The organism is Nitrosomonas communis, from assembly GCF_024102715.1.
GTDB classification, from domain to species: Bacteria; Pseudomonadota; Gammaproteobacteria; order Burkholderiales; family Nitrosomonadaceae; genus Nitrosomonas; species Nitrosomonas communis_B.
The window spans coordinates 1-42,866 of sequence record NZ_JAGFJM010000080.1; the positions used below are offsets into that span (position 1 = coordinate 1).

Annotated in this window: 38 protein-coding genes; 23 read left to right on the plus strand and 15 right to left on the minus strand. The window is 50.9% G+C overall.

The features are described 5' to 3' along the window. From J5I83_RS07465 to J5I83_RS07535, 15 genes are all read left to right on the plus strand, one after another. Window positions 1–585 (plus strand): ABC transporter ATP-binding protein (locus J5I83_RS07465; RefSeq protein ID WP_304054591.1); only part of this gene is annotated, 585 nt, incomplete at its 5' end. Beyond that, entirely contained in the window at window positions 582–3,131 is a 2,550-nt protein-coding gene (locus J5I83_RS07470) for an ABC transporter permease (RefSeq protein ID WP_304054592.1), read from the plus strand. The genes J5I83_RS07465 and J5I83_RS07470, both read left to right, overlap by 4 nt. A gap of 12 nt (window positions 3,132–3,143) precedes the next feature. Beyond that, on the plus strand, window positions 3,144–4,211 hold the full coding sequence (locus J5I83_RS07475) for a lipocalin-like domain-containing protein (RefSeq protein ID WP_304054593.1): 1,068 nt from the start codon (window positions 3,144–3,146) through the stop codon (window positions 4,209–4,211). Between the two features lie 376 nt (window positions 4,212–4,587). Continuing rightward, window positions 4,588–5,460, plus strand: coding sequence for an ATP-binding protein (locus J5I83_RS07480; protein WP_304054594.1), 873 nt, complete (start codon window positions 4,588–4,590; stop codon window positions 5,458–5,460). Window positions 5,461–5,469: 9 nt separating this feature from the next. Further along, window positions 5,470–5,835, plus strand: a complete 366-nt coding sequence (locus J5I83_RS07485; RefSeq protein ID WP_304054595.1) for an STAS-like domain-containing protein — start codon at window positions 5,470–5,472, stop codon at window positions 5,833–5,835. After that, window positions 5,816–6,364 (plus strand): type II toxin-antitoxin system VapC family toxin, encoded by a 549-nt coding sequence (locus J5I83_RS07490; protein WP_304054596.1) that lies wholly within the window; start codon window positions 5,816–5,818, stop codon window positions 6,362–6,364. The genes J5I83_RS07485 and J5I83_RS07490 overlap by 20 nt, the downstream gene beginning before the upstream one ends. A 28-nt stretch (window positions 6,365–6,392) precedes the next feature. Further along, on the plus strand, window positions 6,393–6,563 hold the full coding sequence (locus tag J5I83_RS07495; protein WP_304054598.1) for a hypothetical protein: 171 nt from the start codon (window positions 6,393–6,395) through the stop codon (window positions 6,561–6,563). 9 nt (window positions 6,564–6,572) lie between these two features. Continuing rightward, window positions 6,573–7,826 (plus strand): DEAD/DEAH box helicase family protein, encoded by a 1,254-nt coding sequence (locus tag J5I83_RS07500; RefSeq protein WP_304054600.1) that lies wholly within the window; start codon window positions 6,573–6,575, stop codon window positions 7,824–7,826. A 19-nt stretch (window positions 7,827–7,845) separates the two neighbouring features. Continuing rightward, complete coding sequence (locus J5I83_RS07505) at window positions 7,846–9,276, plus strand: hypothetical protein (RefSeq protein WP_304054601.1); 1,431 nt, start codon at window positions 7,846–7,848, stop codon at window positions 9,274–9,276. 15 nt (window positions 9,277–9,291) lie between these two features. Beyond that, window positions 9,292–9,705 (plus strand): nucleotidyltransferase domain-containing protein, encoded by a 414-nt coding sequence (locus tag J5I83_RS07510; protein ID WP_304054602.1) that lies wholly within the window; start codon window positions 9,292–9,294, stop codon window positions 9,703–9,705. Beyond that, entirely contained in the window at window positions 9,702–10,109 is a 408-nt protein-coding gene (locus J5I83_RS07515) for a DUF86 domain-containing protein (RefSeq protein WP_304054604.1), read from the plus strand. Before J5I83_RS07510 ends, J5I83_RS07515 begins: the two co-directional genes overlap by 4 nt. Before the next feature lie 198 nt (window positions 10,110–10,307). Further along, a complete protein-coding gene (locus J5I83_RS07520; protein ID WP_304054606.1) occupies window positions 10,308–11,279 on the plus strand; it encodes an ankyrin repeat domain-containing protein in 972 nt (323 codons plus the stop codon). Window positions 11,280–11,497: 218 nt separating this feature from the next. Next, window positions 11,498–13,828: a DNA translocase FtsK gene (locus tag J5I83_RS07525; protein WP_304054608.1), complete on the plus strand. Its 2,331-nt coding sequence runs from the start codon at window positions 11,498–11,500 to the stop codon at window positions 13,826–13,828. Window positions 13,829–13,926: 98 nt separating this feature from the next. Then, a complete protein-coding gene (gene lolA / locus J5I83_RS07530; protein ID WP_304054648.1) occupies window positions 13,927–14,541 on the plus strand; it encodes an outer membrane lipoprotein chaperone LolA in 615 nt (204 codons plus the stop codon). Continuing rightward, window positions 14,534–15,856: a replication-associated recombination protein A gene (locus J5I83_RS07535; protein ID WP_304054609.1), complete on the plus strand. Its 1,323-nt coding sequence runs from the start codon at window positions 14,534–14,536 to the stop codon at window positions 15,854–15,856. The genes lolA and J5I83_RS07535 overlap by 8 nt, the downstream gene beginning before the upstream one ends. A 7-nt stretch (window positions 15,857–15,863) precedes the next feature. Here the strand turns inward: J5I83_RS07535 and J5I83_RS07540 are convergent, their stop codons facing one another. After that, window positions 15,864–17,075, minus strand: coding sequence for a CapA family protein (locus tag J5I83_RS07540; protein WP_304054610.1), 1,212 nt, complete (start codon window positions 17,073–17,075; stop codon window positions 15,864–15,866). Between the two features lie 151 nt (window positions 17,076–17,226). Beyond that, a complete protein-coding gene (locus J5I83_RS07545; protein ID WP_304054611.1) occupies window positions 17,227–17,766 on the minus strand; it encodes a THUMP domain-containing protein in 540 nt (179 codons plus the stop codon). 410 nt (window positions 17,767–18,176) lie between these two features. On the opposite strand from J5I83_RS07545, the gene J5I83_RS07550 reads away from it, so the two are divergent. The 4 genes from J5I83_RS07550 to J5I83_RS07565 all read left to right on the plus strand — a co-directional run bounded on the left by J5I83_RS07550 (window position 18,177) and on the right by J5I83_RS07565 (window position 22,272). Next, complete coding sequence (locus J5I83_RS07550) at window positions 18,177–18,695, plus strand: DUF2780 domain-containing protein (protein WP_304054612.1); 519 nt, start codon at window positions 18,177–18,179, stop codon at window positions 18,693–18,695. 150 nt (window positions 18,696–18,845) lie between these two features. Next, window positions 18,846–20,738, plus strand: coding sequence for an SLC13 family permease (locus J5I83_RS07555; RefSeq protein WP_304054613.1), 1,893 nt, complete (start codon window positions 18,846–18,848; stop codon window positions 20,736–20,738). Between the two features lie 126 nt (window positions 20,739–20,864). Next, window positions 20,865–21,206: a hypothetical protein gene (locus tag J5I83_RS07560; RefSeq protein ID WP_304054615.1), complete on the plus strand. Its 342-nt coding sequence runs from the start codon at window positions 20,865–20,867 to the stop codon at window positions 21,204–21,206. Then, the gene (locus J5I83_RS07565; RefSeq protein WP_304054617.1) at window positions 21,136–22,272 is read left to right on the plus strand and encodes a pyridoxal-dependent decarboxylase; all 1,137 of its coding nucleotides are present in this window, start codon (window positions 21,136–21,138) and stop codon (window positions 22,270–22,272) included. The genes J5I83_RS07560 and J5I83_RS07565 overlap by 71 nt, the downstream gene beginning before the upstream one ends. Window positions 22,273–22,289: 17 nt before the next feature. On the opposite strand, the gene J5I83_RS07570 is transcribed toward J5I83_RS07565, so the two are convergent. After that, the gene (locus J5I83_RS07570; RefSeq protein ID WP_304054618.1) at window positions 22,290–22,622 is read right to left on the minus strand and encodes an SMR family transporter; all 333 of its coding nucleotides are present in this window, start codon (window positions 22,620–22,622) and stop codon (window positions 22,290–22,292) included. Between the two features lie 331 nt (window positions 22,623–22,953). Here J5I83_RS07570 and J5I83_RS07575 point away from each other — a divergent pair, with 331 nt between their 5' ends. Then, window positions 22,954–23,556 (plus strand): peroxiredoxin, encoded by a 603-nt coding sequence (locus tag J5I83_RS07575; protein WP_304054620.1) that lies wholly within the window; start codon window positions 22,954–22,956, stop codon window positions 23,554–23,556. Between the two features lie 56 nt (window positions 23,557–23,612). Next, window positions 23,613–24,080: a bacterioferritin gene (locus J5I83_RS07580; protein ID WP_304054623.1), complete on the plus strand. Its 468-nt coding sequence runs from the start codon at window positions 23,613–23,615 to the stop codon at window positions 24,078–24,080. A 170-nt stretch (window positions 24,081–24,250) separates the two neighbouring features. Here J5I83_RS07580 and J5I83_RS07585 read toward each other — a convergent pair whose 3' ends face one another. The 11 genes from J5I83_RS07585 to J5I83_RS07635 form a co-directional block, all read right to left on the minus strand. Continuing rightward, window positions 24,251–27,667: a type I restriction endonuclease subunit R gene (locus J5I83_RS07585; RefSeq protein WP_304054625.1), complete on the minus strand. Its 3,417-nt coding sequence runs from the start codon at window positions 27,665–27,667 to the stop codon at window positions 24,251–24,253. A 25-nt stretch (window positions 27,668–27,692) separates the two neighbouring features. Further along, window positions 27,693–28,061: a type II toxin-antitoxin system VapC family toxin gene (locus J5I83_RS07590; protein ID WP_304054627.1), complete on the minus strand. Its 369-nt coding sequence runs from the start codon at window positions 28,059–28,061 to the stop codon at window positions 27,693–27,695. Then, a complete protein-coding gene (locus J5I83_RS07595; protein ID WP_304054650.1) occupies window positions 28,058–28,255 on the minus strand; it encodes a type II toxin-antitoxin system VapB family antitoxin in 198 nt (65 codons plus the stop codon). The genes J5I83_RS07590 and J5I83_RS07595 overlap by 4 nt, the downstream gene beginning before the upstream one ends. Before the next feature lie 75 nt (window positions 28,256–28,330). Then, the gene (locus J5I83_RS07600; protein ID WP_304054629.1) at window positions 28,331–28,621 is read right to left on the minus strand and encodes a nucleotidyltransferase family protein; all 291 of its coding nucleotides are present in this window, start codon (window positions 28,619–28,621) and stop codon (window positions 28,331–28,333) included. A gap of 108 nt (window positions 28,622–28,729) precedes the next feature. After that, window positions 28,730–30,154 (minus strand): hypothetical protein, encoded by a 1,425-nt coding sequence (locus J5I83_RS07605; protein ID WP_304054630.1) that lies wholly within the window; start codon window positions 30,152–30,154, stop codon window positions 28,730–28,732. Next, window positions 30,144–31,904 (minus strand): SIR2 family protein, encoded by a 1,761-nt coding sequence (locus tag J5I83_RS07610; RefSeq protein WP_304054632.1) that lies wholly within the window; start codon window positions 31,902–31,904, stop codon window positions 30,144–30,146. Before J5I83_RS07610 ends, J5I83_RS07605 begins: the two co-directional genes overlap by 11 nt. Continuing rightward, window positions 31,901–33,100, minus strand: a complete 1,200-nt coding sequence (locus J5I83_RS07615; RefSeq protein ID WP_304054634.1) for a restriction endonuclease subunit S — start codon at window positions 33,098–33,100, stop codon at window positions 31,901–31,903. The genes J5I83_RS07610 and J5I83_RS07615 overlap by 4 nt, the downstream gene beginning before the upstream one ends. Continuing rightward, on the minus strand, window positions 33,097–33,234 hold the full coding sequence (locus J5I83_RS07620) for a hypothetical protein (RefSeq protein ID WP_304054636.1): 138 nt from the start codon (window positions 33,232–33,234) through the stop codon (window positions 33,097–33,099). The genes J5I83_RS07615 and J5I83_RS07620 overlap by 4 nt, the downstream gene beginning before the upstream one ends. Beyond that, window positions 33,231–34,661: a helix-turn-helix domain-containing protein gene (locus J5I83_RS07625; protein ID WP_304054637.1), complete on the minus strand. Its 1,431-nt coding sequence runs from the start codon at window positions 34,659–34,661 to the stop codon at window positions 33,231–33,233. The genes J5I83_RS07620 and J5I83_RS07625 overlap by 4 nt, the downstream gene beginning before the upstream one ends. Next, window positions 34,658–37,249, minus strand: a complete 2,592-nt coding sequence (locus J5I83_RS07630; RefSeq protein WP_304054639.1) for an N-6 DNA methylase — start codon at window positions 37,247–37,249, stop codon at window positions 34,658–34,660. Before J5I83_RS07630 ends, J5I83_RS07625 begins: the two co-directional genes overlap by 4 nt. Before the next feature lie 84 nt (window positions 37,250–37,333). Beyond that, entirely contained in the window at window positions 37,334–38,578 is a 1,245-nt protein-coding gene (locus tag J5I83_RS07635) for an alpha/beta fold hydrolase (protein WP_304054641.1), read from the minus strand. Window positions 38,579–39,208: 630 nt separating this feature from the next. On the opposite strand from J5I83_RS07635, the gene J5I83_RS07640 reads away from it, so the two are divergent. Next, the gene (locus J5I83_RS07640; RefSeq protein ID WP_304054643.1) at window positions 39,209–40,726 is read left to right on the plus strand and encodes an amidase; all 1,518 of its coding nucleotides are present in this window, start codon (window positions 39,209–39,211) and stop codon (window positions 40,724–40,726) included. Window positions 40,727–41,002: 276 nt separating this feature from the next. Further along, entirely contained in the window at window positions 41,003–42,319 is a 1,317-nt protein-coding gene (locus J5I83_RS07645) for an aminotransferase class V-fold PLP-dependent enzyme (RefSeq protein WP_304054644.1), read from the plus strand. A 96-nt stretch (window positions 42,320–42,415) separates the two neighbouring features. On the opposite strand, the gene J5I83_RS07650 is transcribed toward J5I83_RS07645, so the two are convergent. Further along, window positions 42,416–42,866: 3'-5' exonuclease (locus J5I83_RS07650; protein ID WP_304054646.1), on the minus strand; the 451-nt coding region annotated here is incomplete at its 5' end.

Here is a 42,866-nt window from a genome sequence, read left to right on the forward strand (position 1 = left end):
GTGGCGATCATGGGAGATTCGGGGGTAGGGAAATCAACGCTGTTGAATCTGATCGCTGGTTTGGATGTACCCGATAGCGGCGAGATTCGTATCAATGGCATTGTACTATCAGCAGGTGATGACGATGCCGTCACTTATTTGCGGCGGCGCCATTTTGGTTTTGTCTTTCAGGCATTTCACGTCCTGCCTCACTTGACCTTGCTGCAGAATATTGCTTTGCCGCTGTTGCTCAATCGTTTGCCGCTCGAGCGCGCCGAACAAATGCTGGTTGCGGTCGGGTTAGAAGGACGGGGGCAGGATTTCCCGCGGCAGCTATCGGGCGGGGAGCTGCAGCGTGTCGCCATTGCGCGCGCGCTGGTGCATCGCCCGCGCTTGATTCTGGCCGATGAGCCGACAGGCAACCTCGATCCGGATACCGCGCAGGAAGTGCTGCAGTTAATGCGCAGCGAAATCAAAGCCAATGGCGCGGCAGGTATTATCGTCACCCACTCGCAGGCGGCCGCAGCCACGGCAGACCATATCCTGCTGCTGACCAAGACTGGCTTACAACCCCTCGATACTAATAGGTCAGGCTCGTTCAGATGAAGCGTAATCTGTTGTCCCGCTGGCTGCTGTTGGGCGAGTGGCAGGCGCATCGGCTGCAAATCGTGGTTGCGGTTATTGCGATTGCACTGGGGATCGCCATGGGGTTTTCGATCCATTTGATCAATAGCGCGGCAGTCAATGAGTTCTCTGCGGCGGTCAAAAGCTTGTCCGGTCAGTCTGATTTGCAGGTACGCGCCACGCAGCCAACTTTTGACGAAATGCTCTATCCACTGTTGGCGCAGCATGACGGGGTGGCGGTCGCAAGTCCGGTGCTGGAAATCCAGGCTGCCATCCCTGGTAAGCCAGGAGATGACAGAAGCAATACCTTGAAAATTCTCGGTGTTGACGTGTACCGCGCCGTTGCCATGACACCCGATTTAGTCGGGGTGCCTGCAGAAGGTCGCGTGTTCGATGTGCTGGCAGACGATGCCATTTTCCTGTCGCCTGCCGCGATGGAGTGGCTGGCAGTCAGACAGGGTGACAGGCTGCCGCTGCGGCTGGGCACCAAAACTGTGACATTGCGGGTGGCGGGCGGGCTGGTCAGAGCACATGCTGGACAGCGCATCGCAGTCATGGATATTGGCGCGGCGCAGTGGCATTTTGATCATGTCGGCGTGCTGTCGCGCATCGATCTCAAATTAAAACCAGGCATCCAGCGTGCTGCCTTCAAAGCAGCCCTGGCAAAGGCATTGCCCGCGCAATACCAGGTCACTGAAACTGCTGATCAGGAAAGGCGCGTTCATAACATGTCGCGTGCCTATCGCATCAATCTGAACGTGCTGGCGCTGGTGGCATTGTTTACTGGCATGTTTCTGGTATTTTCCACGCAGGTGCTGTCCACGCTGCGGCGGCGCCCGCAGTTTGCGCTGCTGCGCGTGCTCGGATTGACGCGCAGCCAAATCCTGCGGCAGATCCTGCGCGAAAGCAGTCTGCTCGGCATGCTCGGCTCCCTGCTGGGACTTGGGCTGGGTTACGCGCTGGCAGCGACAGCATTGCATGTTTATGGCGGAGAGCTCGGAGGCGGATTCTTTCCCGAGATCAAGCCGAGCATTCAGTTGAGTCCGTTGGCGGCGCTACTCTTTTTTCTGCTGGGTGTCAGCGCGACCTTGCTCGGCAGCCTGATGCCTGCCTGGGAAGCTGCGCGGGCTCATCCCGCGCCCGCGCTCAAATCGGGCAGCGAGGAGATGGCGCTGGCAGGATTGCGTACTCCCTGGCCTGCATTGGTCTGCTTAGTGCTGGCGATCATCCTGACGCAACTGCCGCCTGTAGTTGGATTGCCCATTTTTGGTTATTTCGCGGTGGCGTTGCTACTGATCGGCGGCATCGCCTGGATGCCGTCCCTGGCGGCATGGTTTTTTGCGGGATTGTCTCGCGCGGGCAATCGCCTGACAGCAGGTGTGCTGGCGACTCTCGCTTTGACCAGACTGACGAATGCGCCGCAACAGGCTGCGATTGCGCTGGGGGGCGTGCTGGCCAGCTTCAGTCTGATGGTGGCGATGGCAATCATGGTGGCCAGTTTCCGTATCTCGATCGAAGACTGGCTGACGCATATTCTGCCTGCCGATCTCTATATGCGCACCGAGGTGCGCCAAGATGCGATTGGCTTCACACCGCAGGAGCAGCAGGCGATCGCGGCAGCAGCGGGCATCGGACGCCTCGATTTGATCCGCTCACTGCAGATTACCCTGGATGCAGGCTGGCCAACGGTGACACTGATTGCCCGGCCGATCGATATGTCTGATCCAGCCAATACCCTGCCGCTGACAGACGATGCGCTGTCCCCCGCAGAAATTCCGCTGGATGCGGTCCCCATCTGGGTCTCGGAAGCGATGGTCGATCTTTACGATTACCAGGTGGGCAAACGGGTGGCCTTGCCGTTGAGCGAGGTGCCGCAGGATTATGTCGTTGCCGGGGTGTGGCGCGATTATGGACGCCAGTTTGGCGCCATCCAGATGCAATTGAGCGATTATCAAAGGATATCGGGTGAATGGCAGGTCAATGAAGCAGCGCTGTGGCTACAGGATAGCATCACGCCTCAGCAGCTCATGGCCGCACTGAAAGCGCTGCCTTTCGGTGAGTCGCTGACATTCTGGCAGCCAAACGAAATCCGCGCCATCAGCCTGAAGATTTTTGACCGCAGTTTTGCCGTGACCTATTTACTGGAATTGATTGCAGTGGGCGTGGGCTTGCTTGGTGTAGCCGCCAGTTTTTCAGCACAGGCGCTGAGGCGTATCAAGGAATTTGGCATGTTGCGCCATATCGGTGTGACACGTGGCCAGATCTACCGCATGCTGGCGTTGGAGGGGGGATTGCTGGCAGGGTTTGGCATCAGTATCGGCTTTATCCTGGGCTGGAGCATCAGCCTGATCCTCATTTTCATCGTCAACCCGCAGTCATTCCACTGGACCATGCAGCTTCATCTGCCCTGGCCATGGCTGGCTATCATGGCGCTCGCCATGCTGCTGGCGGCAGCATTGACTGCGCTGGTCGCTGGGCGCCAGGCGGTGTCGGGCAGTGTGATACGTGCGGTCAAAGAGGATTGGTAAGGAGAAGAGGTAATGCGCAAGCTGTTAACGCTACTTTTATGGCTGACGCCGCTGGGGATGTTGCTGGCAGCGCCGCCGGTGTATACGCCCGTGACGCCGAGAGCGCTGGTTTTCCCGGAGGACTTTGGCGCGCACGAAAATTTCCGCAATGAATGGTGGTATATGACGGGCTGGCTGGAAACGCCCGACCGGCAGCCGCTGGGTTTTCAAGTCACTTTTTTTCGTCCGACCACGGAACATGACGAAGATAATCCCAGCCGTTTTGCCCCCAAACGATTAATTATCGGCCATGCGGCGCTGTCCGATCCCAAGGCCGGAAAACTGCTGCATGAGGAGAAAAGCATGCGCGAAGGCTTTGGCCTGGCTTATGCCAAAGCAGGCAATAGCGAGGTGAAACTGGATGAGTGGTATTTTGTCCGCGAAGCGGACGGCCGTTATCGTACCTATGTTGAAGGAGATGACTTTGCCCTGGAGCTGTCGTTAACGCCAACGCAACCGCTCATGCTGCAAGGTTTGGATGGTTTTCTCCGCAAAGGGTCAAAGCCGGGGCTGGCCAGTTATTACTACAGCGAACCGCATTTGCAAGTCAGCGGTACCGTGACGCGTGATCATCGGGCCATAGCAGTTAAAGGCAGTGCCTGGCTCGATCACGAGTGGTTTTCGGAGTATCTCGATCCGAACGCGGAAGGGTGGGACTGGACCGGCATCAATCTCGACGACGGCTCCGCATTGATGGCCTTTCAGATGCGCGGCAAGGACGGTGGCAGAATCTGGGCGTATGCCGGTTTGCGCGATCCCTCGGGCCACATGACGATTTTTTCGCCAGATGAAGTCAGCTTTCATCCGGTGCGCACTTGGCGCTCATCCCGGACAGACGCAGTTTATCCGATCGCCATGCGCATCAGAACGGGGAATATCGAATGGCAGCTCGAACCGATGATAGATGACCAGGAACTCGATTCACGCTTTTCCGCCGCTACTATTTACTGGGAAGGGGCCGTGACCGTGACGCGCGATGGCCAGCCCGCAGGACGCGGCTACCTGGAATTGACCGGCTATGACAAACCGTTGTCGATGTAGTAGGCAGACAAAATAAGATTCAGTGTTTTTCGCAGGACACCATCGCTAATGCGGAAGCGACGCTCAAGGATAAGAACGGCGTGATCACGCGCAAGCAACTGACCCGGTACTGGATTGACTACTGGTCAGTGGATTTCGATTTTGAGAACAAGCATGAGATTATCCGTGTGCAAAGCTTGGAAATCGATGAATAGGAAGAGCAGTGGACGGGCGATTACATTTTCGAAAACAAGTGGCAAAGCTTCCGCACCAAAAAGGACCGTTCGCTGGAATTGATCAGCGTATTCCAGGAAGTCATGCCGGGGCGACGCAAGATCGCAGTGAAGGTGGTGGATATTTTTGGCAATGACACTATGACGATTGTGGAGGTAAGGGTGTGAAGGTTACGTTGCCGGAGATTCGGCATGACTATTCAGGCTTTAATGGACTGGTGCGCTTAGCAGCAGAAACGAAGGATTGTTTTTTGGAAGATATCGATGTCGATATGGCTGCAACTACTTGGTTTGATGCGGATATGTGTGCGGCTTTTGGGGCAATTCTTCATAGATTGGGTGAAGGTTTAAATACGGTCAATTTGATTAACCTCCGACCCGGGGTCGAAAAAATCTTGTCAAAAAATGGTTTCCTCAGTCATTATGGTCGGGAAAGAATACCTGATCGGTGGGGAACGACCATTCCCTATCAGCGTTTTGATGTCAAAGACGATCGCTATTTTGCTGACTATATTGAGAATGAGTTGATTCACCGTTCCGAGATGCCTGCTATGTCAGCAGGACTACTGAAGAAATTTCGTGAAAGTATTTTTGAAATTTTCAGCAATGCTGTGCTGCATTCGCGCACTGAGCAGGGAATTTTTAGTTGTGGGCAATTCTTCCCGGTACGGCACCGGCTCGATTTTTCTGTTGCTGATTTGGGAATAGGTATGCGCCAGAACATCCAGGATAATATCGGACTAAATCTTTCACCAGAAGATGCGATTGACTGGGCGACTCAGGGGCGTAATACCACCAAGCGAGGTCGTGTGCCAGGCGGATTGGGTCTCAAGCTGCTCAGCGAGTTTATTGATCGGAATGGCGGTTGTATTCAGATTGTATCGGATGCGGGTTACTGGCGAAGGGAAAATAAAAGAACTATCACTGCACCGTTAAGCCAACCATTCCCGGGAACGGTTGTAACAGTGGAAATCAATACGGCTGATACAAATTCATATAAGCTTGCTTCCGAGATAAGCGGGACAGATATTTTTTAGGATAGCAGAATGCAAAAAGATATTACGATATCCATATTTGAAGTGGTGGGGAGCCCACTTTGTGTCGCCTCAAGTGATGGGCAGAAGGTTTATGAGCGTCTTGCCAAGGTGATTAAAGAGGGCGCAAATGTGATTCTCTCTTTTTACAATGTTTCTACGTTGACTTCTGCTTTCCTGAATGCTGCTATTGGCCAGTTGTATGGTGAATTCAGCGAAGAACAAATTCGGTCCTCGCTTAAGGTAAAGGACATACAGCCGGATGATCTGGCCTTGCTGAAGCGGGTGGTGGAAACGGCCAAGCAATATTTCAAAGACCCTCAGAGATTCGATCAAGCAGTTCAGGATACATTGGGAGATGAAGATAGTGGCTTGTGAGATATTGCCAATAGATAACTATAACTTTACACCAGATGATGAGCTATTGCTGGATACCAATATCTGGCTGTATATCTATGGCCCGCAAAAACCAAGGGATGCGAGAGTAGCAGCCTATTCGCAGGCACTAACAAAAATTCTTACTGCACAATGCCGTATCTATATTGATGTACTGATTGTCTCGGAATTTATTAACACCTATGCCCGGCTGAAATGGGACGTTATGGGCAAGCCTCATGGGAAGTTCAAGTTATTTCGTAAAAGCCCCGATTTTAAGCCATTGGCGCAGGATATTGCTGCCGATATCAAGCGTGTACTTAGTCATTGCATACGAATCGAAAGCAGATTTGACACATTGGATATCAATGAATTGATTGTTGAGTATGCTGCAGGAGATGCCGATTTCAACGACCAGATTATTGTGGCGATGTGCAAGGAACGGAGATTGAAGCTCCTCACTCATGACAGTGATTTTTGTAATCAGGGAATTCCAGTTGTGACTGCGAATAAGCGATTACTATCATCATGAGTGATTATTTTGTTCACAGCGATTGGGTGTGACTGAGACTCAACGACTAGCACAACAAGCCAAAGAGGTATTGCAGCGCGCAGTTGCCGAGGCATTGGACAAGAAGCGGCGTTTGGGACAGTATGCGGTCGTTTATCAGAATGGCAAGCTTGTGCGTCTGGAGCCGGAACAAATTGCCGAGCAACTAAGAAAACATTGAGCGCTGAGCATGGCCCTTCACCCCGATTTCCCCGATTCCCCGCACGCCATTCTTGATCCGGCTATCCGCTGGTTTCCGGCAGATGAGGCATTGCGCGAAACCAGCATGGATAAGCTTATGCCGCCGCTGGTGCCGCAGTTACGGCGCAAGGTAAAAGCATTCCGCGACAGTGGCTATATAGGTGCAACCCGCACTAGTCAGAGTTTGCTCAAATGGTGGTTCCAGGAGCCGCACTTGCAGCCCCAAGTTGATGGTGCCATGGTTGAGTTTCAATACTTTTTCGCGCAACGCGAGGCGTTGGAAACGATCATTTATTTGTATGACGTGGTCGGTGTGAAAGATAAATTTGATCTGATGCGTTTCGATAGCAGTGGTTCAGTGTCAGCCAGCCTGTTCGACGAGACCTGGCGGCGCTTGGTGGTGAAAATGGCAACCGGCAGCGGCAAGACCAAGGTGATGAGTCTGGCGCTGGCATGGAGTTTCTTTCATAAGCTGTACAAAGCAGATTCCGGGCTTTCCCGTAATTTTCTGGTGATCGCGCCCAATATCATCGTGCTGGATCGCATTTACAAGGATTTTCAGGGACTGCGTATTTTCTTTGATGATCCGGTAGTGCCCGACAACGGTTTTGAGGGTCAGAACTGGCGCGATGATTTTCAGCTCACGCTGCACTTGCAAGATGAGGTACGCGTGACGCACCCCACCGGCAATATCTTTCTGACCAATATGCATCGCGTGTATGCCGGAGAGGATATCCCGCCTTCGCCGGAGGATGACAATACCATGGACTATTTTCTGGGCAAGCGCCCCACGGGCGCGACCACGGATTCAAAGGTGGATTTGGGCATGATCGTGCGCGACATCGATGAGCTGATGGTGCTCAACGATGAGGCGCACCATATCCATGATGCGAGGCTTGCCTGGTTCCAGTCGATTGAGGATATTCATCACCGGCTGCTGCAGAAGGGCGGCTCCTTGAGCTTGCAACTGGATGTGACGGCTACGCCCAAACACAATAATGGCGCGATTTTCGTGCAGACGGTGGCGGATTATCCGCTGGTGGAGGCGATTTGGCAGAATGTGGTCAAGCACCCTGTGCTGCCGGATGCAGCCAGTCGTGGCAAGCTTTGCGAGCGGCAAAGCTCCAAGTATACCGAGAAATATGCGGATTATATCGACCTGGGGGTGATCGAGTGGCGCAAAGCCTACGAGGAACACCAGAAGCTCGATAAAAAAGCTATTTTGTTCGTGATGACGGGATGACACCAAAAACTGTGATGACGTGGCAGCGTATCTGGAAGGCCATTATCCTGAGTTGAAAGGGGCCGTATTGGTGATTCATACCAAGAACAATGGTGAGGTTTCCGAAGCAGCGACCGGCAAGGCTAAAGAAGAATTGGAGCGGTTACGCAAGCAGGCCAATGAGATCGATACTCTGGCAAGCCCCTACAAGGCGATCGTGTCGGTGCTGATGCTCAAGGAAGGCTGGGATGTGCGCAATGTGACGACCATTGTCGGCTTGCGTGCCTACTCTGCCAAAAGCAATATCCTGCCGGAACAAACATTGGGGCGTGGCTTGCGCAAGATGTATCCCGGCGGGGTGGAGGAATATGTCAGCGTGATCGGTACCGATGCCTTCATGGAATTTGTCGAATCCATCCAGGCCGAAGGGGTGGTGCTGGAACGCAAGGCGATGGGCGCGGGTACCCAGGCCAAAACACCGTTGGTCATCGAGATTGATCACGATAACAAGCAAAAAAATATCGATGCCTTGGATATCGAAATTCCGGTGCTGGCGCCGCGAGTCTATCGTGAATACAAGCATCTCAGCGACCTGGATATGAGTATTATGGCGTTCCAACCGGTGGTCTACCAGCAATTCAGCGAGGAAGAGCAACGAGAGATTGTTTTCAGGGACATTACAACCGGTGAAATCACGCATGCCACGCTACTGGATACCGCTGGCGTTGCCGATTACCGCAGCGTGATCGGCTACTTCGCTCAAACGGTGATGAAAGAATTGCGCCTGGTCAGCGGCTACGACGTGTTATACGGCAAGATCAAAGCATTTATCCGGAATGAGCTTTTTGCTCAGACGGTCGATCTGGAATCGCCCAATACCTTGCGCAATTTATCGGAACTGGCTGCCACTAAAACCGTGTTGGAGGTTTTTAAAAAGGCGATTAACGCATTAACGGTACAAACCAAAGGGGGCGCAGAAATCCGTGACACCCTCAAATTGCGGCAGACTCGCCCCTTTATCGTGAAGGAGCAGGGTTATCTGATGCCCAAGAAAAGTGTATTCAATCGCGTGGTTGGCGATAGTCATTTCGAACTGCAGTTTGCCAGTTTCCTGGAAAATTGCGGCGATGTGCTGTCTTTTGCCAAAAATTATCTGGCCGTACATTTCAAACTGGATTACGTCAATACGGCTGGCGATATCGCCAACTACTATCCGGATTTTTTGGTGAAGCTGTCTCCTGAACGGGTTGTGGTGGTTGAAACCAAAGGACGGGAAGACTTGGACGTGCCCTTGAAAATGCGACGGTTGCGTCAGTGGTGTGAGGATATCAACGCGCTGCAGGCAGAGATAAATTATGATTTTGTTTATGTGGATGAAGCGGGATTCAAACAGTACGCTCCCAAATCCTTTGCGGAATTACTGGCTGGATTTCGTGAGTATAGGGATGGTTGGTCTGCGATATCCCGGTAAGCCGGAGGCGGTGTGGTGAGCAGTACGGAGCAGTTGGTGAAGCTGATCCTGGATGCCTGGCCGGAGACGCAGGCGATTTACCTGTTTGGGTCCTGGGGGACAGAATATGAACGACCCGAAAGCGATCTGGATGTCGCCATCCTGTTGCCACCCAAGCAGGCAAAAGGAACCGGTTCACTTTTATTCAGCGAACTGCATCAAACGCTGCAGGTGGCATTCAACCGGGATGTGGATTTGATCAACCTGCGTCTGGCGCCGACCGTGTTGCAAAAAGAGATTATCATGAGTGGGCGAAGGTTTTTTCAGGCTCCTGGAACGGTTGCCGATGAATTCGAAATGCTGGTACTTTCGCTGTATCAGAAGCTCAACGAGGAGCGGGCGGCTATTTTGAATGAAGGCTTGCGCAGTGGAAAATTCTACGACCCATGAATGACATTATTCTCAGCAAGAAAGTCAGCATTGAACGCTGCCTCAAGCAAATTGAAAAGTATTATCGGATGGAAACAGGGTTACCTTTTGTGAAGGATCAGCTTCGTCTGGATGCGGTGGCGATGAATCTACAGCGTGCTGCAGAATTAACCATTGATATCGCCAATCATCTGGTGAGAATCCGCAAGCTTGGATTGCCACGCGATAGCCGTGAATCCTTTACCTTGCTAGCGCAAGCCGGCGTGATTGACGAAGAAATGATGCGTAAACTGCAAGGAATGGTTGGATTTCGTAATATTCTGGTGCATGAATATCAGGATATGCAAATTTTGATCGACGTGATCGAACACCGTACCCGGGATCTGCTTGAATTTGCTACCCAGGCACTACGCTGCACAGATTGAACTCCAATTGATGATCTGATTTTCAGTTTTTATTTTGCTGCAGCGATTGCACGAATCTGGAGGTTTTTTGCTTCGACGATAGGGATTCTTGGATCGGATCGTTTTCTAGTTTATAAAAAATAACACGGCTAAAAATAGGGTGCGTTATACTTGGCCACCATGACAAATAACGTTATTTCAGGCAAATTAAAGAAAGATATGAAATTTTTGTTCGAATCGCAATTCAAGCGTTTATTCTTTATGGCGATAGTCGCCATGCTGTTTATTCAGCCATTGCTGAGTTTTGCCAACGAGGAAGCGGATTTTTCCAAAGAAAAAGATTTTCTCAAGGCAGCCTTGACGGGTGATGTTGCAACTGTCGAGAAGCTGCTGCAAGAGGGCGTAAAAATCGATTTGCAGAATCCCGATGGGTTTACCGCGCTGGCGGTTGCTTCGCAGAATGGCCATACTGCTGTGGTGAATTTGCTGCTGGAAAAGAACGCAGCCTTTGATCTGCAGAATGTTCAAGGCGGGACGGCATTGTTGCTGGCGTCTAAAAATGGCCATGAAGCCATCGTCGAGGCTTTGCTGGCAAAAGGTGCCAAGCCGGATCTGCAAAGCAAGAATGGCTTGTCGCCTCTGATAATTGCCGCAGCACTCGGTCATACGGCGATCGTCAATACTTTGCTGGCAAAAGGTGCCAGCCCAGATCTGCAAGATGAAAGCCAGACGACTGCGCTTCATCTGGCTGCGCAGAACGGTCACTTGGAAATTGTCAAAGCCCTGCTGGCAAAGGGAGCCAAGCCTGATGTGCAGGACGTCAACGGCGCTTCTGCGCTGATTCTGGCTGCTTTGTCTGGTCACCAGGCAATAGTCGAAACATTGCTGGCTAGTGGCGCCCAGCCTGACTTAAAGGCTAGTAATGATTTTACCGCGTTGATATTGGCTGCTCAGAATGGGCATATAGCTGTCGTTGAGACCTTGTTGGCAAAAGGAGCGAGTATCGACCAGCATAATCAGGACGGTATCACTGCATTGATGTGGGCAGCGCTCCATGAGCATGAAGATATGGTCAAATTGTTGTTAGCGAAAGGTGCCAATCCCACGCTCAAGAGTGTGAGTGGCAAGACCGCGCTGGAAATTGCCAATAATCCGGCGATCATTGAATTGCTTAAAGCTGCAAAAAATTAAGCAGGCTTTTCTGATTCAGGAAAGCGGGCTGAATCTGTGACAACACAGTTTCGCCAGAAAATTGGCGTCACTTGCTTATGATCTGGTGCTTTGCAATAACGGGCTATTTCACCAGCTCATAAGCAAATCAACCGATAACGGCAAGAGCTTGCCTGGGAATTTCTATATAATCTTCATAATATTAAACTCGTTTTTGTTGCTATATTCCTGATATTTGCATGAGTGCTGTCAATAAACCGATGGCGAGGAAAGTGAATAGCAATCCTCTGCCTCCGAGAATCACCAAATTATTACGAGAAGCTGCTTGCCTGATATTGAGTGGTGTCGCGCTTTATCTGATATTAATTTTTATGAGCTTTGACCGCGCTGATCCTGGCTGGTCACATAGCGATCATAGCGATCAAATCGGTAATGCCGGGGGCAGAGCGGGTGCCTGGCTGGCTGATTTGCTGCTTTATCTGTTTGGTGCTTCTGCCTGGTGGTGGGTGGTTTTTTTCCTCTCGGCAGTGCTGTGGAGTTACCGCCGCATCGATATTGCCAGCATTTTTGATCCACGTGCGCTGCTTATTTCGCTGATGGGCTTCATGATGCTGCTTACTGCCAGCAGTGGCTTTGAGTCGCTTCGTTTCCATACAATTAACATATCGCTACCCTTGGTGCCGGGAGGCGTGCTGGGTGAAATTCTGGGCAAAAATCTTTCCCTGATACTCGGCTTTACTGGCGCATCGCTCGGGCTGGTCATTTTGATGGCAATCGGTTTCAGTCTTTTTTCGGGATTGTCCTGGGTGCGTATTACTGAAAAAATAGGCGAGGCCATTGAAGAATCCTGCTTTTCTCTGTGGGATCGTTTGATCATGTTGCGAGACCGCCGTGCCGAGGTAGCAGCTTCTTCTTCGTTGATGCCTTTCCAGGAAGAAAAGAAACCAGCGACTAAAGAGGATTATCGCAAGCCTGTTGAACCTGCTTCTGCTTTGCGGATAGAACTGCCTGAGTCTGTTATTCAGAAACCTGCGCGCGTTGTCAAAGAAAAGCCGGCGTCTTCTGTCTTTACCGATTCTTCTGATGCACTTCTGCCGCCACTCGATTTGCTGGATGAGCCGCAAAAAAATGTTGAACTGCTGTCCAGCGACACGCTGGAATTTACCTCGCGCTTGATTGAACGCAGGCTGCAGGAGTTTGGTGTGGAAGTCAAAGTGGTGTCAGCTCATCCTGGCCCGGTCATTACCCGCTATGAAATAGAGCCTGCAGTCGGAGTTAAAGGCAATCAGATCATCAATCTGGTCAAGGATTTGGCGCGTGCGCTGTCCGTTGCAAGCATCCGCGTGGTCGAGACCATTCCCGGGAAAACCACCATGGGTTTGGAGATTCCCAATCCCAAGCGGCAAATGGTGCGTTTGCATGAAATCCTGAGTTCCCAGCCCTACGCTGATATGGCATCACCGTTGACTATTGCACTCGGCAAGGATATCAGCGGACGTCCGATCGTCTCTGATCTCGCTAAAATGCCGCATGCGCTGGTAGCGGGAACAACTGGTTCCGGAAAGTCGGTTGCGATCAATGCAGTCATCCTGAGCCTGATTTACAAAGCCACACCTGAACAAGTCCGCTTGATTCTGATCGACCCGAAAATGCTGGAGCTTTCTGTGTATGAAGGGATTCCCCACCTGCTGACATCGGTGGTGACAGATATGCGCGAAGCGGCGAGCGCGCTCAACTGGTGCGTAGCTGAAATGGAGCGGCGTTATAAGCTGATGTCTTCCTTGGGAGTGCGTAATCTTGCCGGCTATAACCAGAAAGTCCGTGATGCCATAAAGAATGAGGAATTATTGATCAATCCGCTTACTGCGGCAGCCGATACGCCTACGCAATTGGAAGAAATGCCATTGATCGTCGTGGTGATCGATGAGTTGGCTGATCTGATGATGATCATGGGCAAAAAAGTCGAGAAGTTGATTGCGCGGCTTGCGCAGAAAGCGCGTGCAGCCGGGATACATCTGTTGCTGGCAACGCAGCGCCCTTCCGTTGATGTCATCACGGGCCTGATCAAAGCCAATATTCCGACACGGATTGCTTTTCAGGTTTCCAGCAAAATCGACTCACGGACCATCCTGGATCAAATGGGTGCAGAAGCCTTGCTCGGCCAGGGCGATATGCTTTATCTACCGCCGGGCAGCGGCTACCCGCAGCGCGTCCACGGTGCATTCGTGGCTGATCATGAAGTACACAAAGTGGTGGAATATCTCAAGGAACACGGTGAACCGCGCTATGTCGAGGAAGTGCTCAGGGCGGGTGATGAAGAGAGCGAGCTTGCTGGCGAGAATGGTGAAACGGGCAGGCAGGCTGGGGGCGAGACGGATCCATTGTATGATGAAGCAGTGGCTATTGTGGTTAAATCGCGCCGTGCTTCGATTTCACTGGTGCAGAGACAACTGCGCATTGGCTACAACCGCGCAGCGCGCTTAATCGAAGAAATGGAACGCGCTGGTCTTGTTTCCGCCATGCAAAGTAATGGTAATCGGGAAGTATTGGCACCTAACCGGGATGACTAATCAATGCTTCCTTGCATGAATAAGGATCAGGTTGAATGAATAACAAAAACATATGCAACACTACCGGCTCCATCCAGATATTCTTGGTGAGAAGCAGCGTGACCCGATTGAGCCTGTTTTTGTTACTTTGCCTACTTCCCCTGGTTGCGCAGGCTGCCGCCATCGAGAGCCTCAGGACATTCGTTCAGCGCACACACACTTTCAAGGCTGTATTTGCCCAAACGTTGCTGGATAAAAACCTGCAGATTGTGCAGGAAGCCAGCGGTGTCATGATGTTCGAGCGGCCAGGCAAATTCCGCTGGACCTATGACAAACCCTACCAGCAATTGATTGTCGGGGATGGTGCAAAAGTATGGTTTTATGATCAGGATCTCAATCAGGTCACGGTGCGTCAACTGGATCTAGCGATCGGCAGCAGTCCAGCTGCCTTGCTGGCCGGCAGCAGTACCATCGAACGGAATTTTGAGCTTAAAGAAATCGAGGTGCAGGATGAGATGGAGTGGCTGGAAGCTATCCCCAAGGCCAAAGAAAGCACCTTTGAGCTGATCCGCATGGGATTTTCGCGGAAGGGCGAATTGCGCGAAATGGTGCTGCGCGACAACTTCGGGCAATTTACTTTATTGGTATTTACTGATCTCGCTGCCAATCCTGTGCTCGCGCCTGATTTATTTCAGTTCTCCCCGCCGGAAGGGGCTGATGTGATCAGTGACTGATCTGTTTGCACCGCAAAAACCCGCTGCCCCGCTGGCGGAACGCCTACGCCCCCAATCGCTGGATGAAATCATCGGTCAGGCGCATCTGTTAGGCGCTGGCAAACCCCTGCGGCTTGCTTTTGAATCCGGCAAACCGCACTCCATGATTTTGTGGGGACCGCCAGGCAGCGGAAAAACTACTCTGGCACGCCTGATGGCGCGCGTGTTTGAGGCTGAGTTTATTGCGTTGTCAGCAGTCCTGTCAGGCGTAAAGGATATTCGTGATGCGATCGAACGGGCGCAGCGCGTGCTGCAGCAATCAGGCCGCCACACCATTTTGTTCGTGGATGAAGTGCACCGCTTTAACAAGGCGCAACAGGACGCTTTTCTGCCTTATGTCGAGCAGGGATTGATCACCTTTATCGGCGCCACTACGGAAAACCCTTCGTTTGAAGTCAATCGCGCACTGCTTTCACGTTCCCAAGTGTATGCGTTAAGCCCCTTATCTGAAGAGGAGCTAAAGCTTCTGTTTGAGCGCGCCTGTCAATCGGGTTTGCCAAAGCTGCATTTTTCCGAGGAAGCAAGAAATCTGCTGACCACCTTTGCTGATGGCGATGCGCGGCGTTTACTCAACTTGCTTGAGCAGGCAAATATCGCTGCCGAGACCGAAGGGGTGCGCGAGATCGATGTGGATTATCTGCGCAATATACTGTCGCGCAGCATGTGCCAGTTTGACAAAGGCGGCGATGAGTTTTACGACCAGATTTCAGCGTTGCACAAATCGATCCGCGGTTCCTCTCCGGATGCCGCGCTTTACTGGATGTGCCGCATGCTCGATGGCGGCACCGATCCGCTTTATATCGGCCGGCGACTGATTCGTGCTGCGACGGAAGATATCGGCCTGGCCGATCCGCGCGCACTTACCATCACCCTCGATGCCTGTCATGCTTATGAACGCCTTGGCAGCCCGGAAGGCGAGCTCGCGCTGGCGCAGGCAGCGCTCTACCTGGCCTGCGCACCGAAAAGCAATGCGGCTTACCTTGCTTACAAAAAAGCCCGCGCCTTGGTCGAACACGATCAATCGCGCCGCGTACCGATTCATTTGCGCAATGCGCCCACCAAACTCATGAAAGACATGGATTTCGGTAAAAATTACCGCTATGCGCATGATGAACCGGAAGCCTACGCCGCTGGTGAAAATTATTTTCCGGACGACATGCCGCCTACGGATTTCTATCAGCCTACTGCCTATGGACTGGAGGCAAAAATCGCCGAAAAACTGACTCATCTGCGTCAATTGGACGCGCAGGCGAAGAAGCATAATCAGAAGAAATAACCGTAGCCTAGTATACTGCCTTCAGCATCTGATCTGAGGTGAGTTCAATATGGCAATTAAATCTGCGGCTCTGTTCGTTTAGGGTATGTTGCAGCCAGCTTGCATCATCTTGTGAGGCACGGTTCAATTTAAAGCGTTTGATTTGCATTGGCGCCATTTCCAGTCCAGCCAGTTTGCCGGTAGCAGGCGCGATACTGGCAAAATACATCAGGGATAAATCGCCACGATAATATTCATGGCCGCCGATACCTTCATAATCATTCAGGAAATCACCGCAGCCGTACAGGATGAGCTTTCCCTTATACACTTCCAGGCCAAGAGGATGGTGGGAGGAATGGCCATGCAGGATGTCCACGCTGGCAGAGTCGATCAGCATATGGGCAAGCTCGATGTGTTCCTGGGGAATCTCATAGCCCCAGTTACCGCCCCAGTGGATGGAAAGCACGGCAACATCACCAGGACGCTTGGATTGATGCACGATCGTTGCGATGTAATCAACCATCCTGCGGGATAAATCGGTTAACAAGTAGACGCCCGCTTTTCTGCTCTGCGCAGCCCATTCGCTTGAAATGCCGCTGGATATTGTGCCACAGGCAATGACAATGACTCGTCCTTTGGACGGAGCATCCAGAATGGCTGGGGATTGCGCTTGCTGCAGGGTCGCGCCGGCCCCCGCGGTTTTGATGCCGGCGCTTGTTAATGCGTGCAGCGTTTCTGTCAAACCGGCATAGCCCCAGTCCAGTATGTGATTGTTCGCCAGCACACAGCAATCTATTTTTGCGGCGGTGAGGCAGGCGATATTTTTGGGATGCATGCGGTAATTTATGCCTTTGTAGGGCCAATAGTTGTTGCTCGCAGTAACGCTCGTTTCTAAATTGATGATGCGCACGTCCGGCGCTGCTTGTTCTAGCCTGGACAGCGCATCGCCCCAGATGTAATCGAAACTGACCGGTTTGGCGATCGTGCCATTGATTTCTTCGCCCAACTCGACATAGCGTTGCGCATTGCGGATATAGGGTTCATACAGTTGCGGCTCACTTGGATGAGGTAATAATTGATCGATTCCTCTGCCCGTCATGACATCGCCACACAAAAACAGCGTGATAGGTGTTTCCATTGTAGGTTCTTCAGGATTGGTGGTTGACATAGCTTGTTCCATACCGCTTGCCAGCGCCAGCAGCGTTGCTGATGATTGGAGCAGAAAATCTCGCCGTTTCATTGGGGCTAGCTAGTGGATCATTTCAGTAAAACCTCTGCTATTCGCAGTGAGATTCGAACTGCTAAGCAACTGACATTGACCTTCGACAGGCTCAGGCCGAGCGACATCTTGGTAAATATTTTACTGAAAAGATCCGCCATCTCATGCTGAATCAATTCAGTTTCAAAAAAGGATAACGCTTGCGCTGATCACGGCTCCATAGTGACAGACCTGCCTGCTGCGCGACGATTTCAACATCCAGAATCACATCAGGATCATCGAAGGTGACTTTACCTGCTGCCCCTTGTGACCGTAGTTGTTCATCCAGATAGTCGCCAAGCAATCCAGCTTCATCCTGGCTTTTTATCGTGCCATGGAAACCACGGCGATGCATGCGCACATGAAAGCTGCGATGAGCCAATTGGGGCAAGAATGACTGGATGCACTGCTTGGCTTTTTCCTCGAATGTTGCGACTGTTTGGAAAAAAAAGCCATGGGTGCAGGGGATGACGCGGCAGAACACATGCATATAAACCGGATCTGTTTGCATGTCTTGCCGGAAAGACTCGAGGAATGTTTCGATATCCGCAACCTTGAGGGTCAGCACATTATAAAAGGGTGTCTTGTCGACATGACCATAATTCGACAGCAGCGCAAAGCCGTCCTTGAAGCGGTTTTCTGCGACAGTGACCACAACATTCCAGTCTTTCATGATGATTCACCTTCGCTCAGTATGTAATGAATGTTTGGCTTGATTATATGGAAAGGCACCGTCCTTCGGCACCCAATCATTGGAATGCCTGTATGTCCTGATGGTTCCTAAACTTCGATGTCATAGGTTGAAGGGGCATACATGATGTTGGCCGATAACGTTTTCCGGGCAAAGCAAAGGATGAGAAACAAATAGCTGTCTTTCGAACATGATCGACACCATGCCAAACGCGCGCGTCATTCTGAATATTTGTCGCAAAGACTAACAGGATCGGTGATAAGCTAGTTATTCCCATGAATTTCCCAAGGGTATGGAAATCGGGGGAAGGTGTTTAACCTCACTGTCTCATTTTACTGATGAGATTCTGATTTCATGTCAACAACAATTCTTTTCATGAAGGAGTGTAAGTGATGAAAACAATCAGATTGTTAAACGTAAGTTTTGCATTAAGTATCGCGCTATTCCTGAGCAGTCATGTGCATGCGATTGATTTAGGCGATCTTTCAGGCGCAACTGATACCTTGCAACAAGGCACACAGATGCTGGAAGGTGGCGGAACGGCCACAACAGCGGTGCCAGCAGCGGCTTCTAGCAGTGGATTGACCGGGTTATTGATGCAGCAATTAGGTGTAACCCAGCCGCAAGCAGAAGGGGGGGCAGGGGCGCTGTTTCAGCTAGCCAAATCCAGAATGTCAAGCGGTGATTTTACAGCACTGAGCAATTCAGTTCCGGAGATGCAAGGTTTATTGGCGGCTGCACCTGCCGCAAGCCCTCTCGGGGGTGGCGGTATGGCAGCTACTTTCCTGCAAATTGGCTTAAAGCCAGAGATGGTACAGAAATTCGTACCCATCATGGTGCAGTACGTTGAAGGCAGTGGCGGCGGCACCGTTGCAGCCGCACTTAAATCAGCACTGATGGGTGGTATGTAGTTTTTCGCTATGAAAAAGGGAGAACTTGTCAGGCTTGATAAGCATACTGAAGCGAGTCGGGTGGATACTCGCTTCTTCTTTATACGAATTTTTTTAGGATGAATTTTTGCAGGATATTTGGTGGCGCGCAGTTGATGCAGATGGAAAGCTATGCTAACAAATGAGCAAGTCCTGATCATCGGCATATTATGTGCCACTGTGATTATGTTTTTTTGGGGGCGCTGGCGTCATGATATGGTGGCGGTTAGCGCCCTGTTAGCTTGTGTGATAACCGGTCTAGTGCCCATTGCGGAAACATTCGCAGGCTTCAGCCATCCAGCTGTCATTACTGTGGCGTGTGTGCTGGTATTGAGTTATGCCCTTCAGAACACAGGTGCGGTTGACTGGTTGACGCGGTTTGTTTTGCCAACCAAGGCTGGTCCCACTTTGACTATTGTTTCGCTCATTAGCCTGGCGGCGATATTGTCTGGATTTATGAACAATGTCGGCACGCTGGCTTTGCTGATGCCGGTAGCGCTGCAAACTGCGCTGCGTCTGGAGATGCCGCCTGGCCGATTGCTGATGCCGCTTGCCTTCAGTTCTATTCTTGGCGGCATGATCACCCTGATTGGTACACCGCCTAATCTAATTGTTTCGGGAGTACGCGCTGAAATAGGCTTGGGAAATTTCTCCATGTTTGACTTCACTCCTGTGGGATTTGTGGTTGCAGTAATCGGAATCTTGTTCATTTCTTTGTTTGGTTGGCGACTGGTGCCGATACGCAAACAGGTAAGTAGTGAAGGTTTCGATACCAGTGCTTACCTCACTGAGGCACGTGCGCAGGATGGTAGCAAGGCTGTAGGTATGCGGCTGCGTGAAATCGAGGCTATACTTAACGAAATAGATGCGCAGGTTGTTGGTTTGGTGCACAACGATGTGCGCATGGCTGTGCCGTATTTAGGCCGAGTCATACATGCTGGTGATATTCTGATCATTGAAGCTGAAGCAGGGTCACTTGCGAATGTATTATCCAGTCTTGGTCTGGAGCTAGAAGAGGCAAAATCCGGGATAGAAAAAGAAGATAACGAGGAGTCTTCACCAGCAGAACGAGAAAATAGCAAAAAGGCAAAAGTAATCCCCCCAGGGGAGGGAAATGATGCAAAAGCTGAGCCTTCCCTGGCAGAGAAAAAAGACATTTCTTTGGATGAAATTGTACTAATGGAGCTTGCGATTTTGCCGGCATCCGATCTGGTCGGCCGTTCACCCAGCGACATCCTGTTACGCACCCGTTATGGGATCAATTTGCTTGCTTTATCGCGCAAAGGACAGCGATCCATTGCACGCTTGCGGGCGATCAGATTCAAGGCAGGAGATGTGCTACTTTTGCAAGGTTCACCTGAGGCTATTGCTGGATTTGCTGATAACACAGGTTGTGTGCCTCTGGCAGAAAGGCAGTTACATATTCCTGACAAACGCAAGGCGATCGTTTCTGCTGCGATTATGGTGATAGCCGTAGGTACTGCTGCTTTCGGTTTGCTGCCACCCGCAATTTCCTTTACGTTTGGAGTGCTTGTGTCGATGATTTTTCATACTGTGCCATCGCGATCGCTTTATCAAGTGATCGACTGGCCAGTTATTGTATTGCTTGCGGCACTGATACCAGTCGCGAGTGTCATGCAAAGCACAGGTACTGCTGACCTGATCGCACGCGGTTTGCTGGCAACGAGCATGGCACAAGAAAATGCAATGATCGCGCTTGGTTTGATCTTGATTGTGACCATGACACTTTCCGATCTGATGAATAATACCGCTACTGCGGCAGTAATGTGTCCTATTGCGCTTAGCACGGCAAATCAGCTTGGCGTTAATCCGGATACATTTCTGATGGCGGTGGCAGTGGGTGCTTCCTGCGCTTTTTTAACGCCTATCGGCCATCAGAATAATACCCTTATTCTTGGTCCAGGCGGATTCCAATTCGGTGATTACTGGCGACTGGGTGGACCACTGGAACTCCTGATCTTCGCGGTGAGCATACCTATGCTGTTATGGGTATGGCCATTGTGAATAATACAGATATGCACGTAATCATGATCAGGTTTGTGTTTGTGTATGATGGTGTTGGTTTTTGCTGCTATTGCGGCAATTTATGCGTGAGAAGTATAGAAAAGGTAACAAGATAAAGCATTTATGATGCTGAAAATTGAATTCCTTGCTCATTTACTGCTCTTACTAATTACCTTGACCAAGATACATATTATTTGCGAGGAGATGAGAATAATGTTATTGAGTCGACGGCAATTTCTTAGCCTGAGTGGTGCAACTGCCCTGATAGCGACTTGCTCACCCCAGGCGATGTTGGGTCAATCCCTGTTCAATCGTCCACAGCAGGCTTCTTCTGCAATACTAGAAGGTATGCAAGGGCTGCCGCAGCAGAAAAATATGATAGGGGTATCCGATCAATATGACTACCCCACCAGAGGAATTTTTCGCCTGGCGCCAGGAGCTATTTGCTGTTGGTCTGGATCAGTTTAGTTTTAACAATGTAGGCAATCCTTATCATCATAGCCACATTCCTTTTAACAGCCATTTATTTGAAAAAGAGCTGATAAACCGGTTTGGCACGGTGTATGGTTTTTCATCAGACAATATCTGGGGCTTCCTTACCAATAGCGGTACCGACAGCAATATGCACGGACTGTATATGGGCCGCACCCTTCTTAAAAGCCAGACAGGGGTGATGCCTAAAATTTATTTCACCCAGGAGGCGCATTATTCGATCCAGATTCTGAGGGATTTACTGAATCTGGAATGGGTAGTGGTAGCGACTCATCAAGATGGCAGCATGGATACCGATGATCTGGAACGGCAAATGGATGCAAATTCCAATTACCCAGCCTTGGTGGTGGCAACGATAGGCACCACCTTCAAAGGTGCAGTTGATTCCATTGATGGCATTCAGGCAAAGCTTAAAAATCGAGCCTCTTATCTTCATCTGGATGCGGCATTGTTCGGTGGCTATCTGCCTCATACCTCATTTGCCAGTGATCTTTGGCATGAGATTCCCGACCAGGGAACGGGGAAAAAGGTAAAGCGCTACGATTCCATTGCCGTCTCATGCCATAAATTTTTTGGATTTCCTTCACCGGCAGGCTTGTTCATCACGCCCCGGACAAATTTTGAGGCATTTCACGCGCAGTTTGGTCAGGTTCATGAATCTGAGTATATTTTGCAAGTGCCAGGCACCATTACCTGTTCGCGTGATGCGGTAAAACCGGCTGAGTTTTATTTCTTTAGCTCAGCGTCGTCATTTACAAAGCAGGCTGCTGATGCCAGGGCCATGCTGGACAATGCAGCGTATCTGCTAAAGGAGATGGTGACCCATTATGGCCATTTACATCCTGTGAGAGTCAATCCCCAATCCAATATCATTTATTTCAGAAAACCGAGCGATGCCGTGGTGAATCGTTATAACCTGGCGACCATGGGATTGACTATCGATGGGCAGCAAGCGCCTTGTGCACATGTGGTGGTGATGCCGCATGCCAGCAAGGGAATCCTGGATCGATTTTTGACTGATCTGGGTAAAAATGAGGTGTGATTTTTCCGATTGTTGGGTTAGTGTGAGATCGTTCTGGAAAAAACATTGATGACCATGACCCCTGCAACGATCAGTAATAAGCCTATGATTGCCGGCATATCCAGCGATTGCCCCAGGAAAAGCCAACCGGCCAGCGCAATGAGCACAACACCTGCACCTGACCAGATAGCATAGGCTATGCCCACGGGGATTGTTTTAAGCGTGAGCGATAGAAAGTAAAAAGCCAGCAAATATCCGGCTAGGACGATCAGCGAAGGCCAAAAGCGGCTAAATCCTTCAGCCGCCTTGAGGGATGAGGTGGCAATCACTTCGCTCAGGATAGCGATCGAGAGAAAAATCCACTGCTGCATTGATGTAACTCCTATAAGAATGAGAAAACAGTTTTACTTGATTAAGTCAAACCCAGTCAAATTGCCGGACTATCCTGTGCCTACATCCTTTCACCGTGCGGTGGCTAATGGTATTTCTGCAGCATGACGCTATCTAAAATCAAGGGCTGGTAAGATGGCCTTAAATCTAATCCGGATTCAATCACGAAATTTGAGTTGATTGTTTTTGTGATGATGATAACGAGTATAATTTTACGGAAATGAAGGAAGAATGTTTTGATGATTGATTAAACTGACTTCATAGATGTTGATTGTTAAACTTGGTTTATCTACTAACTAAAAAGGAGACATTATGTCTGTACTCGTCACACGACCTGCACCTGATTTTACTAAGCCTGCGGTGTTGCCTAATGGCAGTTTCGATGAAAATTTCAACCTTCATACGCATATTCGCGACAAGTATGCAGTGCTGTTCTTTTATCCGCTGGATTTTACCTTTGTCTGTCCCTCGGAAATCATTGCGCACTCCCATCGGGCAAAGGATTTCCGCGAACGCAATGTGGAAGTGATCGGTATCTCAGTCGATTCCCAATTCACGCACTACGCCTGGCGTAACACCCCTGTCACCAAAGGCGGGCTCGGCCCGATCGATATCACGCTGGTGGCTGATTTAGGTGGTGAAATAATGAATGCCTATGGCGTGGCCCATCCTAACCATGTTGCGCTGCGCGGCTCATTCCTGATTGACAGACAGGGTATCGTGCGCCATCAGGTGGTTAATGATTTGCCACTCGGACGCGATGTCGACGAGATGCTGCGCATGGTTGACGCGCTGCGTTTCCATGAGGAACATGGTGAAGTATGCCCGGCTGGCTGGAAAAGCGGACAACCCGGCATGAAGGCAAGCCCGGAAGGGGTGGCAGAATATCTCAGCAGCCACGCAGACAAATTGTAAAGAGCTGGAACAACTCTGCTTCACTGGCTTTCTAACCAAGCTGAAAGGAGAAACACATGAACCTAGATAAAGATAAAGCAGTCGCATTATTGAATCAGATCATGGAATTCGAATTGGCTGGGGTAGTGCGTTATACCCACTATGCTCTGATGGTATACGGCTATAACCGCATACCCATCGTCGAATGGTTAAATAAACAAGCTCAGGAAGGATTGTTGCATGCGCAAAAGGCAGGCGAGCTGGTCACCCTGTTAGGAGGACATCCCTCGCTTGCCATCGGTCCATTGCTGGAGACGCATGTGCATGATACCGACTTAGTCTGCTCGGTTCCCGTTGGCGACATCCTGCGGGAGTCGCTTGCATATGAAAACGAGGCGCTCAAGATCTATTACCAATTATTGGAGTTAGCCCAGGGTAAATCAGTAGTGCTGGAAGATTATGCACGCGGCCAGATTGTAGCGGAGGAGATGCATGCCGATGCGGTCAGGAAAATGCTGCGTCAACCCTGTGAAGAAGGGAAGTAAATACAATTTGTTAGCATGAAAGGCATGATCTCGATGAAATTTGCTGGAGTGCTGTAGCGGCAGAATCGCGTCGAGGTCATGCCTGTATCAGTCAAGGATTTGTAAATTTTACTGATGAAGGTTTTCTTGCATAAGGTTTTTATTGGCCATCTGTGAATATACTGATGCCATCACACTCCTGATTGCGCACTAAAATAGGGTGAAGGCAAGGTCGGGTAAACCCGGTAAATGTGCCGGAACACTTCCATCGCCTTTTCCTCCACATCCTCTTCTGCAAAGGCTTCTACCGGCAGTCCTGTGCGCTCATCCCAAAGATAATCCCGAATGGTTACCCGCACCGCGTCGCGGGTGGCTTCCTTATCACGCCAATGATCTACTCGCAGCTTTTCTGCCTTCAGCTTTTCGAGCAACTGTACCGCGACCAGCTTGATACGCTTGATCTCTGCCGGTTTGAGATCTGGTTTTCTGAGCAGATCAAAAATCGCGAGGGATTCTTCGTCCAGCCCTTCACGCACTGCATGCTGCGCTTCCTCGTCAAGCTCTTGAGCGAATTTGAACAAGGTCTCGAAGGTTTTTTCAATCGTTAGTCGGTCTTTCTCCCGATTGTATTCGGAAACGATGTGTTCGTAGTGCTGTTGGAAGTCGGTGCGCAGTGGATTTTGCAGCAAGAGACGTTGTAATCGCTGCTCCACAGCCTCACGCAGGTTCTGTACGGTGGTGTTTTTTCTGGGGCTGCGCGCAAACTCCTTGCGCAGTCGTTCAAAATCGATCTTGCTGATATCGAACGGGGATGGATTGTATTTGCCACTCTTCGGTTTAACTGCTATTGCATCCTCCACCACCGAATGCAATTGCCGGATGATATCGGCAATATCTGCCTGCTCGCGATCCTGCTGCAGGCTCCTGTAGACGATATTGATCGCATCCCGCTCGGGCCGGTGCGTATTTGCTCCTGAGATATTGATACAGGCCTTGAACTTCTTGAACACTTCACGGCACATCACTTCAAAGCGCTTGCGGCTTTCGTCGTTTTCGTTGACAGCTTCCTTGCAAGCCATGATCGCGGCGTTCTGGGCAAAGCCGGTCTGGTGCATGACGTTCTCCAATGATGCACGGCGGTCTGCGAGGAATGCGCGTACCAGGGAAATCGCTTCAGCCAGATCCGCCAGCAATTCCTCGTTAGGACGGGCCGGATCGGTTTCGCTGTTATCGCCTTCAGACTGCGTGCCGGCAAAGGTCGCAAGCGCCTGGCGCAGATGCTTGAGGATACCGCAGTAATCCACGATCAGGCCGTTGTTCTTGCCTTCATGCACGCGATTGGCACGGGCGATGGCCTGCATCAGGGTGTGCGCCTTGAGCGGTTTGTCGAGGTAAAGCGTGGACAGGCTCGGCACATCAAAACCGGTCAGCCACATGGCGCAGACGATGGCCACACGCAGCGGGTGCTCTTCTGCCTTGAAAGCGTCATCCAATGCCATGTTTTGCAGGTGACGGTACTCAGGCTTCATGCGCATCGCTGCGGGCAGATCGATGCCTTCCTTCATCAGTTTACGGTGCGGAATAATGTCCAACCCCCATCTGCGAAACTTGTCCACTTCACCTTGTTCTTCACTCACCACCACTGCCATGCGGGTTTCGCGCATCCAGTCGAGCTGACGTTGACGGAATAGTTCGTCCTGATCGTCGCTGACCGCTGCCAGCTCCTTCTCCAGCTCGCGAATGCGTTCTTGCCAGTAAAACGCAATCAAGCGATGCATGCGCACGCACGTCACCTTGTCGATGCACACCAGCATCGCCTTGCCGGTCTCCCATGCAGTTGAGTAATGCTGCACGAAATCCCTGGCGACCTGATCGAGACGCTTGCCCGCAGTGATGATGTGATAATCGCGCTTGAGCTCTTTCTCCAGCCGCTGTTCGACATCGATATCATCGGTCTCTAATTGCTCCAGCTTTTCCGCAATGCGTTCATTGAGGTCACCAATTGCCACCCCCAGCTTCTCCCCACGCGCATCGTAATAGAGTGGCACCGTAGCGCGGTCATCTACCGCGCGCTGGAAGTCATAGGTGGAAACATATTCGCCGAATACCCGACGCGTGATTTCGTCATCCTTGAACAGCGGTGTGCCGGTAAAGCCGAGGTAACTCGCATGAGGTAAGGCATTGCGCAGGTTGAGCGCCAGCGTGCCATATTGGGTGCGGTGCGCCTCGTCGGTGATGACGATGATATCATCGCGAAGTGAAATAGCCATTTCGCGACCCTCACCCCCAACCCCTCTCCCATTGGGAGAGGGTGGCTGCAGGACGGGTGAGGGCGTCGCTTTTAGCGATGTGAATTTTTGTATCAGTGAAAAAATGTGAGTCTTGTGCTGGCTCAGCAATTCATTCAGGTGCTGGCCGCTGGCAGCCCGGCAGGGTTCACGGTCATGATCCACCACGCCGCAGTGGGCAAAGGTCTTGTAAATCTGGCTATCGAGATCATCACGGTCGGTCAGTATCAGAAAAGTGAAGTTGCCGCCCAGCTTGCGGTGCACCTTGCGCGTGAACATCACCATCGAATAGCTCTTGCCTGAACCCTGGGTGTGCCAGAAGACACCTAGACGACTTAAGCTATCTGTCGTCCCTCCCTCACCCCCAACCCCTCTCCCCGAGGGCGAAGGGGATTGAAGCCTTGAGTTGCTCATTACTTGTTGCCCCTCTCCCGATGGGAGAGGCTGGGTGAGGGTCGCGGCTCGGTAGCGCCGAGCTACCGCCGCGATAGCACGGTTGACACCAAGAAATTGATGGTTGCGGGCAAGGATCTTTCTGGGCTCACCCGCAGATTCATCGAACAGAATGAAATTTTCCACCAGATCGAGCAGGTTACGGCGGTCGCATACGCCCTTGAGCAGTGTTTCCATATCCACCGCACCGGGCACCTCCTCGGCCAGGCGCTTCCATTCGCTGAAATGCTCCCAGCGGCTGGTGATAGAGCCGATCCTGGCCTGTGCGCCATTGCCGAACAGGACGAAGGCGTTATGGTGAAACAGGTGCGGCACGGTGTCGCGGTAATCAGAAAAATTCTGCTCAAAGGCGGTTCTCAGGTTGCGATGAATGTTTTTGCACTCGATGAACAGCAGCGGCAAGCCGTTGACGAAACCGATGATGTCCGCCCGCCGCCGGTAGAGATCCCCCTTCACCCACAGCTCGCGCACACAAAGAAATTCGTTGTTATCGGGATGATCGAAATCCAGCACCCGTAGCCGCTGCCGTTCCAGTTCGCCTTGTCGATTGCGAAAGGAGACCTGTACGCCGTCGCGGAGTTGTTCATACTTCTCGCGATTGGTCGCTACCAAAGTTTGTGAGGCTAGGGTAGCGTTAATCTGCCGCACGGCATCGTCATAGGCTGCATCCGGCAGGCCCGGATTCAATGTCATCAGCCTAGCGCGCAGCGGGCGCGTCAGCACCACCTCGCGTTCGGAAGCGCGGCCCAGCAGGCTGTCCGGCCCGAAATCCTCATGATTATGGGTATACACTGATTGCCAACCGAGCTGCTGTGCCAAATAGTCGGCGGTGGTCTGCTGCACCAGCGTGTCTTCGGTATAAGCCATGATCTGTTTAGGGGTTCACGCTTTGCTATATTTTGCTATAGGCCAGCGCCAGCGATTCGGCTACCCCGCACAGCCGCTTGTCGCGCGTCCAAAGCTGAACGCCATCAGCCAGCACCACGGCAGCCAGCAAATGGGCGTCCACATAGCCGATACCCTTGCCCATCAAAGCATGGCGCTCGATGAAGTACAGCACTTCATCGTCGGTAGCCACCTTGATACTAGGCATGTCTTTCAACAGGGAAAGCACCTCTGCACGCTGTTTTAAGTTGCCACAAGCCAGCTCACCCAGTACAAAGGGATGGATCAGCACCTGTAAGGAATTAAGCAGCACGACAAGTTCTGCATCCCCGCTTCGCAGGTGATCGACCCATACCGAACTATCCACCAAAATCATACAGAATCGGCTTGCCGTCGGGATATCGGCACCAGCTGCGGCTCCGAACCACCAAGTTTGGCCAGTCGTCGGGCGCTCTCGCGCTCAATCAAGGCGCGCAATCCTTCTCTTACCAGGGCGGCCTTCTCAGTCACGCCGGTGATACGCTGCGCCTCCATCAGCAAGTCGTCATCAATATTCAGCGTTGTACGCATAGCCAATATTTCCACAAAAGTTTAGAGACATCATATAGTACATCATGTGATGCCTATTGTCGTGCCTAAACTTACTCATAGCTCTATCGCTTCCTTTAATACTTGCTCGCGGATATGACGGTTCAATTCATGTTCGGGGATCAGCTCCACCCGGCGATGGAGTAAATCTGCCAACCGCTCAGTTAGCGGGATGCGCTGCTTAAACAGATCGTAACCCCGTGGAAAATCCACCAGAAAATCGACATCACTGTCGGATTGCTCTTCGCCCCGGGCGACAGAACCAAACACGCGAATGCGTCGTGCGCCGTACTGACTACACAGTGCCATGATGACATCTTTTTGGCTGCGCAATTTATCTAATAACATTGTGGTCTCTCTTGCTTTATTACGAACCCCGGTCCAGCATAATATATATGAAACAAATATTAAGGTTGGGTCAGGAATAATCGTTTGATTTTTTATTTGTTATCTTAGCTACATAAAAAATCTATAATCATAGACATCGTTCTTGATCTCAGGTGTTAGTTTGACTACTTCAGCAAAGAGGTGTGAATAGCCAATAGTCACAGGCATCGTCTTGTACAGTGTATTGTTATTCCAATCAACTTTTGTAAGAGCGAGAATGCTCGCGCAGGTGTCATGCCATCCTCCCTCACCAGAAAAGCGGCGCAGGATTATCGGAGCGGGAAGCGGTTTCAGAGCAGCTTCCTTAAAAACCGGTTTATTTGTGTTTTGTTGATTGACGTTTAATACACTGCCTTGTGTCCATAATAGACATTCCGAACTTGTTAAAGGTTGATATAGACCGCGATCTATCGGGTAACCGGCAGGAGTTGTGCTCTTATTGGTGCCTTGTGGGCCATCAACTTTAAGACCATACCAGTTTGTATTCCGTATAATTTGAACAAGCTCGACTTCAGTTTTACTGCCGAAGGCGTCGAGCGTGCCTTGAATTTCTTCCTCTGTGAAATGCGTTGATTTGTGGACGAATATTTTGCGAGGAATTCGACCGTTATGACTATTCTGGTATAGGTGCAAGCTTTTTGAGAGAACCGATTGCATTTCCTGATAGCTGAGATATGGATTACCTTTCCGATCGGTTGTATATTCTCGTGTATCATAGGCAATAAACTCAAAACCGGTGCCGTCTGGATCAAAGACCTGGCTGCAACAAGTTGTGTAATCATTTCCTTCCGACTGCTTCTTGATAGCATAGCTCAGGCCAATATAGGCTTCGTCCTTGTCCCATTCCGCAAGCTTCCATGGGATACCGCCAGCCTTTGCATAAAGGGCAACACTGATGCCCCACATTACATTTGCACGGCAATTACGGGTAAAAGCCGTTTCGTTGATTATTTGTATTGGTAGATTGTGTAAGGCAGTTTTTGCTTTGATCCTATCATGCAGATTGAAACCTTCATACTCGAAACACTGCTTCCAGTTCTGCGGTAAATAAATGAGAACCACATCAAAGTTATTCTTCTGCCTTAGCAGATTGGTCATCGACTGGAAAATGTTCTCAGAGAGAACAGTCCCATTTCTTGAATCAGCAAGCACGTCACACTCTTTAGGCATAGCGCATTTAAGTACTTCTGTTGGCGGAACCAATGGAGCGCGAAACACGGTTTCAAACCCAGGATATTGAATATAGTAATTAAGGGCTTCTTTCGCTACGGCAGCATTGCTGAGTTCTGATACAAGACTGTCTAGTTTGCCCATATATGTTGCTGGTGCCAGATAGGCCAATCTCACGTGGTGGAGCAGACCTAAACCAGCGCTGTACGGACCATACCGTACGAGACCACGAAGTGGATGTGTGTCTGTTTTGCTTTCCTGAAACAAGAGATGAGGTTCTGGCAAGATGGAATATGCAGGAAGACTAGAAAGTTTAGCGTTCATGGCCACACTTCCGGCTGTATGCAGTTCGGGTTCCAATCTTGAATTCCGCGCTGTATTCAGTATCCTGAAAACAGGATACATTGACTGTATCTCCAGATCCTACTTTGCCGAGCAATATTTCAATCCACATATCTAAAAGCTGATAGGATTGCTTGTTATATCGTTTCAGACATCGCTGACGCAGAAAGCTGCGTGCTTCCTGTCTTTTTGAGAGTGGCTTGATCCAGATGTCCGGCCTAAGCATAACCCATAAATTTCCACCACGTTCTTCTAAATGGATTGAAGCACTTTCCGCCCAAGTTACATCCTTCAATTCTGGTACGTTTCCTGTGATATCACCAAGCTCATTCCGCATTCGTGAAAATAGCTTGTCATTTGCAGCTAAATTTTTTACTACGGCATAATATGTTTTGTCTTTGCTACGACGCAGAAACAGCGGTTTACTTTGACAAAGAGCTGTAGCAAGTGCCTCTTCGAAAAAGGCTCTTATGATGGTAGATTCAGATGTGAGCTTTAACCCTTCCTCAATGTCATAAGATTTAATCGTTCTAACTTTATTTGCAGCAAGTAATTTAACGATTTCTTTGCTATTTCCCCAGAACAATATTTTGTCAGTATAAGTTAGAACAGCATTTGGCGATATTTCAATAATTTTTTTCTTGATATCTCCAAATGTGATAGAGTCGTTTAATTCAACCATGCCACATCGAAGTGGAAGCATAAGTACAGGCAGTGCATTGGTACGTAGGATTGGATACTGCTTGCCCGGTGCAGGAAGTGGAATAGAAAAATTTGTAGCACGTGCTGTTCTAATTTTGTTATCAAGTGCTTGAGGCTTACCTTCTACTTGACGCCATATTTTTGAGAGCATTTCATCGAAAGTTCCGATTTCAATAACGTGTGCGTCCACGCTTTTCTTCTTTGCATCTGCGATAAGTTCCCACACCCCATCTTCTACACTGGTTGTTTTTGGGGTTGCCCAGAACAATCCATATGGAAACGCATTGTTTTGATTAATTGCTTCACGAAACATCGTCATAACATTCCTATCACGACCACTATAGCCTGATACCACTAGTCCATATCTTGTTGTAGCTGCCAGAAAACATTTCTGAATTTCTCTATCGTTGTTTTGCAAATCTTCTGGTAAGTTCTTGATGCTCCGGTAGCGAAAATCACCATGGATTTTTGCATAAAGTGGGTATATATCTTTATTTAAAGCATCCAATGCAGCATAAGAGCCTTCCAAATGATAGGTTGACAGGTTTTTGCTGGTGACTTCTGCAAAAGCGTTTTCTATAACTTCGTCAAAGTTTGTCGTGTAGACGATTCTTGCTTTACCCATCGCCATTAAGCCAGCTAATATGCGGTGGCCTATATTCAGGGAAATTTTGTCGCTTGAAAGAGCCTCATGGATATATTGTTGCTGGGCTTGATAGTCATTACCAAACATTAAATCAAAATAAAATGAATATTCTTCTGGACTCCAGCGAGCCGGAAATCCTCTACTATCCATGTATGTTTGAATCTTATGCTTTATGGCATTGTTGTTAATGTCGTGTAATTGCAAATCTTGATTTTCATGCCGACAGTAATAGCGACGCTTTAAATCCCAGATAATATCGATTGCAGTAGGTAGACCTGCTGAACGTGAAGTACCTGCACCTAGGAACCACATTAGATAAGAGGCGTTTTGAACATAGTGTTGTAAGAATTTGCTTGCTGAAATTTGATTGATCTCATTGCTCATACCGCTAGCGCTCCATTCATTAAACGTGGTAACAGCAAGTCTCTCGCTTGTATAAGCTTACGTGTTTCTGTAGAAAGGATGTCTATCTGCTTAAGTATCGGTTTTGTATGCTCAGTAAATGTTTGAATTAGATTCCTTTCGGGAGCTACAAAGGGTATAAGCTTGAATGTGTCGCGGATGATAGCATCAAACACTGCGCCCACCGCTCGGCTGCGGAAATGCTCAACGCCATCAATGAGTGCGAAATAGAGGTAATACTGATTGAGGGGAGGTTTTGCGATTAATGCGTAACACGATTGATTCATAGCCATCGTAGTCTGGGCGAGATTGATCTTTCCTACCGTTCCACGTGCCGTAATAAACACAGTGTCTTTGGGGTAAAGTTTACTATTGCAGTTCTTAATCCCCAGATCAGTCAAATGCTTTTCTGTTACAAAAACGTAAGCATAATCTGTTGTGTCTTTTGGCGTAAAAAATGGAATATCTCCATTCCAGTATTCCGGTACATTTGTTTTTGGTGTTCCTCCACTGAGAATATCCATTACCTCAAATGCTGTTTTCCTCTCCCAACCCTCCGGCACGCCATCGATGATTTTGGTGTGTTCGTGGCCGGGGAAGCGGAGGTGGACGAACCATTCCTTGTAGAGCAGCCGTGCCGCCTGTTCCAGCAACTGTATCCGCCGCCGGTTGTTTTCGATCAGGTCGTCGTAGGCGGAGAGAATGGAGGCGATCCTCTTTTGCTCGCTCACATTTGGGATCGGAAACTCAATTGAAAGCAGTTTTTCTTGACTGAGGTTGTCTTGAGCAGCTCCTTGTGTGAATTGCTTAACACGCCTTTTGATTGTCGCATCGAACAGGTACTTTACGAAGCGAGCATCAGCTTTCTTTTCATCGGCAATGAAGCCAATAACACTATCTGGGAAGCAAGCATCTATTCCGAGTATTGCGGTATCGGCGATGTTGGCAGCGATTGTAATGCAAAGCGTTCCTGCAGGCCAAAGCTTGCTTTGCTGAAGACCAGCATCGTTGTAAGTCTGTTTATACTCAGTTATATAGAGGCCGGCGTGCTTAACGTCGCTGGTCTGTATAAAAGGATAGGGTCCACCATAGAGGTGAGCGGCATCACGTGGGCGGTGTCGAGAACGACCGCGTGAAAGGTACCCAAGTTGATCCAACCTCTGTGGCATCCAACTCATTTCCCCAACTCCTCAAAATTATTTTTGATGGTTGTGGCGAGTTGAATCACCTCGACATTCAGATCTTCCAGTCCAACAATGATGTCAGCCTCCCTTGCACAACTAGCGAAACAGCCTGTTTCACAATTTCTCATACTCTATCCCCCAGCGCATTTTTCCCTTTTTCGGTCAGGCGATACTTCTGCAGGCGGCTTTGGGGTTTGTTGGGAATGGTGCGCTCGATGAAGCCTGCTTCCAGCAAAGGGTTGAGATAATTACTCTGAAAGGTTTTCCAGTGTTTCAGGCCGAGCATCTCCATGATCTCTCTGGCGGAACGCGGTTCCCGGCAGAACTCACCGACTTGTGCGGTGACTTGTGCGGTGACTTGTGCGATGACTTGTGCTCCTGACTGTGGATGTGGAACTTCCGCTGTTTTGATCATTTCAGCTAACGGAAAAATAAAACGCACGCGCAGGCCCAGTTCGACGATGGATGGGGTGGGAAAACCCGCCGCTGCGGTTTCCCGGAAGATACGAGGGACTCCCGATCCCCATTGTTCGATCAGTTTCAATTCCCTGAATACACGGGCGATCACGGGATTGCGGATTTTGGAAACACCCTGGCGCATGTCTGCCACCGTCATGCCCGGTGGCAGAATGCCTGGGTTTTCTATTTCGATGCGGTCGTCGAAGAAAGCAACCCGAACAGGTCCGCCGCGCTGAGACCAGTCAGCATGGACCAGGGCATTGATGGCCGCTTCGCGCAGGGCTTCCAGAGGAATGCTCCAGATATCCCGTCGCCGTACTTCGGAAAAATCCGCGCCACGCATGGCGTGTTTTTTGAGAAAAAGCATGATGCTGTCCACCAGTACCGATAGGGGTTCCTCCAGCTCGATATGGTCAAAGATCCTGGCCTTGTCTGTGCCGATGAACCGGCCGCATTGCACCCAGCAATCGGGGAATTGCGCAACCCGGTTACGCCCGAAGAGGAGCACGCCGCCCCGGGTCGGCACGCTTTTGCCCTGTTCCTTAACCAGCAGTCTCAGGGTGAGCAGCGCCTGCTCATCGATTTCGCGAATACCGGCAAAGGCGCGTTTGATCGCGTCGATCGCGAGATCATCCATGGAGAGTTGCGGCATGGGCAGTTCATCAAACGAGACTCCCTCAACGGACCGGCGCAGTTCGCCGATCAGCTCCCGGTCGGCCTGGCGGTTGGTGGAACCGAGCCGGACATACACCCCGCTTTCCGGCCCCTCGGAACGTAGGTAGTGGGGACGGGAATTGCTCAGGAAAATCTCGATCACCAGCAGGGTTTTGCCGTCGACCGTGGTCATTTCGACATTGGGTACCAGGCGGGGGCTGATGGCGTCGGCGATCAGGTTGCAGAGCCGTTCTTCCTCATCCAGCGGATTGTCGATCCCGACTGGCTCCCGTGTCTTGTCTGCCACGCCAATGATGATCCTGCCGCCGGCAGTATTGGCAAAGGCCACCAGCGTCTTGAGGAGGTTGCGCGGGGAGGAGAGATCCCGTTTGAACTCCAGAGTCTTGCCTTCGTCGGCCTTGAGCAGTTCGGCGATGCTCATATCCCCAGCTCCTCGAAGTTCTTCTTGATGGTCGCAGCCAGTTGCACGGCCTCGGTGTTCAGGTCCTCCAATTCGACGTGAATTTCGCGCAGGGCCTCTTCGAAATCAAAGTCTTCATCGAGTTCTTCAGGTGCCACGCCGACATAGCGGCCGGGGGTAAGACTCCAGTCATTGGCTGCGATTTCTTGAAGCGTTACCAGTTTGACCAGTCCTTGCACATCGCGCAGTTCAGCCTCGGGAAAGCGTTCGGCGAGCCAGCGGGCCTGCTTCCAGAAATAGCGCACCTGCTTGAGCTGTTCCACAGCCTGGGCGCGAGCCTTATCGGCGGCCTTGCGGGCGCGGGTAATGTCGCGATTGGCCCAGGCATCGCTGTCGCGGGCTTCACACTCATTCTCGCAGGTGTCGATTAGGCGGGTAGCGAGTTTATAGATCAGGTCAGTTTGCATGATCAGATCGCGACTCGCTTCAGCCAAGGGTGCAAGGATATCTACGGCATGGCTGAGCGTCTTGGCTGCATCGGAAGCTGAGGTATTGTCGGCGTCTGATTGTCGGGTTACGCCCTGCGGGCTAACCCAACCACCATTTTTCTCGATATGTTGACGGAATTGTTCGATATCCTGTTCGAACAGTATGCTCTCCTTCTCCAGTTCTTGCAGCACTTCCGCCTGCGGGCCGGTTTCAGGCTGGTTGTTCAGGAAAGGCGACATCGTGCTGCGCAATGCGCTCAGTGCTTCAGTATAAGCGTGTAATGGACGCACGACGTGCCCCGGTTCATCTTTTAGCTCAAAGCAGGCGTGCGCTTGTTCGACCGTGTTGCTGAGGTATTGCGCGAGCAGTTGCAGGTAACGCTCAGTTTCACCCCTATAGAGCCAGACGATGGCGAGCAGATTCTGCTGCTGTTCGGGGGAAAAGTCGTAGATTTTGCGCGTGACCTTGCGGTAGATGTTGCGTGCATCAATCATCAAGACATTGCCTTTTTGATTATAGGCAATGGCTCCCTCACCCCTGGCCCCTCTCCGAGAGGGAGAGGGGAGCTGCTCAGCAATTTTTTGCAGGGTTTGTTCAGGGAATTCGAGCAATTCATTATTGGCGATACGGATTACGTTTATTCCATGTGATTGTAAATAAGCATCACGTTTACGGTCTTTATCCTTTCGATCGTCGTGAACGGGACCATCCAGCTCTAGGGCAATACGTGCTTCGTGGCAGTAAAAATCGAGAATGTAATCGCCAGCCTGATGTTGCCGGCGAAACTTGAGACCCAGGAAGCGGCGATCACGCACCAATTCCCAGAATATCTCCTCCGCTGGTGTCTGCTTCTTGCGTAGTTCCCGCGCACGTTCAACCAGTCCGCTGAAATCGTATCCTCCTCGATAATGATTCCCTTCTCCCGCTGGGAGAAGGGTTGGGGATGAGGGTCGATCGGGCTTGCCCCGATCAATAAACCATAGTTCACAAGGCACAGTACGCGTGTAAAAGAAATTGGAGCGAATGGCGATCATGATGTCCACCTCGCCTGTTTCGACCAGTTTCTGCCTGACCTTGGCTTCGCCGCCCCCTGCACTGGAAGCCTGTGAGGACATGACGAAACCGGCACGGCCTTTGTCGTTCAGATAGCTGTAGAAGTAACTGATCCACACATAATTGCCGTTGCTGACTTTGTCCTTTTTGTTGATGCCGGGCAGACCGAATGGCAGGCGCGGGTCGCGCTTGATCTTGTCGGCGTCGATCTCGTCCACGTTGAACGGCGGATTGGCCATGACATAATCGGCACGACCGACCAGTTCATGCGGATCTTCGTAGTAGGTGATGGCCTTCTGGATGTCGCCTTCCAGGCCGTGTACCGCCAGGTTCATCTTGGCCAGGCGCAGGGTGGTGGCGTTTTTCTCCAGGCCGCGGAAGGTGAGTTTCTCCGTCGGGCTTTGCCCATGCTCCTCGACAATGCGTGCGCTTTGCACGAACATGCCGCCAGAGCCGCAGGCGGGATCGAGCACCGTACCCTGTTTCGGGTCGAGTACATGGGCGATCAACGACACCAGTGAAATGGGCGTGAAAAACTCGCCGCCGTCGTGCGCTTTCTGGTCGGCGAACTGGGTGAGGAAGTATTCGTAGATGCGGCCAAACACGTCGCCGGATACTTTTTTCAGCTCGTCGGGATTGAGCGTGCGCAGCAACTGACCGAGCACCTGGTTATCCAGTTCCTGATATTCGCTCTTGGGCAGCACGCCGCGCAGACTTTCGTAATCGGCTTCAATCGATTCCATTGCCTCGATGATGGCATGTGCACGGTCTGCGCTGTCAGGCAGAGCCACAAGCGTGTCGAACTGCGCTTTGGGGTGCAGAAAGATGGCGCTTTGCTGGGAAAAATCCTCCTTGGTCAGCGGGCGCGTCTTGCCACCACGGCTGGGCAGGTTGGGTTCGATCTTTTCCTTGACCGTCAGATAGCGGCTGTAGGCATGGCGCAGGAATACCAGGCCCATGACAGGCAGAAAATATTCGTTGCTGGCGTAGTTGGAATTGGCACGCAGCGTATCGGCTGCAGTCCAGAGACGTTTTTCGATGGCTTCAATGTGTTCGAGTTGACGCATTCAGTTTTTATTGTTGTTGGTTGTAGCCGGTTATCAGTGACCCAGATTGTACTGTGTTGCAGAGAGGATTCAATAATGCGATGACTAACGCAGGGTAGAATTCTTCAACACCCAGCCATCAATCAATTCACGTAGTTCGTCAGGATGAGTGGCGGGCAGCCAGTGTTCAGAATCAACTGTAGCAAATTCCACTTGCGGCAATACTTGCAACAGGTTTTTGGTGCGCTCTGGATCGGTGATGCTGTGTCCACCTGACTGGATGACCAAGGCAGGGCACTGCACTTCAGCAAGGGGCAGGGGGCGCATGATTTCGATCAGGTTGCTGATGTATTGTGCTGTTGGGATCACTTTGAGATCATGCTTGGGTTTGCCGTAATCTGCCAGCATTGTTTCCAACTCAGCAGGACTGGCCTCATGCACGCGCCGATCCAGTAGCTGCAGGTCCAAAGTACCAAGTTTGCGCCGATAGAGGCTAAGCCGGTTGAGCAGTTTGATCAGCGCTACAGTAACACGCAGCAGCGGAATAAATGGCCGCAGCCGGGCGAGCACGCCCGTGACAGCTTCAGGGGCCATCGGCTCGATCAGTACCAGTCCAGCGCAGCGATCGGGATAGCGTGCGGCAAAGTTGAGCGCGATGTTGGCGCCGAGACAGTGGCCGACGATAATCGCGTGCGATTGCTGCTCGTGCTGCAGCAACTCAGCGATATCTTGACGCCATTCCTCGATGCGTGCCGGACCGCGCCAAATCGATTCGCCATGGCCGCGCAGATCCGGGCGCAGCAGCAGCCGGTCGGCTGCTAGCTGGCTGTGCTGAGTGAAATACCACCAGCGGGTGGAATTACTGGCTGCGCCATGCAGCAGTACCAGGGGTGGGGATTGTTCGTTTTGCGGGGGTGTCCATCGCCGGTAGGTGAGCGTGACGCCGTCTTTACTCTGGAAATGCCGCTTTTCATCCATGTGCAGCCGCCCCGTTCGTTGCAAGCGCTGCTGGACCATGCGGTGGTACAGTGACGACAACAGGGGCCGAAGCAGCGGTAAACCGATTAGCCAGGCCAGCGGTTTGAGTAACGGCACTCGCGACATCAACACAATATAGGCATCCAGTTCGGACACGACCTGTTGCTGTTCGTCCTGGACATGCAGCTCGCTCAAGGCTTTGCGCGGATCAATGCCAATCTCGCGCAGATGTTCGTCCTGCCCGCTAATGTCGAACCAGCATACTTCTTCTCCGCTTTTTCCTGCCAGTTTTTCATAGTTCTGCCGATCCTTGATGCAACTGGGGCAGGCACCATCGTAATAGACGGTGATCTTTTTCTTTTGCTCGCTCATTATCAACCCCTCTGGTGAAAAGTCATCACTAATAGACCGTTTCAGCATAACATTGACAAGAACGACAGTTGGTCTGAACCTGCCGAAGGTCAATGCCAATTGCCTGGCAGTGCGACAAGCTCACCGCAAGCGGTAAAGGTTTTACTGGAACGATCCGTTTGTGAGTCATGAAAACAGTTTTAACCCGAATATTTCATAAATTCGCGTGATGATCACGCAGGATTTTGATTAATAGGGAAGTTTTGAGAAGGAGTGGTGTAGTGATTCATACACCCGACTGAGCAAAATCTTTCTTATTAATCAAAAGACAAGTGAGGGCACGTGCCAATTTATGAAATATTCGGGTTAAGGCAAGTTTCCTGGAAAGAAAGTCATTTGTTACCATAACATGGTTCAAATAGGAAGGCGGAAAAAAGAATTTCTGGCGTTCTGGCTACCTTATTCCATTTCTAAATCAAAACTGACATTGTCGGCTTCACCTTGCCGTATTATTTATACTGTCTGCGGCTCGCCTTCGCGTCATTTTTGATTTGGAAATGGAATTAGAAGAGAAAAGCCACCAATTTTGTTTGATCAAGCGGTACCATTTGCTGAATCCGTCACTTCATCGAAACGAATGAGGAGGTAATCATGGCTGTTCCCTTACCCAATGCAGAGCAGATTCGTGAGGCCGCAAAAGAAGTAGGTGTTGTGCTGACAGACGAGGATATGAGGTCCTACATAGGCCTCATCGCGCCTCATATTAATGCATATAATCTGGTTGATGCCCTGCCCGATGATCTGCCACAAGTCAAATATCCTCGTACCCCGGGTCATTTTCCTCCAGCGGAGGAAAATTCACGCAATGCCTGGTATGTCAGGACTGTCATTAAGGGTGCATCCACTGGTCCCTTAAAAGGCAAGAAAGTCGCGGTCAAGGATAATGTCATGGTGGCTGGCGTACCCATGATGAATGGCTGTTCCATTCTCGAGGGTTATGTGCCAGATGTTGATGCAACGGTCGTTACCCGCTTGCTTGATGCGGGTGCTGAGATCATTGGCAAAACGCATTGCGAGTCTTATTGCATTTCTGGTGGAAGTCATACGTGTGCCAAGGGGCCAGTCCATAATCCGCACAAGAGGGGATACTCCGCTGGCGGATCTTCTTCCGGCAGCGCAGCAGTGGTGGCGCTGGGGGAAGCTGACATGGCCATCGGCGGAGACCAGGGTGGCTCGGTCCGGATGCCTGCTGCCTGGTCGGGTATCTACGGCATGAAACCAACCTACGGTCTCGTGCCTTACACCGGCATTATGCCGATTGAGATTTTTGTCGATCATGCCGGCCCAATGACAGCAAACGTGGCGGATAACGCGCTGATGCTGGAGGTGATCGCAGGTAGGGATGGTTACGATTCCCGCCAATCTGCTACAGCGGAGCGGATCGCGTATTCACAGAGGCTTGATGGCGGCGTCAAAGGCATGAAAATTGCCATGGTGAAGGAAGGATTTGCTCGGCCGGAGTCAGAAGCAGCATCGGATGCAAAAGTGAAAAAAGCGGCTGAATTGCTGCAAAAACTGGGCGCCCAAATAGATGAAGTATCGATTCCCAGCCATCTGATTGCACCTGCGATATGGACGCCGATTGGCGTGGAGGGAATTACGCAGACCATGATGTTTGGCAATGGTTATGGTCTGTCACGCTCGGATTTGTATGTCACCAGCTTAATCGACAAACTGCATGGCTGGCAGCAACGCGCTGATGAATTGTCCGAAACAACCAAATTATTGACTGTGCTTGGCAGCTATATTAAGAAATATCATGGCACGCATTATTATGGTAAGGCCATTAACCTGACGCGCCGGCTGACGGCTGCTTATGATGCTGTGCTGAATGAGTATGATTTGCTGCTGATGCCAACCATGCCCATGAAAGCAACAAAACTGCCATCTGCCGAGGCGAGCCGGGAAGAATATGTAGCCAGAGCAATAGAGCAAATTGGCAATACCTGCCCCTTTAACATTAGCCACCATCCAGCAATGAGCATACCGTGCGGCATGGTGGAGGGCTTGCCAATCGGCTTGATGCTGATTGGCAAGCATTTTGACGAAGTGACGATCTATCAGGCGGCTTATGCATTCGAACAAGCCGCTGACTGGAAAGAAATGTGATGATTTGTCGACTTCATAGATCATCAGGCCTGCAAAAAGCAAGAAATGCAATTTATGGGTGGTTTGATCCAGAAGAGATAAAAATTGTATGCATTTGCATTATTGCCCGTCCATGTATTATTTCCTAGCATCATGAGGTAAGTGCGCTAGATTGGTTTGATTCAGTCAATTGCAGCGAACGGGCATTAAAGGTGCCGTGCTTTTCATGCGCGCCCTTGATGGTCATGTGCGCAAGCTGCGTGATTATGGCAAATAGGCAAGCAAGGAGGAAAGATGATGTCTGTGACGCGCCGTGAATTTTTGCTGAGTGCCGGCTGGACTGCCGTTGCCGGTGCTGCGCTGCCGTTGGCTGCAACGGGCAGTAACCATGCAGCCAGTGCATTCGACTCTCATGATTGGGCTTCCGTGCGCGCGCAATTCAACTTATCGCCTGACTATATTCATCTAGCCAGTTTCTACATTGCTTCGCATCCGCGGCCAGTGCGCGAAGCCATCGAAAAATACCGTAAAGCGATAGACGAGAATCCATACCTGATGGTGAAGCAAGGAAGATTTGAGATGGCCGCACGGATTTGTGAAGCGGCAGCTGCGTACTCGGGCGGCAAAGCGGGTGAATACGCAATTACACCCAATACTACCACCGGCCTTGCGCTGGTTTATAACGGCCTGCTGCTCAAGCGTGGCCAGGAAATTCTCACCACGGTGCATGACCATTATGCGCACCACGAATCCATCCGCTTTGCTGCAGAAAAGAACGGCACCTCCTGGCGGCGTATTGCATTGTTCGAGCAATCTTCTGCCGCAACGGAGGATGAGATCGTCGGCCGTCTGGTGAAAGCCGTTCAGGCAAATACTCGCGTGGTCGGCATTACCTGGGTGCATTCCAGCAGCGGCATACGCCTGCCGGTGCGCAAGATCGCGGATGCGCTCGGAGAAATGAATCGCCATCGTGATGAAGTTGACCGCATTCTGCTGGTAGTTGATGGGGTGCATGGCTATGGCGCGGTGGATGAATCTCTGCCAGAGTTAGGCTGTGATTTTTTGGCGGCTGGCACACACAAATGGCTACTGGCGCCGCGCGGTACCGGCATTGTCTGGGCACGTGATGCTGCCTGGGCTCAAATCCGCCCGACGGTGCCAAGCTTTATCAGCCACGAACTCATGGAGGCGTGGTTGAAAGGCGAAGTGCTCAAGGGTCCCACCCGGGCGGAGTGGGTTTCACCCGGCGGATTTTTTGCTTATGAACATCAGTGGGCGATGGCGGATGCCTTCCAGTTCCATAAAACTATTGGCCGCGTGCGTATCGCTGCGCGCATTGCTGAACTTAACAGCCTATGCAGGGAAGGACTGGCGAAAATCCCGCGCGTGACGTTGCACACGCCACGCGACAGCCAGCTTGCCGCGGGCATCATCTGCTTTGAGGTTGCCGGCATTACAGCGGAAGCGGTAGTCGACAAACTGCTTGAACGGCATATCATTGCAAGCGTTTCACCGTACGCGACGCCATATGCACGCATTGCATTTGGCATCATGAATACCCCTGAGGAAGTGTCGGTTGCTTTGCGGGCGATTGCAGATTTGAGCGGCAAATGATAGAGCAGTAGCCATTCCCGCTTATATCCCACTGGTGACCAACGACAGATACAGAAATATGTAAAAGCACTACGTTGGTGCCATAGCTCAGAAATGCTAAACAGTTTCTGCGCTGTCGAGCACGATTAGTTCGCGTGTTGCGCGTGTCATGGCGACGTATAACAGGCATGCTTCTTCTTCATCGCTCATGCCTGCGTCAACCTGCATGTTTGCTCTGGGAATGGCGACCAGGGGAAATTCGAGTCCTTTGCTGCTATGGAAAGTGAGCAGTCTGACGGTGTCCTGTTTTTCACTAAATTGAATAGTGTCTTTCCGGCTAAAAGGAATTCCTGCGCCTGTAAGCGCATTATTGATAGTTTTGCCTATTGGATCCCAGTGACGATATAGTACCGCCATATCCTTCCAGGCCATTCCGTCTTGATGGGCTGCTTTCAATTGCTGCGCGATGTATCTTGCCTGTTGCGCAAGGCTGGGGAGCTTGATCAGCAACGGTTTAGGACCTTGCCGTCCGGCAGAAACCGGCATCAGCCGCGGTGCGCTGTCTTCG

Coding starts and splice junctions, on each gene's coding strand:
- J5I83_RS07470 (WP_304054592.1), top strand. CDS start 582: ATGAAGCGTAATCTGTTGTCCCGCTGGCTGCTGTTGGGCGAGTGGCAG.
- J5I83_RS07475 (WP_304054593.1), top strand. CDS start 3,144: ATGCGCAAGCTGTTAACGCTACTTTTATGGCTGACGCCGCTGGGGATG.
- J5I83_RS07485 (WP_304054595.1), top strand. CDS start 5,470: ATGCAAAAAGATATTACGATATCCATATTTGAAGTGGTGGGGAGCCCA.
- J5I83_RS07490 (WP_304054596.1), top strand. CDS start 5,816: ATGAAGATAGTGGCTTGTGAGATATTGCCAATAGATAACTATAACTTT.
- J5I83_RS07500 (WP_304054600.1), top strand. CDS start 6,573: ATGGCCCTTCACCCCGATTTCCCCGATTCCCCGCACGCCATTCTTGAT.
- J5I83_RS07515 (WP_304054604.1), top strand. CDS start 9,702: ATGAATGACATTATTCTCAGCAAGAAAGTCAGCATTGAACGCTGCCTC.
- J5I83_RS07520 (WP_304054606.1), top strand. CDS start 10,308: ATGAAATTTTTGTTCGAATCGCAATTCAAGCGTTTATTCTTTATGGCG.
- J5I83_RS07525 (WP_304054608.1), top strand. CDS start 11,498: ATGAGTGCTGTCAATAAACCGATGGCGAGGAAAGTGAATAGCAATCCT.
- J5I83_RS07540 (WP_304054610.1), bottom strand. CDS start 17,075: ATGAAACGGCGAGATTTTCTGCTCCAATCATCAGCAACGCTGCTGGCG.
- J5I83_RS07545 (WP_304054611.1), bottom strand. CDS start 17,766: ATGAAAGACTGGAATGTTGTGGTCACTGTCGCAGAAAACCGCTTCAAG.
- J5I83_RS07550 (WP_304054612.1), top strand. CDS start 18,177: ATGAAAACAATCAGATTGTTAAACGTAAGTTTTGCATTAAGTATCGCG.
- J5I83_RS07555 (WP_304054613.1), top strand. CDS start 18,846: ATGCTAACAAATGAGCAAGTCCTGATCATCGGCATATTATGTGCCACT.
- J5I83_RS07560 (WP_304054615.1), top strand. CDS start 20,865: ATGCTGAAAATTGAATTCCTTGCTCATTTACTGCTCTTACTAATTACC.
- J5I83_RS07565 (WP_304054617.1), top strand. CDS start 21,136: ATGACTACCCCACCAGAGGAATTTTTCGCCTGGCGCCAGGAGCTATTT.
- J5I83_RS07570 (WP_304054618.1), bottom strand. CDS start 22,622: ATGCAGCAGTGGATTTTTCTCTCGATCGCTATCCTGAGCGAAGTGATT.
- J5I83_RS07575 (WP_304054620.1), top strand. CDS start 22,954: ATGTCTGTACTCGTCACACGACCTGCACCTGATTTTACTAAGCCTGCG.
- J5I83_RS07580 (WP_304054623.1), top strand. CDS start 23,613: ATGAACCTAGATAAAGATAAAGCAGTCGCATTATTGAATCAGATCATG.
- J5I83_RS07585 (WP_304054625.1), bottom strand. CDS start 27,667: ATGGCTTATACCGAAGACACGCTGGTGCAGCAGACCACCGCCGACTAT.
- J5I83_RS07590 (WP_304054627.1), bottom strand. CDS start 28,061: ATGATTTTGGTGGATAGTTCGGTATGGGTCGATCACCTGCGAAGCGGG.
- J5I83_RS07595 (WP_304054650.1), bottom strand. CDS start 28,255: ATGCGTACAACGCTGAATATTGATGACGACTTGCTGATGGAGGCGCAG.
- J5I83_RS07600 (WP_304054629.1), bottom strand. CDS start 28,621: ATGTTATTAGATAAATTGCGCAGCCAAAAAGATGTCATCATGGCACTG.
- J5I83_RS07605 (WP_304054630.1), bottom strand. CDS start 30,154: ATGAACGCTAAACTTTCTAGTCTTCCTGCATATTCCATCTTGCCAGAA.
- J5I83_RS07610 (WP_304054632.1), bottom strand. CDS start 31,904: ATGAGCAATGAGATCAATCAAATTTCAGCAAGCAAATTCTTACAACAC.
- J5I83_RS07615 (WP_304054634.1), bottom strand. CDS start 33,100: ATGAGTTGGATGCCACAGAGGTTGGATCAACTTGGGTACCTTTCACGC.
- J5I83_RS07620 (WP_304054636.1), bottom strand. CDS start 33,234: ATGAGAAATTGTGAAACAGGCTGTTTCGCTAGTTGTGCAAGGGAGGCT.
- J5I83_RS07625 (WP_304054637.1), bottom strand. CDS start 34,661: ATGAGCATCGCCGAACTGCTCAAGGCCGACGAAGGCAAGACTCTGGAG.
- J5I83_RS07630 (WP_304054639.1), bottom strand. CDS start 37,249: ATGCGTCAACTCGAACACATTGAAGCCATCGAAAAACGTCTCTGGACT.
- J5I83_RS07635 (WP_304054641.1), bottom strand. CDS start 38,578: ATGAGCGAGCAAAAGAAAAAGATCACCGTCTATTACGATGGTGCCTGC.
- J5I83_RS07640 (WP_304054643.1), top strand. CDS start 39,209: ATGGCTGTTCCCTTACCCAATGCAGAGCAGATTCGTGAGGCCGCAAAA.
- J5I83_RS07645 (WP_304054644.1), top strand. CDS start 41,003: ATGTCTGTGACGCGCCGTGAATTTTTGCTGAGTGCCGGCTGGACTGCC.